Annotated in this window: 47 protein-coding genes and 1 pseudogene (2 of these 48 cut by a window edge); 20 read left to right on the top strand and 28 right to left on the bottom strand. The window is 71.6% G+C overall.

The window, feature by feature from the left end; translation table 11 throughout:
- The 10 genes and pseudogenes from pntB to AB0383_RS41155 form a co-directional block, all read right to left on the bottom strand.
- A protein-coding gene (gene pntB / locus AB0383_RS41200; protein WP_366190162.1) for a Re/Si-specific NAD(P)(+) transhydrogenase subunit beta crosses the window boundary here: on the bottom strand, nucleotides 1-702 show its start. The gene continues 717 nt to the left of window position 1, outside the view; only the first 702 of its 1,419 coding nucleotides appear in the window; the start codon lies at nucleotides 700-702; its stop codon lies beyond the left edge, outside the window.
- Nucleotides 703-709: 7 nt separating this feature from the next.
- On the bottom strand, nucleotides 710-2,266 hold the full coding sequence (locus AB0383_RS41195) for a Re/Si-specific NAD(P)(+) transhydrogenase subunit alpha (RefSeq protein WP_366190161.1): 1,557 nt from the start codon (nucleotides 2,264-2,266) through the stop codon (nucleotides 710-712).
- A gap of 153 nt (nucleotides 2,267-2,419) precedes the next feature.
- Nucleotides 2,420-4,567 (bottom strand): glycogen debranching protein GlgX, encoded by a 2,148-nt coding sequence (gene glgX / locus AB0383_RS41190; RefSeq protein ID WP_364177454.1) that lies wholly within the window; start codon nucleotides 4,565-4,567, stop codon nucleotides 2,420-2,422.
- A gap of 194 nt (nucleotides 4,568-4,761) precedes the next feature.
- Nucleotides 4,762-6,483: a malto-oligosyltrehalose trehalohydrolase gene (gene treZ, locus AB0383_RS41185; protein ID WP_366190160.1), complete on the bottom strand. Its 1,722-nt coding sequence runs from the start codon at nucleotides 6,481-6,483 to the stop codon at nucleotides 4,762-4,764.
- The gene (gene treY / locus AB0383_RS41180) at nucleotides 6,484-8,778 is read right to left on the bottom strand and encodes a malto-oligosyltrehalose synthase (protein WP_366190159.1); all 2,295 of its coding nucleotides are present in this window, start codon (nucleotides 8,776-8,778) and stop codon (nucleotides 6,484-6,486) included.
- Nucleotides 8,775-10,904 (bottom strand): glycogen debranching protein GlgX, encoded by a 2,130-nt coding sequence (gene glgX / locus AB0383_RS41175; RefSeq protein ID WP_364177463.1) that lies wholly within the window; start codon nucleotides 10,902-10,904, stop codon nucleotides 8,775-8,777. Before glgX (AB0383_RS41175) ends, treY begins: the two co-directional genes overlap by 4 nt.
- Before the next feature lie 98 nt (nucleotides 10,905-11,002).
- The gene (gene malQ, locus AB0383_RS41170) at nucleotides 11,003-12,982 is read right to left on the bottom strand and encodes a 4-alpha-glucanotransferase (protein ID WP_366190158.1); all 1,980 of its coding nucleotides are present in this window, start codon (nucleotides 12,980-12,982) and stop codon (nucleotides 11,003-11,005) included.
- A 197-nt stretch (nucleotides 12,983-13,179) separates the two neighbouring features.
- On the bottom strand, nucleotides 13,180-14,040 hold the full coding sequence (locus tag AB0383_RS41165) for a M1 family aminopeptidase (RefSeq protein WP_366190157.1): 861 nt from the start codon (nucleotides 14,038-14,040) through the stop codon (nucleotides 13,180-13,182).
- A 169-nt stretch (nucleotides 14,041-14,209) separates the two neighbouring features.
- Nucleotides 14,210-15,511 carry a M1 family metallopeptidase gene (locus tag AB0383_RS41160; RefSeq protein WP_364177474.1) on the bottom strand — a complete coding sequence of 434 codons (1,302 nt, stop codon included), beginning with the start codon at nucleotides 15,509-15,511 and terminating at the stop codon, nucleotides 14,210-14,212.
- 45 nt (nucleotides 15,512-15,556) lie between these two features.
- A pseudogene (locus AB0383_RS41155) lies at nucleotides 15,557-16,416 on the bottom strand (LLM class F420-dependent oxidoreductase).
- Nucleotides 16,417-16,636: 220 nt separating this feature from the next.
- On the opposite strand from AB0383_RS41155, the gene AB0383_RS41150 reads away from it, so the two are divergent.
- A complete protein-coding gene (locus AB0383_RS41150) occupies nucleotides 16,637-16,933 on the top strand; it encodes a DUF3040 domain-containing protein (protein WP_364177479.1) in 297 nt (98 codons plus the stop codon).
- 7 nt (nucleotides 16,934-16,940) lie between these two features.
- On the opposite strand, the gene AB0383_RS41145 is transcribed toward AB0383_RS41150, so the two are convergent.
- Complete coding sequence (locus AB0383_RS41145; protein WP_366190156.1) at nucleotides 16,941-18,056, bottom strand: acyl-CoA dehydrogenase family protein; 1,116 nt, start codon at nucleotides 18,054-18,056, stop codon at nucleotides 16,941-16,943.
- A gap of 22 nt (nucleotides 18,057-18,078) precedes the next feature.
- Nucleotides 18,079-18,561, bottom strand: a complete 483-nt coding sequence (locus tag AB0383_RS41140) for an Lrp/AsnC family transcriptional regulator (protein WP_220241846.1) — start codon at nucleotides 18,559-18,561, stop codon at nucleotides 18,079-18,081.
- Nucleotides 18,562-18,742: 181 nt separating this feature from the next.
- On the opposite strand from AB0383_RS41140, the gene AB0383_RS41135 reads away from it, so the two are divergent.
- The gene (locus AB0383_RS41135; RefSeq protein ID WP_364177484.1) at nucleotides 18,743-21,022 is read left to right on the top strand and encodes a pyruvate dehydrogenase; all 2,280 of its coding nucleotides are present in this window, start codon (nucleotides 18,743-18,745) and stop codon (nucleotides 21,020-21,022) included.
- A 22-nt stretch (nucleotides 21,023-21,044) separates the two neighbouring features.
- Here the strand turns inward: AB0383_RS41135 and AB0383_RS41130 are convergent, their stop codons facing one another.
- The 4 genes from AB0383_RS41130 to AB0383_RS41115 form a co-directional block, all read right to left on the bottom strand.
- The gene (locus tag AB0383_RS41130; protein ID WP_366190155.1) at nucleotides 21,045-22,196 is read right to left on the bottom strand and encodes an acyl-CoA dehydrogenase family protein; all 1,152 of its coding nucleotides are present in this window, start codon (nucleotides 22,194-22,196) and stop codon (nucleotides 21,045-21,047) included.
- Complete coding sequence (locus AB0383_RS41125) at nucleotides 22,196-23,284, bottom strand: Zn-dependent alcohol dehydrogenase (RefSeq protein WP_366190154.1); 1,089 nt, start codon at nucleotides 23,282-23,284, stop codon at nucleotides 22,196-22,198. The genes AB0383_RS41130 and AB0383_RS41125 overlap by 1 nt, the downstream gene beginning before the upstream one ends.
- A 35-nt stretch (nucleotides 23,285-23,319) precedes the next feature.
- Nucleotides 23,320-24,738 (bottom strand): aldehyde dehydrogenase family protein, encoded by a 1,419-nt coding sequence (locus AB0383_RS41120; RefSeq protein WP_366190153.1) that lies wholly within the window; start codon nucleotides 24,736-24,738, stop codon nucleotides 23,320-23,322.
- A 77-nt stretch (nucleotides 24,739-24,815) separates the two neighbouring features.
- Nucleotides 24,816-25,496: a GntR family transcriptional regulator gene (locus AB0383_RS41115; RefSeq protein ID WP_366190152.1), complete on the bottom strand. Its 681-nt coding sequence runs from the start codon at nucleotides 25,494-25,496 to the stop codon at nucleotides 24,816-24,818.
- Between the two features lie 109 nt (nucleotides 25,497-25,605).
- Here AB0383_RS41115 and AB0383_RS41110 point away from each other — a divergent pair, with 109 nt between their 5' ends.
- The 5 genes from AB0383_RS41110 to AB0383_RS41090 all read left to right on the top strand — a co-directional run bounded on the left by AB0383_RS41110 (nucleotide 25,606) and on the right by AB0383_RS41090 (nucleotide 30,634).
- Nucleotides 25,606-26,415: an alpha/beta hydrolase gene (locus AB0383_RS41110; RefSeq protein ID WP_366190151.1), complete on the top strand. Its 810-nt coding sequence runs from the start codon at nucleotides 25,606-25,608 to the stop codon at nucleotides 26,413-26,415.
- Between the two features lie 114 nt (nucleotides 26,416-26,529).
- Nucleotides 26,530-26,916, top strand: coding sequence for a hypothetical protein (locus tag AB0383_RS41105; RefSeq protein ID WP_366190150.1), 387 nt, complete (start codon nucleotides 26,530-26,532; stop codon nucleotides 26,914-26,916).
- A gap of 127 nt (nucleotides 26,917-27,043) precedes the next feature.
- Nucleotides 27,044-27,832: a trypsin-like peptidase domain-containing protein gene (locus AB0383_RS41100; protein ID WP_366190149.1), complete on the top strand. Its 789-nt coding sequence runs from the start codon at nucleotides 27,044-27,046 to the stop codon at nucleotides 27,830-27,832.
- A gap of 93 nt (nucleotides 27,833-27,925) precedes the next feature.
- Nucleotides 27,926-29,335 carry an MFS transporter gene (locus AB0383_RS41095; RefSeq protein ID WP_366190148.1) on the top strand — a complete coding sequence of 470 codons (1,410 nt, stop codon included), beginning with the start codon at nucleotides 27,926-27,928 and terminating at the stop codon, nucleotides 29,333-29,335.
- A 483-nt stretch (nucleotides 29,336-29,818) separates the two neighbouring features.
- Nucleotides 29,819-30,634, top strand: coding sequence for an SAM-dependent methyltransferase (locus tag AB0383_RS41090; protein WP_364177513.1), 816 nt, complete (start codon nucleotides 29,819-29,821; stop codon nucleotides 30,632-30,634).
- Between the two features lie 368 nt (nucleotides 30,635-31,002).
- Here AB0383_RS41090 and AB0383_RS41085 read toward each other — a convergent pair whose 3' ends face one another.
- Entirely contained in the window at nucleotides 31,003-31,761 is a 759-nt protein-coding gene (locus AB0383_RS41085) for a hypothetical protein (RefSeq protein WP_366190147.1), read from the bottom strand.
- Between the two features lie 284 nt (nucleotides 31,762-32,045).
- On the opposite strand from AB0383_RS41085, the gene AB0383_RS41080 reads away from it, so the two are divergent.
- The gene (locus AB0383_RS41080; protein ID WP_364177519.1) at nucleotides 32,046-32,303 is read left to right on the top strand and encodes a hypothetical protein; all 258 of its coding nucleotides are present in this window, start codon (nucleotides 32,046-32,048) and stop codon (nucleotides 32,301-32,303) included.
- Nucleotides 32,304-32,324: 21 nt separating this feature from the next.
- Here AB0383_RS41080 and AB0383_RS41075 read toward each other — a convergent pair whose 3' ends face one another.
- The 4 genes from AB0383_RS41075 to AB0383_RS41060 form a co-directional block, all read right to left on the bottom strand.
- Entirely contained in the window at nucleotides 32,325-33,155 is an 831-nt protein-coding gene (locus AB0383_RS41075) for a hypothetical protein (protein ID WP_366190146.1), read from the bottom strand.
- Nucleotides 33,156-33,249: 94 nt separating this feature from the next.
- Nucleotides 33,250-34,773: a CehA/McbA family metallohydrolase gene (locus AB0383_RS41070; RefSeq protein WP_366190145.1), complete on the bottom strand. Its 1,524-nt coding sequence runs from the start codon at nucleotides 34,771-34,773 to the stop codon at nucleotides 33,250-33,252.
- 91 nt (nucleotides 34,774-34,864) lie between these two features.
- On the bottom strand, nucleotides 34,865-35,584 hold the full coding sequence (locus tag AB0383_RS41065) for an SRPBCC domain-containing protein (RefSeq protein ID WP_366190144.1): 720 nt from the start codon (nucleotides 35,582-35,584) through the stop codon (nucleotides 34,865-34,867).
- A 94-nt stretch (nucleotides 35,585-35,678) separates the two neighbouring features.
- Nucleotides 35,679-36,128, bottom strand: coding sequence for an Lrp/AsnC family transcriptional regulator (locus AB0383_RS41060; RefSeq protein WP_366190143.1), 450 nt, complete (start codon nucleotides 36,126-36,128; stop codon nucleotides 35,679-35,681).
- Between the two features lie 93 nt (nucleotides 36,129-36,221).
- On the opposite strand from AB0383_RS41060, the gene AB0383_RS41055 reads away from it, so the two are divergent.
- Entirely contained in the window at nucleotides 36,222-37,079 is an 858-nt protein-coding gene (locus tag AB0383_RS41055; RefSeq protein WP_366190142.1) for an LLM class flavin-dependent oxidoreductase, read from the top strand.
- Nucleotides 37,076-37,492 (top strand): nucleoside deaminase, encoded by a 417-nt coding sequence (locus AB0383_RS41050; RefSeq protein WP_364177536.1) that lies wholly within the window; start codon nucleotides 37,076-37,078, stop codon nucleotides 37,490-37,492. The genes AB0383_RS41055 and AB0383_RS41050 overlap by 4 nt, the downstream gene beginning before the upstream one ends.
- 29 nt (nucleotides 37,493-37,521) lie before the next feature.
- Here the strand turns inward: AB0383_RS41050 and AB0383_RS41045 are convergent, their stop codons facing one another.
- Nucleotides 37,522-37,683, bottom strand: a complete 162-nt coding sequence (locus AB0383_RS41045; protein ID WP_366190141.1) for a hypothetical protein — start codon at nucleotides 37,681-37,683, stop codon at nucleotides 37,522-37,524.
- A gap of 133 nt (nucleotides 37,684-37,816) precedes the next feature.
- Between AB0383_RS41045 and AB0383_RS41040 the strand changes: the two genes are divergently transcribed.
- Nucleotides 37,817-38,338: a 2'-5' RNA ligase family protein gene (locus AB0383_RS41040; RefSeq protein ID WP_366190140.1), complete on the top strand. Its 522-nt coding sequence runs from the start codon at nucleotides 37,817-37,819 to the stop codon at nucleotides 38,336-38,338.
- On the opposite strand, the gene AB0383_RS41035 is transcribed toward AB0383_RS41040, so the two are convergent.
- Genes AB0383_RS41035 through AB0383_RS41025 form a run of 3 tightly spaced genes read right to left on the bottom strand, consistent with a single transcriptional unit; the run spans nucleotide 38,280 to nucleotide 40,436 of the window.
- On the bottom strand, nucleotides 38,280-39,359 hold the full coding sequence (locus AB0383_RS41035; protein WP_366190139.1) for a hypothetical protein: 1,080 nt from the start codon (nucleotides 39,357-39,359) through the stop codon (nucleotides 38,280-38,282). The two genes, AB0383_RS41040 and AB0383_RS41035, sit on opposite strands and share 59 nt — an antisense overlap.
- Before the next feature lie 7 nt (nucleotides 39,360-39,366).
- The gene (locus AB0383_RS41030) at nucleotides 39,367-39,951 is read right to left on the bottom strand and encodes a hypothetical protein (RefSeq protein WP_364177545.1); all 585 of its coding nucleotides are present in this window, start codon (nucleotides 39,949-39,951) and stop codon (nucleotides 39,367-39,369) included.
- Between the two features lie 2 nt (nucleotides 39,952-39,953).
- Nucleotides 39,954-40,436: a helix-turn-helix transcriptional regulator gene (locus tag AB0383_RS41025; RefSeq protein ID WP_354867786.1), complete on the bottom strand. Its 483-nt coding sequence runs from the start codon at nucleotides 40,434-40,436 to the stop codon at nucleotides 39,954-39,956.
- A 257-nt stretch (nucleotides 40,437-40,693) separates the two neighbouring features.
- Between AB0383_RS41025 and AB0383_RS41020 the strand changes: the two genes are divergently transcribed.
- Nucleotides 40,694-41,638 carry an NAD-dependent epimerase/dehydratase family protein gene (locus tag AB0383_RS41020; RefSeq protein WP_366190138.1) on the top strand — a complete coding sequence of 315 codons (945 nt, stop codon included), beginning with the start codon at nucleotides 40,694-40,696 and terminating at the stop codon, nucleotides 41,636-41,638.
- The gene (locus AB0383_RS41015) at nucleotides 41,635-43,809 is read left to right on the top strand and encodes a glycosyltransferase family 2 protein (protein ID WP_366190137.1); all 2,175 of its coding nucleotides are present in this window, start codon (nucleotides 41,635-41,637) and stop codon (nucleotides 43,807-43,809) included. Before AB0383_RS41020 ends, AB0383_RS41015 begins: the two co-directional genes overlap by 4 nt.
- On the opposite strand, the gene AB0383_RS41010 is transcribed toward AB0383_RS41015, so the two are convergent.
- Nucleotides 43,739-44,245 (bottom strand): GtrA family protein, encoded by a 507-nt coding sequence (locus AB0383_RS41010; protein WP_366190136.1) that lies wholly within the window; start codon nucleotides 44,243-44,245, stop codon nucleotides 43,739-43,741. The genes AB0383_RS41015 and AB0383_RS41010 overlap by 71 nt on opposite strands.
- Nucleotides 44,246-44,426: 181 nt before the next feature.
- Here AB0383_RS41010 and AB0383_RS41005 point away from each other — a divergent pair, with 181 nt between their 5' ends.
- The 7 genes from AB0383_RS41005 to rpmJ all read left to right on the top strand — a co-directional run bounded on the left by AB0383_RS41005 (nucleotide 44,427) and on the right by rpmJ (nucleotide 54,103).
- Nucleotides 44,427-45,581: an NAD-dependent epimerase/dehydratase family protein gene (locus AB0383_RS41005; protein ID WP_364177557.1), complete on the top strand. Its 1,155-nt coding sequence runs from the start codon at nucleotides 44,427-44,429 to the stop codon at nucleotides 45,579-45,581.
- 160 nt (nucleotides 45,582-45,741) lie between these two features.
- Nucleotides 45,742-47,097: an SWIM zinc finger family protein gene (locus AB0383_RS41000; protein WP_364177559.1), complete on the top strand. Its 1,356-nt coding sequence runs from the start codon at nucleotides 45,742-45,744 to the stop codon at nucleotides 47,095-47,097.
- Between the two features lie 955 nt (nucleotides 47,098-48,052).
- Nucleotides 48,053-49,495: a DUF5691 domain-containing protein gene (locus AB0383_RS40995; protein ID WP_366190135.1), complete on the top strand. Its 1,443-nt coding sequence runs from the start codon at nucleotides 48,053-48,055 to the stop codon at nucleotides 49,493-49,495.
- Nucleotides 49,492-50,577: an AAA family ATPase gene (locus AB0383_RS40990; RefSeq protein ID WP_364177563.1), complete on the top strand. Its 1,086-nt coding sequence runs from the start codon at nucleotides 49,492-49,494 to the stop codon at nucleotides 50,575-50,577. The genes AB0383_RS40995 and AB0383_RS40990 overlap by 4 nt, the downstream gene beginning before the upstream one ends.
- Nucleotides 50,574-52,754: a DUF5682 family protein gene (locus AB0383_RS40985; RefSeq protein WP_366190134.1), complete on the top strand. Its 2,181-nt coding sequence runs from the start codon at nucleotides 50,574-50,576 to the stop codon at nucleotides 52,752-52,754. Before AB0383_RS40990 ends, AB0383_RS40985 begins: the two co-directional genes overlap by 4 nt.
- Entirely contained in the window at nucleotides 52,751-53,920 is a 1,170-nt protein-coding gene (locus tag AB0383_RS40980) for a VWA domain-containing protein (protein ID WP_366190133.1), read from the top strand. The genes AB0383_RS40985 and AB0383_RS40980 overlap by 4 nt, the downstream gene beginning before the upstream one ends.
- Nucleotides 53,921-53,980: 60 nt before the next feature.
- Nucleotides 53,981-54,103, top strand: coding sequence for a 50S ribosomal protein L36 (rpmJ, locus tag AB0383_RS40975; protein ID WP_220241881.1), 123 nt, complete (start codon nucleotides 53,981-53,983; stop codon nucleotides 54,101-54,103).
- A 66-nt stretch (nucleotides 54,104-54,169) separates the two neighbouring features.
- Here the strand turns inward: rpmJ and AB0383_RS40970 are convergent, their stop codons facing one another.
- A complete protein-coding gene (locus AB0383_RS40970) occupies nucleotides 54,170-55,645 on the bottom strand; it encodes an NAD(P)/FAD-dependent oxidoreductase (RefSeq protein WP_366190165.1) in 1,476 nt (491 codons plus the stop codon).
- 145 nt (nucleotides 55,646-55,790) lie between these two features.
- Nucleotides 55,791-57,671, bottom strand: the 3' portion of a protein-coding gene (locus tag AB0383_RS40965) for a polysaccharide lyase 8 family protein (protein ID WP_366190132.1). 501 nt of this gene lie beyond the right edge of the window; 1,881 of the gene's 2,382 nt are visible here — the last part of the coding sequence; the start codon falls outside the window, past its right edge; its stop codon occupies nucleotides 55,791-55,793.

The following is a 57,671-nucleotide window of genomic DNA, read 5'->3' as shown; positions in this document are numbered from 1 at the left end:
GGCCCAGCCCGAGTAGCTGTTGAGCATCGACACGACCACCGGCATGTCACCGCCGCCGATCGAGGCGACCAGGTGGACGCCGAGCGCCAGCGCGAGCACCGTGACCACCACGAGCAGCCAGGTCGCGGGGGTGAGCACGAAGAACACCGTGAGCACCGCGAACGCGACCAGCGCGCCGAGGTTGAGCACGTTCTTGCCCGGCAGCTGCAGCGGCTTGGACGGGATCCGCGCCGACAGCTTGAGGAACGCGATGATCGAGCCGGTGAAAGTCACGGCGCCGATGAACACGCCGATCACGACCTCGGCGTGGTGGATGCCCAGCAGCGACCCCACCAGCTCCGTCTGCGCGTCGTTCCCCTCGACCTCGAGGAACCCGTTCCAGCCCACCAGCACCGCGGCCAGGCCGACGAAGCTGTGCATCAGCGCGATCAGCTCGGGCATGCCGGTCATCTCGACCACGCGCGCCCGCCACACCCCGATCGCCGCGCCGATCACGAGCGCGATCAGCAGCAGCGTGATGCCGAGGCCCGAGGCCAGGCCCAGCGCGGTGACCGCGGTCGCGACCAGCGCGATCGCCATGCCGGCGATCCCGAACCAGACCCCGCGGCGCGAGGTCTCGTGCTTGGCCAGCCCCGCGAGGCTGGCGACGAACAACAGGGCGGCGATCAGGTACGCCGCCGACTTCCACGTTTCAGCGTGCACTGGTCACTCAGCTCCTCGAGAACATCGACAGCATCCGGCGGGTCACCATGAACCCACCGACGATGTTGATGGCGGCCAGCAGCACGGCGGCTCCGGCCAGGATGGTGGTGGCGATCCCGCCGCCGGCGATCTGCAGGATCGCGCCGACGACGATGATCCCCGAGATCGCATTGGTCACCGACATCAACGGCGTGTGCAACGCGTGATGCACGTTGCCGATCACGTAGAAACCGATCACGATGGCGAGCACGAACACCGTCAGATGCCCCGCCAGCTCCGGCGGCGCGAACGCCGACGCCAGGAACAGGACCACCGCGCCGATCACCGCGACCACCGCCCGGGCCCACGGCGACTTGGGCTTCTCCGGCTGTGCCGCAGCCTGCGGGGCGGGTGCGGGCGGCGGGGCCGCGCTCACCGACACCTTCGGCGGCGGCCACAACACCTCACCGTCACGAACCACCGTCAGCCCGCGCTGCACGACGTCCTCGAAGTCGAGGGCGAGCCTGCCGTCCTTCTCCGGCGTCAGCAGCTTCAGCAGGTTCACCACATTCGTGCCGTAGAGCTGCGAGGCCTGCGCGGGCAACCGGCCCGGCAGATCGGTGTAACCGATCAGCGTGACCCCGTTGTCGGTCGTCACGACCTCCCCGGCCTCGGTGCCGGCGACGTTGCCGCCCTGCGCCGCGGCCATGTCGACCACGACGCTGCCCGGCTTCATCGACGCCACCTGCTCGGCCGTGAGCAGCTTCGGCGCCGGCCGGCCCGGGATGAGCGCGGTCGTGATGACGATGTCCACGTCCGCGGCCTGCTCGGAGTAGATCTCCGCCGCCCGCTTGTCGTAGGCCTCCGACGTCGCCTTCGCATACCCGTCGGTACTGGCCTCCTGCTCGACCTCGACCGCCAGGTACTCGCCACCGAGCGACCGGACCTGGTCGGCCACCTCCGGCCGCGGGTCGGTCGCCCGCACCACCGCACCCAGGCTGTTGGCCGCGGCGATCGCCGCGAGCCCGGCCACCCCGGCCCCCGCCACGAGCACCTTCGCCGGCGGCACCTTCCCGGCCGCGGTGACCTGGCCCGTGAAAAACCGGCCGAACACATGCGCGGCCTCGATCACCGCGCGGTAGCCGGCGATGTTCGCCATCGAGCTCAGCACGTCCAGCGACTGCGCCCGCGAAATGCGCGGAACCGCATCCATCGCCAACGCCGTGACCCCGCGCTGGGCCAGCGCCGCCAGCCGATCCGGCTCGAGCGCCGGGGCCAGCATCGACACCAGCGTCGTGCCCGGGCGCAAGCTCTCGATTTCGCCCGGGTCGGGCGCGTTGACGGTGACGACCACGTCCGCGTCCCACACCGGATCGGCCGACACCTCGGCGCCCGCGGACAGGTAGGCCTCGTCGTCGAACCCCGATCGCACGCCGGCCCCGGACTCCACAACCACGCGGTAACCCAGGCCGATGGCCTTGCGCACGGTGTCCGGCGTCAGCGCGACACGGGTCTCGGTTTTCGTCGACTCCGCGACCAGTCCGATACGCAGACCGGGCTCGGATCCGGTGCCGTCGTCGCTCATGCACTTCTCCTCGGGGATAGCCACGCTGGATTTCAACATCCAACGATCCGGATGACGAGGGGGATTCCGGCGTTCCGAGGTGAGAGTGATCTCTTGACCGATTTCTGCGAAACCTCTTGATCGATGCACCTCGGGGACCGCCGGCTCCCCGCGCTAAAGCGGCTGAGGGCCCGACACGAAGTCCCGTGGCGCTCGGAGCAGCTGCAACGACCGGGCCGCCACGACGATGCGGGTCTTCGGTTCCAGCACCCCGACGTACGCGGGGCTGCCGTCGGCCGTGCCCGTGTCGAGCGTGGGTTTGTAGGTGGCACCGTACTCGGGTCCGGGCAGCACCACCTCCACGTCGTCCTCGCCGGCGTGCAGGATCAGCAGCCACGAGTGGTCGGTGACCAGCTCGCCCTCGCGGTTGCGGGCCTGGGAATTGGACCCGTCGATCCACATGCACAGCGTGCGGCGGCTCTCGTCGAACCAGTCGATCTCGTCGAACTCCTCGCCATCGGGCCGGAACCAGATGAGGTCCGGTTTGCCGGTGGGCGTGGTGCGGCCTTCGAAGAACTCCGGCTGGCGCAGCGCGGGGCTGCTCGCGCGCAGGCGCACCACGCGCCGGGCGAAGGCGAGCATCGGCTCCGACGCGGCCGAGGGCGTCCAGTCGACCCACGACGTCTCGTCGTCGAGGCAGTAGGCGTTGTTGTTGCCACCCTGGGTCCGCCACATCTCGTCGCCCGCGACGAACATCGGCGTGCCGGTGGACAGAAGCAGCGTGGCGAAGAGGTTGCGCGCCTGGCGGGTGCGCAGAGCGACGATCGCCTGGTCGGCGGTCTCGCCCTCCACACCGTGGTTCCACGAGCGGTTGTCGGTGGTGCCGTCGCGGTTGTCCTCGCCGTTGTCCTCGTTGTGCTTTTCGTTGTAGGACACCAGATCCCGCAACGTGAAGCCGTCGTGGGCGGTCACGAAGTTGACCGACTGCCACGGCCGGCGCAGGTTGTGGTCGTAGAGGTCCGACGAACCCGAGAGCCGGTACGCGAGGTCGCGCACACCCGTGACCCCCCGCCAGAAGTCGCGCAGGGTGTCGCGGTAGCGGCCGTTCCACTCGGCCCACTGCGCACCGAAGTCGCCGACGCGGTAGCCCTCCCCCGTCGCGTCCCAGGGTTCGGCGATGAGCTTGCACCGCGACAGGACCGGGTCGGTGGTGATGGCCGTGAGCATGGTGGAGTCGCGGTCGAACATGCCGCCGCGCGGGCGGCCCAGCGTGCTCGCGAGGTCGAACCGGAAGCCGTCGACGCCGAGCTCCTGCGTCCAGTACCGCAGCGAGTCGGTGACGAGCCGGACCACGGTCGGCGAGCCCGAGTCGAGGGTGTTGCCGCAGCCGGTGATGTCGGCCATCTGCCCGCGTTTGGTGTGCAGGTAGTACGTCGGCGCGTCGAGCCCGCGCAGGAACAGCGTGGGCCCGTCGGGGCCGCCCTCGCAGGTGTGGTTGAAGACGACGTCGACGATCACCTCGATGTTGGCCGCGTGCAGCGCGGCCACCATCGTCCGGAACTCCTCGATCTCGCGGCCGGGTTCGCTCGCGTATCCCGGGTGCGGCGCGAAGTAGCCCAGCGGCGAGTAGCCCCAGTAGTTGTGCCGGCCCGCGCGCACCAGCGACGGTTCGTCGGCGAACGCGTGCACGGGCAGCAGCTCCACTGTGGTCACGCCGAGCCGGGTGAGGTGCTCGATCGCCACCGGGTGCGCGAGGCCCAGGTAGGTGCCGCGCAGCGCTTCCGGGATGAACGGGTGCAGCTCGGTGAACCCCTTCACGTGCAACTCGTAGATCACCGACTCCTCGAACGGCACTTCGGGCTTCACGCCCGTGTCCGGCCCGCCGGGCGAAGTGACCACTGACAGCGGCACGCTGCCTAGTGAGTCCACAGTGGACGCCTGACCGCGGTCCGGGTCGCCCACGAACCCCTGCGCGGCCGCCAGGTCGGTCAGGCGGCCGCTGATCCGGTGCGCGTACGGGTCCACGAGCAGCTTCGCCGGGTTGCAGCGCAGCCCTCGTCCCGGGTCGTACGGGCCGTGCACGCGGTAGCCGTAGCGCTGCCCCGGCGTCACGCCCGGGACCAGCCCGTGCCAGACGCCGAACGTCCGCTCGGTGAGCTCGATCCGGCGCTCGGTGCCGTCGTCGCCGAGGAGGCAGACCTCCACGGCGTCGGCCACCGCCGAGGTGACGGCGAACCGCACCCCTCCGGCTTCCGGGTGAGCGCCGAGCGGAAAGGGGCGGCCGGCCAGGACCTGGGTGTCGGAAGCGGGTCGTGTTGCCATGGGGAGATCCTCCCAAACCGGCCGGTCCCGCGGGTCCGGCTACCCGGCTGAACTTTTCGGGAAAAGTGCCGGATTTCCCGCGAACTGTGCCGATCGTTACCAATCCGACCACAGTCACGGCCGAATGGCTTCGCAGGTACGGTTACGTGTCGAGTAGGGGTCGGCCTACTTTTGGCCGGATTGGTAAACGCCGGTCAGGAGGTGGCCACCAGCACGAAAGACGCGGGAGGAAGCCGCACGGATTCACCGGCATGGTCGAACTCCGGCGTGTCCCAGGACGCCAGGACCTCCCCCGGCGTCCCGCCCAGTGGGACGGTCGCCGTGGTTTCGCCGAAGTTGCAGGCGAGTCTCAGCGCGCCGCGGTGCAGCACGAGCCACGAATCGTCCGGAGCCGCCCGCACGACGAATCCGTCGAGGCTCGGGTTCGCCAACTCGGGCCGTTCGCGGCGCAGCCGGATCAGCGTGCGGTAGGTCCGCAGCATCTCCTGGTGCGCCGGCTGCTCCGGCTCGGACCAGTCGAGCCGCGAGCGCGCGACGGTCGCCGGGTCCATCGGGTCCGGCACGTCGGCCTCGCCCCAGCCGTGGCGGCCGAACTCACGCCGCCGGCCCGTGCGCACAGCCTCGGCAAGCTCCGGGTCGGGGAAGGAAGCGAAGAACTGCCACGGCGTGCTCGCCGCCCACTCCTCGCCCATGAACACCATCGGCGTGTACGGCGAGCAGAACACCACCGCGGCCGCGGCCGCGATCCGGCCCGGCGCGACGGTGGCCGAGAGCCGGTCGCCGGTGGCGCGGTTGCCGATCTGGTCGTGGTTCTGCAGGTACGCGAGGAACCGGTGACCCGGTACCTTCCGCGTGTCCACCGGGCGGCCGTGGGTGCGTTCACGGAACGACGACCAGGTGCCGGCGTGGAAGAACACCTCGCGCAACGTTTTCGCGAGCGCGCCGGGCGCGGCGAAGTCCGCGTAGTAACCGGAAGTCTCGCCGGTGATGCGGACGTGCAGCGTGTGGTGCAGGTCGTCGGACCACTGCGCGTGCACGCCGTAGCCGCCGCCCTCACGCGGGGTCACGAGCCGCGGGTCGTTCTGGTCCGACTCGGCGATCAGGGTGAGCGGGCGGCGCACGGCCGCGGACAGCTCGCCGACCTCGGTGGACAGCTCCTCCAGCAGGTGTGTGGCGCGCTTGTCCACCAGCGCGTGGACGGCGTCGAGCCGCAGCGCGTCCACGTGGAAGTCGCGTAGCCAGCCCAGCGCGTTGTCGAGCACGTACCGGCGCACCTCGTCGGAACCCGGGCCGTCGAGGTTGAGGCCCGCGCCCCAGTCGGTGTGGCCGGCGAAGTACGGGCCGAAGCGATCGAGGTAGGCGCCCGAGGGGCCGAGGTGGTTGTAGACGACGTCCAGCACCACGGCGAGGCCGCGGGAGTGGCACGCGTCGACGAACCGCTTGAGGCCGTCCGGTCCGCCGTAGGGCTCGTGCACCGCGCCCCACAGCACGCCGTCGTAGCCCCAGCCGGCCGTGCCGTCGAACGAGTTCACCGGCAGCAGTTCGACGTGCGTGATGCCGAGGTCCACGAGGTGGCCGAGCCGCTCGATCGCCGAATCGAACGTGCCGCCCTCGGTGAAGGTGCCCAAGTGCAGCTCGTAGACGACGCCGCCGGGCAGCGGACGGCCGGTCCACGCGCCGTCGGTCCACTCGAACTCGGCGTGGTCGTAGGCGCGCGAAGCCTCGTGGACGCCGGCCGGCTGGCGCAGCGAACGCGGGTCCGGCAGCGGCTTGTCGTCGTCGCCGAGAAGGAAGGCGTAGTCGGTACCGGTGACGTCGGCCTGCCACCAGCCGCCGGCGGTCGGGCGCATCTCGTGGTCAGTGCCGTCGACGCGCACCCGCACGCGGTCCGCGGCGGGCGCCCACACGGTGAACATTCAGGAATCCCCTCGCACCAGAAGAGCCACCGGGTACTTGTCGAACAGCGCCGCGGCCAGGGGCGCGTCGCCGACCGCACGGCCGGTGAGCACGTCGGTCCAGAAGCCATCCGTCAGCGGCAGCACGGTGTCGCGCCAGCCGCCGGTCTTCTCGAGCGCGACGGGCAGCCGCGTCACGGCCACCGCCAGGTCCTCCCCGCGCTGGAACGCCAGCAGGTGCTCGGCGGCCGCGCCCTCGGCCTTCAGCGGGCGGTAGCCGGTGAACAGCTCAGGCCGTTCGCGCCGCAGCGTCAGCGTCCGGTGGACCAGCAGCAGCTTCGCGGCACCGGTTTCGTCGACCTCCGGCTGCTCGCCGGCCAGCACGCGCTCGAGGATCTCGCGGCGCGCGCCGTAGTCGACCTCGCGCCGGTTGTCCGGGTCCACGAGCGAGAAGTCCCACAGCTCGGTGCCCTGGTAGACATCCGGCACGCCCGGCCCGGCCAGCTGCACCAGTTTCTGGCCCAGCGAGGTCACCCAGCCCGGACCGCGCAGCTTCCCGACGAACTCCTCGACCTCCGCCCTCAGCTCGGCATCGCCCAGCACCTGCTCGGGCCACGCCGCGACGGCCTGCTCGAACACCTCGTCGTGGTCGGTCCAGGTGGTGCGGAGCTTCGACTCCTTCGCCGCCTTGTCGAGGTAGTCGCGCAGGCGCTCGGGCGCGATGGGCCACGCGCCCACGAGCGTCTGCCACGCCAGCAGGTTCAGCGCCGGCTCGTCGATGCCGCGGCGCTTCGTCCAGCGGCGCACGGCGTCGCCGAACTCCTCGGCCAGCTCCGACAACGCCGCCTGCCGCGCCCGCGTGTCCTCGGAGCGCTTGGTGTCGTGCGTGGTCAGCGTGGTCATGCTCGCCGGGCGTCCGGCGGCACGGCCCGCGGCCAGCTCGTGGAACTCGGCCACGCCGCGCCCGAAGCGGTCGGGGTCGCCGCCGACCTCGTTGAGCGCGGCGAAACGGGTGAAGCGGTAGAAGGTCGTGTCCTCGGTGCCCTTGGCCACGACCATGCCGGACGTCTGCTGGACGCGCGTCGCCAGCTCGCCTCCGGGTTCCGCGCGGACCTGTGTGTCCAGCGCGGTCAGGGCCTCGCCCAGGTCGGGCCGGCGCGACCGCGCGCGCTCGACGGCGCCCGTCCACTCGGCGGCGCCCTCCGGCAGGTACGAGCGGTAGACACCGAAGGCGATCATCACCTCGGCCACGGCGGCGCGCGCGGCGTCCGGCTCGACACCCTCGACCAGGCCCGCGATGCGGTGCACCTCGGCCACGAGGATCCGGTCGGTGACCAGGCGCCGCGCTTGCTCTTCCACGGCGAGGTAGTCGGTGCGTCCGCCCAGCTCACCCACGAGCCGGGTGAACACGGGCTTCGCGGCCGGGTCCACGAACACGCCGGTGATCTCGTTGAGCGCGTCGTAGCCGGTGGTGCCGTCGACCGGCCAGCTCTGCGGCAGCGCCTCGCCCGGGTGCAAGATCTTCTCCACGACCAGCCACGCGTCGGGCGCGCCCGCGCGCAGCCGGCGCAGGTAGCCGCCCGGGTCGGCCAGGCCGTCCGGGTGGTCCACGCGCAGGCCGGCGACGTCGCCGTCGGCCACCCAGCGCAGCACCTCGCCGTGCGTTTCGGCGAACACCTCGGCCTTCTCGACCGTGACAGCCGCGAGGTTCGTGATGTCGAAGAAGCGGCGGTAGTTCAGTTCGGCGTTGCCGCGGCGCCAGCCGACGAGCTCGTAGTGCTGGCGCGCGTGCACCTCCTGCGGCGTGCCCTCGCCGGTGCCGGGCGCGATCGGGAAGCGGTGGTCGTAGTAGACCAGTTCGTCGTCGTCACCAGAGCGGTCCACGGTCAGCTCGGCGACGGCCGCGTCCTCGCCGAGCACGGGCAGCAGCACCTTGCCGCGGCTCCAGTCGATGTCGAAGAACCCCGCGTATTCCGACGCCTGCCCGTGGCGGAGCACGTCCCACCACCAGCGGTTGAGCTTCGGGACCTCGACGGACATGTGATTCGGCACGATGTCGACCACGAGCGTGAGCCCGGCGGACTTCAGCCGCGCCACGAGCACCTGACGGGCTTCCTCGCCGCCCAGCTCCGGCCGCGCACGGGTCGGGTCGACCACGTCGTAGCCGTGCGCGGAGCCGGTGGTCGCGTCGAGCACCGGCGAGGCGTAGAGCGCACCCGCACCGAGCGAGCGCAGGTAGTCGACGATCCCGGCGGCGTCGGTGAAGGTGAACTCCGGGCGCAGCTGAACCCGGTACGTCGAGGACGGCGGGTTCACTCCTGCTCCTCCCGGCCGGTGCGCTGCAGCACCACGAGCGACCGCGCGGCGAGCGTGTGCTTGCCACCGCCCGGCACCGGGTCCACATCGGACTGTCCGACCTGACCGGTGGCCGTGTCGACGACGACCGTCCACTCGGTGCCGTACCCGTTGGCGGGCAAAGTCATCGCGATGTCCTCGTAGTGCGCGTTGAACGCGAGCAGGAACGACTCGTCGACCACCGCCATGCCGCGCGGGTCGAGGTCGGAGATGCCCTCGCCGTTGAGGAAGATGACCACGGACTTGCCGAAGCCGTCGTCCCAGTTCTGCTCGGTCATCTCCTCTCCGGCCGGGGTGAACCACGCGATGTCGCCGAGCTCCTCGCCCTTGCGCACCGGCTTGCCCTGGAAGAACCGGCGACGCCGGAACACCGGGTGGCGCTTGCGGAACGCGGTGAGCGCCGCGGTGAAGTCGACGAGGTCGGCGTTCTCCTTGGCGAGCGCCCAGTCCATCCAGGACAGTTCGGAGTCCTGGCAGTAGGCGTTGTTGTTGCCCTGCTGCGTGCGGCCGAGCTCGTCGCCGTGCAGCAGCATCGGCACGCCCTGGGACAGCAGCACGGTGGCGAGCAGGTTGCGGCGCTGGCGGGCGCGCAGCGCGAGGACCTCCTCGTCCTCGGTCGGGCCCTCCACGCCGCAGTTCCACGACCGGTTGTCGTCGGCGCCGTCGCGGTTGTCCTCGCCGTTGGCTTCGTTGTGCTTCTCGTTGTAGGACACCAAGTCCTCGAGCGTGAAGCCGTCGTGGGCGGTGACGAAGTTGATCGACGCGAACGGCCGTCGGCCGTCGTCCTGATAGAGGTCCGACGAGCCTGTGATGCGGGAGGCGAACTCCCCCAGCGTCGAAGGTTCGCCGCGCCAGAAGTCGCGCACGGTGTCGCGGTACTGCCCGTTCCACTCCGTCCACAGCGGCGGGAAGTTACCCACCTGGTAGCCACCGGGGCCGACGTCCCATGGCTCGGCGATGAGCTTGACCTGGCTCACGATCGGGTCCTGCTGCACGAGCTCGAAGAACGTGGACAGGCGGTCGACGTCGTAGAACTCGCGCGCCAGCGCCGAGGCGAGGTCGAAGCGGAACCCGTCCACGTGCATCTCGGTGACCCAGTAGCGCAGCGAGTCCATGATCAGCTGCAACGTGTGGGGGTTGCGGACGTTGAGCGAGTTGCCCGTGCCCGTGTAGTCCATGTAGTACTTCGGCTCGTCCTCGACCAGCCGGTAGTAGGCCTCGTTGTCGATGCCGCGCATGGACAGCGTCGGGCCGAGGTGGTTGCCCTCGGCGGTGTGGTTGTAGACGACGTCGAGGATCACCTCGATGTTGGCTTCGTGCAGGGCGCGGACCATGCCCTTGAACTCCTGCACCTGCCCGCCCTGCCCCGGCATCGCCGCGTAGGCGTCGTGGGGCGCGAAGAAGCCGATGGTGTTGTAGCCCCAGTAGTTGCGCAGGCCCTTCTGGTCCAGGCCGTGGTCGGTCACGAACTGGTGCACCGGCATGAGCTCCACCGCCGTGACGCCGAGCTTCTTCAGGTGCTCGATCACGGCGGGGTGCGCGAGACCGGCATACGTGCCGCGCAGGCGGTCGGGCACGAACGGGTGCGTCATCGTCATGCCGCGCACGTGCGCCTCGTAGATCACGGTCTCGTGGTAGGGCGTGCGCGGCGCGCGGTCGTTGGCCCAGTCGAAGAACGGGCTCACCACCAGCGAGTACGGCACGTGCCCGGCCGAGTCCTGGTCGTTGCGCGTCTCCGGGTTTTCGAACTCGTACCCGAACAGCGCCTCCGACCAGTCGACGCCACGCGAAAGCGCCTTGGCGTACGGGTCGATCAGGACCTTGTTCGGGTTGCAGCGCAGGCCGCGGTCAGGGTCGTACGGGCCGTGCACGCGGAAGCCGTAGCGCTGACCGGGACCGATGCCGAGCAGGTAGCCGTGGTGGACGAACCCGTCGACCTCCTCCAGGCGCGAACACGTTTCCGTGCCGTCCTCGTCGAACAGGCAGAGCTCCACGTACTCGGCGACTTCGGAGAACAGGGCGAAGTTCGTGCCCACCCCATCGTAGGTGGCGCCGAGCGGGTAGGGCCTTCCGGGCCAGGGACGCACGGGACTCTCCTTGGGGGACATCGGTTTGTCGGGTTTCTCGGGGAAGACTGACTTACCCGCGCGGGCGGGTCTCGAACCACGAAGGCCGGCCCGGGCGGTTACGGGAGCGGGCGGGCGGCCTTGAGCGGGGCGACCGCCGCACGCACCCGCGCGTCGGCGAAGAACCCGTCGACACTGACGGGGAGCGGGATCCGCCAGTTAGGGTACTGGTCGACCGTTCCGGGCAGGTTGGGCTGGCGCCGTTCGCCGATCACGTCGGCGGGCGAGGTGAGCACCAGGCGTGACGCCGCCGAGGCCAGGAGCGTGTGCAGGGCCACCACCGGGTCGTCGGCGGGGATGCCTTCGCGCGCAACGAGGTCGAGCAGCGCGCCGCGTTCGGCCGCCGCCTCCGTGCACTCCTGCTCCACGGGCCGGTCGAGCAGGCCCAGCTCGGCCCGGACGCGCACGTGCTCCGCTTCGAGCCAGCCGGACACGGTGGGCAGGTCGTGGGTCGAGATGCTCGCCATCGCGTGCGGGTCCCAGTCCGCGGGGCGGACGAACGGTTTGCCCGGTGCGTCCCAGTCGCGCTGGAACCACAGCACGGCGGAGCTGAGCACGCCGCGTTCGTGCATGGTCTCGGTGACGGTCTCCTCGACCGTGCCGAGGTCCTCGCCGACCACCACGGCGCCGGCACGGTGGGCCTCCAGCGCGAGGACGCCGAGCATCGCCTCGGCGTCGTAGTGCACGTAGGTGCCGCGGCCGGCGGGCTCGCCCGGCGGGATCCACCACAGACGCCACAGGCCCGCGATGTGGTCCACGCGGATGCCGTCGGCGTGCTGCAACACGCCGCGGATGACGTCTCGGAACGGCGCGTACCCGGCCTCGGCGAGGCGGTCGGGCCGCCACGGCGGGAGATTCCAGTCCTGGCCCTGCTGGTTGAACGCGTCGGGCGGCGCGCCCACGCGCACGCGGGCCGCGAACACGTCGCGCAGCGCCCACGTGTCGGCGCCGCCGGGGTGCACGCCGACGGGCAGGTCGTGCACGACACCCACCGTCATCCCGGCCTCACGCGCCGCGAGACGGACCTCGTCGAGCTGCTCGTGGCACAGCTGCTGGAGCCAGCCGTGGAACTCGACGCGGTCGGCCAGCTTCTCGCGGGCCGCGGCCACCTCGGGGCTCGCCGGGTCGCGCAGCGCCTCGGGCCACTCGCGCCAGTCGGCGCCGTGGACCTCGGCCAGCGCGCCGAACGTCGCGAAGTCGCGCAGATCGCCGTGGAGCTCGACGGGCCGCGGGTGGTGCGGGCGCAGCAGCTCGAGCGCGGTGCGCTTGGCGTCCCACACGGCGTCGTAGTCGATCAGGTCCGGAACCGCGTCCGGGGCCAGGGCCAGCACCTTCGTGCGCGTGGCCTCGTCGGCCTTGGCGAACGCCTCGGTGTCGGTGACCCGCAGGTACACGGGGTTCGCGAAGCGCCTGCTCGACGGCGAGTAAGGCGAGCGCTCCACGGGGTGCGCGGGGCTGAACGCCTGCACCGGGTTGACCAGCAGCACACCCGCGCCGAGCTCGGCGGCCGAGCGCGTGGCCGTGGTCCGGAGGTCGCCGAAGTCGCCCATCCCCCACGACCCGGCCGAGTGCAGGGCGTAGAGCTGCAGCATCCAGCCCCACGCGGCGGGCACCTCGGGCAGCTTCGCCGGGACCACGGCCAGCGGCACCCGGCGCTCGCCGGCTACGACGTGGTGCCAGCCCAGCGGCAGGTCGGCCGGCAGCGTGGTGCCGACGTCGCGAGTCGTGCCGTCCTCCAGCTCGACGGTGACCTCGCGGCCCAGCTCGCGCGTGGCACCGGCGCGCACGACGATCGTGGGCGGCAGGTCGGCCGACGCCCGGGCCGCTCGGACGCGCTCCAGTGCGCGGCGGATCGACTCCGCGCTCGAGGCGTCCACGTCGAACTGTGCGAGGACGGCGACGACCACCTCGGCCTCGACCCGGACTTCCACGCGGTCGGAGTTCTCGTAGTGGGTCGCCACGCCGTAGGCGGCGGCCAGCTCGGCCAGCTCGGGCGAAACGGCGGGGGTCGGTGATCCGGAGGCGGTCGGGCTCTGCACCGGCCCAGTGTCGCGGCCCGCGCCGGGGTGCGCCAATCGCCTCGCCGGGCGGCACCCGAATGCCGGATGCGTACAGCGGTGACCGGCCAGTCGGGGGGCGTGCCGGCCGGTCACCGCCACACCCACCGAGAGGCCATCCGGTGAACAGAATGACGCGTGGCGGCGCACTTCACTATTTCGGGTGAAGTACGCCCCGCTCAGCGCGCGAGCGAGCCCGGGTGCAGGTATTGGACCGGCGGGATCACGGAGCTGTGCGCCCACGCGGTGAAGAAGCCCGACAGGTCCTGCCCCGCCTGCGCCGACGCGAAGTGCTCGAAGTCGGGCCAGGACGCGTTGCCGTCGCGGTGCGCGGCGATCCAGTGCTTCAGCAGGCCGAAGAACTTGTCGTCGCCCATCGTGCGGCACAGCGCGTGGAGCATGAGCGAGCCCCGGTCGTACAGGGCGTAGTCGAGCGGCCGGTCCTTGCCCGGGTCGTAGATCGGCACCTGCCAGTAGGCCGCGTCGCCCGCGTTCTGCTCGACGATCGTGCGGTAGCTCTCGTCGAGGTCGGCCCCGTTCTCGGCCTCGTCCCACAGCTGCCCGGCGTACTGGGCGAAGCACTCGGCCAGGCAGCCGTCGCGCCAGTCCGAAAAGGACACCGCGTCGCCGAACCACTGGTGCGCCAGCTCGTGCACGGCCGACGCGTCGAAGAACGCGCCGTCGTAGGTCGGGCGCGTCTGCGTCTCCAGCGCGAGGCTGCCCTCGGTGGCCTCCGGCTCGACGACGATCGCTCCGGTCGAGTCGAACGGGTACGGGCCGAACGCCTCGGTCAGGAAGCCCATGATCTTCGGCAGCAGCGCCTCGGAGTCGGGGAGGATGCTCGTGTTCTGCCCGTACGCGGTGATCACGGGCGTGCCGTCGGCGAGCTTCGAGGTGTACACGGTGAACTTGTCGATCGCCATCGTCGTGGCGTAGGAGACGATCGGGTGGTCCTCGTGCCAGCGGAACGTCGTGTGCCCGGCGTTCGCGGTGGTCGGGCCGGGCAGCCCGTTGCCCACCACCGTCCACCCGGTCGGCACGGTCGCCTCCAGGTGCAGCGCTTCACCTCGTAGCGCGAGACGTCGTAGCCGCCGTTGCCGTCCCGGGGAAAGTAGGGGTCGCCGACGCCGTCCGCGCCGATCGCCGGCGGCTGCGCCATGCCGAGCGCCGCCGCTCCGCTCGCGACGAGGGCGAGCGTTTTGTACCAGCTCACGCGTTGTCCTTCAGGGTTCCGGGGTGGAGGTAGGGCTCGAGCGGGATCACGGTGCTGTGGGCCCACGCGGTGAAGAAGCCGGTGAGGTCGTGGCCGTACTCGTGGGCCGCGAGGTGCTCGAAGTCGGCCCAGGAGGCGTTGGCGTCGCGGTGCTGGCCGAGGAAATCGCGCAGCGTCCGGAAGAACACGGGGTCGCCGACGGTGCGGCGCAGCGCGTGCAGCATGAGCGGGCCTACGGTGTAGGAGCCGCCGTAGAACCCGTCGCCCGGGTCCGCGAGGGGGATCTTCCAGAAGCCCGGGTCGGCGGCGGCGTCGGTGAGCGCCGCGCGGTAGTCGGCGTCGAGGTCGTGGCCTTCCTTCGCCTCCCGCCACAGCCATTCCGCGTAGGTGGCGAAGCACTCCTTGAGGCAGATGTCGGACCAGCGCGCCACCGAGACGCTGTCGCCGAACCACTGGTGCGCCTGCTCGTGCACGATGTCGGTGAACCGCTCCGGGGGGACCCCGCCCGAGTAGACCGGCCGGTCCTGCAGTTCGAACCCGCCACCGGTGTCGCCGGGGTAGAAGATCCCGCCCGCCGAGGACAACGGGTACTCGCCGAAGCGACTGGCGAGAAAGCCGAGCACCTCGGGCAGCCGGTCCTCGAACGGCTTCGCGGCCTCCGCGCCCGTGGTGTACGCGTCGACGACCGGGGTGCCGTCGGCAAGGTGTCCCGTGTGGACGGTTATCCGGTCGATCACCACGCCCGTCAAGTAGGAAGCCACGGGGTGGTCCTCGGTCCACGAGAACGTCTCGCGCCCGCCGCGCGCCACCGGCGGCGCGGGCACCCCGTTGCCCACCACGGCCCAGCCCGGCAGGTCCGGCATCGTCACGGCGAGGTGGGACCTCGCCTTGTCCGACGGGTGGTCGTTCACCGGGTACCAGCTCGACGCGGAATGCGGCTCGCCGAACGCGTGCACCGCGCCCGCGTCGTCGGCGGTCATCCAGAAGAAGCCCGGTGTGCCCCGGTAGCGCACACGCACTCGGAAGGACTGCCCGCGCCGCAGGGGCTCGGCGGGCGTGATCACGAGCTCGTGCTCGCCGGTGCGCGTGAAGGCCGCGGGCGCGCCCGCCACCGTCACGCCCTGCACGGTGAAGCCCTCGAGATCGAGATCGAAACGGCTCAGGTCCTGGGTGGCGACGGCGTCGGCCGTCGTGTCGCCGGTGAGGAAATCGGGCTTCGCGGGGTCGTAGTCCAGCGCGACGTCGAGCACGAGGATCGAGCCGGTGGCGACCGCGGTCGCCCACACTCTCTTCAGCACCGCGCCAGGCTGGCAGAACGGCGGGCCGAACCGGTCAGGAACTTGTCAGGGCCGGATGAGGGTTCCGTGATCGAGTTTGCCCGCGAGCCGCCCGAGCCAGGCCAGGACCTCGGCCGGCTCGCGGTCCGGCAGCCCGAAGATCACCTCCGTGACCCCGGCCGCTTCGAGCCGCGCGAGACCTTCGGGATCGGGCCGCGGCCCGAGCGCGGCCACCTCCGGCTCACCCGCGCGACCCTCGGCGCGCCAGATCTCCCGCAACAGCCCGACGTTCTCCTCGACGTCCACTTCGGACGGTGTGGTGAGCCAGCCGTCGGCCGAGCGCGCGATCCAGCGGAACGTGCGCTCGGTTCCGACCGCGCCCACGAGCACGGGAATCCGCTCCTGCACCGGTTTCGGCCACGCCCAGCTCGGGCCGAACGCCACGTGCTCGCCGTCGTGGCTCGCGACCTCGTCGGTCCACAAGGCATGCATCGCGTCGAGATACTCGCGCAGCACGGTGCGGCGCTTGCCCGCCGGCACGCCGTGGTCGGCCAACTCGTCGGTGTTCCACCCGAACCCGACGCCGAGCGTGACTCTCCCACCCGAGAGGTGGTCCAGCGTGGCGATCGCTTGGCGAGCGTGATCGCGTCGCTCTCCACCGGGAGCGCGACCGCCGCGGCCACGCGGATGCGCGTGGTGACCGAGGCCGCGGTGGCGAGCGAGACCCACGGATCGAGCGTGCGCAGATACCGGTCGTCGGGCAGGCTCGCGTCGCCGGTGCGCGGGTGCGCGGCCGTGCGCTTGACCGGGATGTGCGTGTGCTCGGGGACGTAGAAGGTGTCGAACCCGGCCGATTCGGCAGCCTGCGCCGCCGCCGCGGGGGTGATCCCGCGGTCGCTCGTGAAGAGCACGATGCCGTATCTCACGACTTCCGACAGTATTAGAACGTGTTTCAGTTTGCAACGAAATCCGCCTGGCCGCCGGAAGTGTTCTACAGTGAGCAGGTGGCCTTCGGGCCACGGAGCACCGCACCGCCCGTCCGGTTTGGCGATTATTCCTGGAAAAGCGGCGCTTGACGTGGGGTGGGCCGGGGTACTGAACTGGTAGGGGCGATCACCCGGCCCGATCCGTCCTGAGGAGGGGGTCATGCTTCCCCATCGTGACCGCAGTGCACTGCGGAAGATCGAAGAAGAGCTGGCCGCGAGCGACCCCGACTTCGTCGCGGCCCTGAGCGCCGGCGCCCCGCCCGTGCGGTCGCGCACGTGGCTCACCACCTTGATCCTCGCAGACATCACCGTGGTGCTGATGATCGTGGTCGGGCTGCTGGCCGGCAGCACCGGCATGTTCCTGTGGGGCCTCGTCACGATCCCGGTGCTCGTCTGGATCCACCGGTCGATCCTCATGCACAAGCGCGACCACACTGCCGACGACGCGAAGGCCTAGCGCAGGCTCAGAGCATTGCGGTGATGTTCGGCCGGACACCGAGCAGCGCCTTGCCGTAGATCTCGTGGTTCACCGCCGGCTGTGCCATCGCGTGGGTCAGTGCGAAGTTCGCATCGCGCCAGATGCGCTGCAACGGGTACCCGTCGGCGAACCCTCCCGTGCCGTGCGCCGCCACGAGGATTCCGATCGCGTCGACGACGCTCTGCACGGCCAGTCCGATGTCCCCGTGCACCCGCGCCCGCGCCAGTTCGGTCATCGGTTCGCCGCACGAGAGGGCCGCGTCGACGTCGTCCGCGGCCCGCGCGGAGTGCAGGTGCGCGGTGTCGATTTTCAACGCGGCTTCGGCGAAGCGCACCTGGAACACTGCCGAGTCGGCTTGGCGCGCATAGGCGGTTCCGGTCACACCTTTTGCCGACGCGGCCTCGCGCACCAGGCGCAGCGCGGCCCGGCCGAGCCCCAGCTGCGGCGCCGCCAGCACCACGGTCAGATACGGCGCGAAGACTGAAACACGTTCCAGAAGCGCGGCCGTCCGCACGACGCGGTGCTCGGGCACGAAGAGCTCGTCCGCGACCACGGTGTCACTGCCCGTGCCGCGCATGCCGGCGACGGCCCACGTGTGCTCGATGCCGTAGTCGCTCGCCGGCACGAGCGCCATCGCGGGTTCGCCACTGTCCCCCACGGGGATCCCGAGCAGCGCCCAGCCCGCGTGCGCGATCCCCGACGCGTACGGCCAGCGCCCTTCGACGCGGTACCCGCCGGGCACCCGCTCGGCCCGGGCGGTCGGCGCGAGCGCGCCCGCGATCTTCGCCTGCGCGTCCGCCCCGAAAACGTCCTCCTGCGCTTGCTCCGGGAAGAGACTCACCACCCACGCGCACGCGTTCACGAGCGTGAGCACCCACGACGTCGCGCCGTCCGCCTCGCCCGCTTCCGCGCCGATGTCCAGCAGCGTTCGCAGGCCGGCCTCGTGGCCGCCGAAGCGCCGCGGCGTGCCGAGCCGGAACAGGCCGGCGTCGTCGAGTGCGCGCACGGATTTGTCGGTGAGCCTGCGGTCGGTCTCCCCCTGCGCGGCCTCGGCGGTGAGCAGGGGCCGCAGCTTCCGCGCCCGCGCGACAAGATCGTTCACGGCTCCAGTGTGCCCTCGCGGCTCACTTCCCGGCCACGGCGCGCTCCAGCAGCGGCGTGATCCGGTAGGGCACCATCTCGCGCATCACGAGCGCGTTGTGCGTGCGCTCCACGCCGGGGATCTCGAGCATCTGCCCGGCGATGCGGTAGAGATCGTCGGCCTCGCGGGCCACGACGTGCACCAGCAGGTCGGACTGCCCGGTCAGCCCGCGCACCTGCAGCACCTCCGGCACGGCGGCCAGCGCGCGGCCGACCTCGTCGAGCAGCCGCTGCGTGACCTGCACGGTCACGAACGCCGTGAGCGGGTAGCCGAGCGCGGCGGGGTCGATCCGGTGCTCGACCGAGCGCAGCGAGTCGCCTTGTTCCAGCCGCGCGAGGCGGCTCTGCACCGTGTTGCGCGAGAGCCCGAGCTCATCGGCCAACGCGACCGCGGTGGCGCGCGGGTTGCGGTTGAGCGCGAGCAGGATCCGGGCGTCGGTGGCGTCGAGCCGCTGGCCACTGGGCATGGTGCGCAGTCCTCTCGGCGCCTGAGGCGCGATTCTGGGCGTTCTGCTCACTGAACAGACCATCGGTTGTGCATCATACCCAGCTCTGTTGGACTGAAGACCGCGTTACGCCCAAGAAAATCGCAGAGAGGTCGTTGTCGTCGTGAGCAGTCCAGCCGCCGAGCGCACACCAGGAACCGCAGTGGACACGGAAGTCCTGCGCGAGGTGCAGGACCGCGTGCTCTGGCTTTCGACCGCGATCATCGACCACGCGAACCGCGTGCGCCCCAACCCGACCGGCCTCAAGGTCGGCGGCCACCAGGCCTCCAGCGCGTCGATGGTCTCGATCATGACCGCGCTGTGGTTCGCGCGGCTGCGCGCCGAGGACCGGGTGTCGGTGAAGCCGCACGCCTCCCCCGTGCTCCACGCGATCAACTACCTGCTCGATGGCCTCGACGAGAAGTATCTGACGTCGCTGCGCGAGTTCGGCGGCCTGCAGAGCTACCCGTCGCGTTCGAAGGACCCCGACCAGGTCGACTACTCCACGGGCTCGGTCGGCATCGGCGCCACCGCGCCCATCTGGGGCGCGCTGGCGCGGCGCTACGTCGAGTCGACCACCGGCGGCGCGGGCACCGGCCGCCAGTACTCGCTCGTCGGCGACGCGGAGCTCGACGAGGGCGCGGTCTGGGAGTCGATCCTCGACCCGAACGTGCAGGAGCTCGGCGAGGTCGTGTGGATCGTCGACCTCAACCGCCAGTCGCTCGACCGCGTGGTGCCCAACATCGGCGCCACGCGCCTGCAGGGCATGTTCGACGCGGCGGGCTGGCAGGTGCTCACCGTCAAGTACGGCCGCCTCCTGCAGGAGCTGTTCGAACGCCCGGGCGGCGAAGCCCTGCGCCGGCGCATCGACGACATGCCCAATCCCGAGTACCAGCGCCTGCTGCGCTGCACGCCGGCCCAGCTGCGCGAGCGCCTCGCGTCGGCCGAGCTGGCGCCGCTGCTGGACTCGCTCGACGACGAGACCCTGCACGCGGCGATCCGCAACCTCGGCGGCCACGACCTGTCGGCGCTGCTCGACTCGTTCGACGCCATCGACGACCGCCGTCCCACGGTGATCTTCGCCTACACCGTCAAGGGCTTCGGCCTCGCTAGCGAGGGCCACCCGCAGAACCACTCGTCGCTGCTCACGGCCGAGCAGCTCGGGCAGCTGGCCGAGCGCGTCGGCACGTCGGTCGACGACCCGTGGCACAAGTTCCCCGAAAGCTCGGCCGCCGCTCGGCTGTGCGCCGAAACAGCCACGCGGCTGCACCGCGAACCCGTTGTCGTCCACGAGGTTCCGGCCATTCCCACCGACATCGGCCGCACTCCGTCGGGCCGCACGACCACGCAGGCCGCGCTCGGCCGCGCGCTGCTGGACCTCACGCGGGAAGCGCCCGACGCCGCGAAGCTCGTGGTGACGCTGTGCCCCGACGTCTCGTCGAGCACCAACCTCGGCGGCTGGGTCAACAAGGTCGGCGTGTGGTCGCCGCAGGAGCGCGTGGACTGGTTCGCCGACGACCCCGAGACGATCCTGCACTGGCGCGAGCGGCCCACCGGCCAGCACCTGGAGCTGGGCATCGCCGAGGTGAACCTGGTGAGCGCGCTGGGCGAGCTGGGCACCACGTGGTCGCGCTGGGGCCGGCCGCTGCTGCCCATCGGCGTGCTCTACGACCCCTTCGTAGAGCGCGCCCTGGAACCGTGGTCGTTCGGCATCTACGGCGGCGGGCAGTCGATCCTCGTCGGCACGCCGTCGGGCGTCACGCTGGCGCCGGAAGGCGGTGCGCACCAGTCGGTGACCACTCCGTCGGTCGGGCTCGAGCAGCCCGGCTGCATCACCTACGAGCCCGCGTTCGCGATCGACGTCGAGTGGACGCTGCTGGCATCACTGGCGCGCCTCGGCCGGCCCGACGGCACGTCGGCGTACCTGCGGCTCTCGACCCGGCCCGTGGAGCAGAACCTGGCCGCGGTGCCCACCGACCCGGCCGCGCGTGAACGCCGCCGCCGCCAGGTCGTGGCCGGCGCCTACCCGATCCGCACGGCCGCGGTCGCGCGCCCGGACGTGACGATCGTGGCGATGGGCGCGATGGTCACCGAGGCGCTCGCCGCCGCCGACCGCCTCGACGCGCTGGGCAAGCACGCCGACGTCGTGTGCGTGACGAGCGCGGGCCTGCTCTTCCGCGCGCTGCAGGCGCGCTCGGGCCAGGACAGCGCCGACACGTGGATCCTCGACTCGGCGCTGCCGTCCGAGCGCTCCGCACCGATGGTGACAGTGCTCGACGGGCACCCGCACACGCTCGCTTTCCTAGCCAACGTGCACCGCGTGCGGGCCGCGCACCTGGGCGTGACGCGGTTCGGGCAGTCGGGCGACCTGGAGAGCGTGTACCGCCACCACGGCATCGACACCGACAACATCATCCGCGCCGCGCTGGACGTCGCGGACTGACGCGCTGATCGCCCGCGGTCGGTCAGAGACCACCGCGGGCGATGAGCTGGCGCACGATCACGTCCTGCTGGATCTCGTTGGTGCCCTCGCCGACGATCATCAGCGGGGCGTCGCGAAAGTAGCGCTCCACGTCGAACTCGGTGGAGTAGCCGTAGGCGCCGTGCACGCGGATGGCGTCGAGCGCCACCTCCATCGCGGCCTCGGAGCAGAACAGCTTCGCCATGCCGGCCTCGAGATCGGAGCGCGCGCCGGAGTCGTACTGGCGCGCGGCGTGCAGGATGAGCTGCCGCGCGGCCGTCAGCTTCGTCGCCATGCCGGCGAGGTGGTTGCCCACCGCCTGGTGCTTCCAGATCGGCTTGCCGAACGACTCGCGTTCCTGCGCGTAGCGGAACGCGTCGTCGAACGCGGCTCGGCCGACGCCGAGCGCGCGCGAGGCGACCTGGATCCGGCCGATCTCCAGGCCGCGCATCATCTGCGCAAAGCCGCGGCCCTCTTCCCCGCCCAGCAACGCCGACGCGGGAACGTGGCAGTCCGAAAAGGACAGTTCGCAGGTCTCCACACCCTTGTACCCGAGCTTGCCCAGGTCGCGCGAGACCTCGAAGCCGGGCACCTTCTCCATCAGCAGCACGCTGATGCCCCGGTGCTTGGGCTCGGCCTCGGGATCCGTCTTGCACAGCAACGCGACCAGGCCCGCGCGGCGCGCGTTGGTGATCCACGTCTTGGTGCCGTCGACCACGTACCCGTCGTCGACCCGGCGGGCGCGCGTGCGCATCGCCTGCAGGTCGGAGCCGCCACCCGGTTCGGTGAGCGCCATCGCGGCCCGTAGCTCACCGGTCGCCATGCGCGGCAGGTACTTCTGCTTCTGATCTTCCGTGCCGTACATGAGCAGCAGCTTCGCGACGACAGTGTGGCCGCCCATCGCGCCCGCGAGGCTCATCCAGCCGCGCGCGAGCTCCGCGGTGACGAGCGCGTAGCACGGCGTGGACACCATGACCTCGCCGTAGGGCTCCGGGATGGCCAGCCCGAAGACACCGAGCTCCTTCATGCGCTCGATCAGCGCCTCGGGGTAGGTGTCCGAGTGCTCCAGGTCGCGCGCCACCGGGCGAACGTCGCGGTCGACGAACTCGGCCACTGTGTCCACAATGGCCTGTTCCTCGGTGTCGAGCTCCCCCATCAGGCCTCCGCCTCGATCCGGATCAGCGAGCGGGCGCCCTGGCCCGCGCGCATCCGGTCGAACGCCTCGGGCACCTCGTCGAGAGAGATGCGGTGCGTCACCAGGCTTTCCAGGTTCAGCTCACCGGCGCGCACCTCTTCGGCGAGCACCGGAATGTCGCGGTCCGGGTCAGAGGCCCCGTAGACGGTGCTGGTGAGCGTACGCGCGAAGTGGAAGATCTCCAGCGGGTTGAAGACCACCTCCTGGTCGCGCCGCCCGACGCCGACCACCGTGCAGTGCCCGCCGCGGCGCACCGAGCTCCACGCCGTGCGGATCGTCGCGGCCGCGCCCACGCACTCGAAGGCGTGGTCGGCACCGCGGCCCTCGGTGAGGCCCCGCACCTGCTTGGCGAGCTTCTCCTCGCTCAGCAGGAAGTGCGTCGCCCCCGCCGCGCGGGCCAGCTCTTCCTTCTCCGGCGAGACGTCCACGGCGATGATCGGCGACGCGCCCGCGAGCTTCGCACCCAGCACCGCGCACAGCCCGATGCCGCCGAGGCCGATGACGAGCACCGACTGTCCGCTGCGGACCTTCGCGGTGTTGCGCACGGCGCCGACGCCCGTGAGCACCGCGCAGCCCATCAGCGCCGCCAGGTCGAGCGGCACCCCGTCGGGCAGCGGAACCACGGACTTGCCGGGCAGCACCGTCTCCTCGGCGAAGCCGCCGACGCCGAGCACGACGTTGAGCGGCTCGCCGTCCACCTCGCCGCGCGGCAAGGTCGTGATGCCTTCGATCGTGGAGCACAGCCACGGCTCCCCGGCCTGGCAGAACCAGCATTCGCGGCACGCCGCGGCCCAGTTGAGCACGACGCGGTCGCCGGGCTTCACATGCGTGACCTGCGCACCGGTCTCGGCGACGATGCCCGAAGCTTCGTGCCCGGGCACGAACGGGTACTGCGGTTTCAGCGTGCCGTCGACCATCGAGAGGTCGGAGTGGCAGACGCCGGCGGCGGCGATCCGCACCCGTACGTCGGCGGGACCGACGGGCGGCAGCACGATGTCGCGAACCTCGGGCACGGCACCCGGCTCGCGCACGACCACGGCTTTGACCACGGTGTCTTCTCCTTCGTCGCGCTTGAGAATCCGGTTCAGAGCTGGATGGACTTGATCTCGGTGAACTCGTCGAGCGCGGGCCGGCCCATCTCGCGGCCGACGCCGGAGGCCTTGTAGCCGCCGAAGGGCGCGAGCGGGTTGTAGGCGCCGCCGTTCACGTCGATCTGGCCCGTGCGCACGCGGCGCGCGAACGCCAGTGCGCGATCCTGGTCGCCCGACCACACGGCGCCGTGCAGACCGTACTTCGAGTTGTTGGCGATCCGCAGCGCGTCTTCCTCGTCGTCGAACGGAATGATCGACAGCACGGGGCCGAAGATCTCCTCCTGAGCGATCGTCGAGTCCGGGTCCACACCCGCGAACACGGTCGGCCGCACGAAGTAGCCGGTGTCGAGCCCTTCGGGGGTTTCGGCGCCGCCGGTCACCAGCGTCGCGCCTTCGGAGACGCCCTTCGCGATGAACTCCCGCACGCGCTCCCGTTGCGCGGCCGACACCAGCGGGCCGAGCTTCGTCTTCGCGTCCAGCGGGTCGCCGGGGGTGAAGCCCTCGGCGAACTTCTTCGCCAGCGCAACGGCTTCCTCGTGCTTCTCGCGCGGCACGAGCATGCGCGTCCACGCCGTGCAGGTCTGGCCGGCGTTGAGGAAAGCGTTGGAGACGCCCACCTTCACGGCGGTGGCCAGGTCGGCGTCGTCGAGGATCACGTTGGCGGACTTGCCACCCAGCTCCAGCGTCACGCGCTTGACCGAGCGCGCGGCGACCTCGGCCACGCGCGTGCCAGCGGGCACGGAACCGGTGAACGACACGACGTCGACCTCCGGGTGCGTCGCGAGCGCCTCGCCGACCACCGGGCCGAAGCCGGTGACCAGGTTGACCACGCCGGCCGGGAAACCGGCCTCGTGGATCGCGTCGAACAGCTGGTAGGCGCTCAGCGGCGCGACCTCGCTGGGCTTCACGACCACGGTGCAGCCGGCGGCCAGCGCGGGCGCGATCTTGCAGGTGATCTGGTGCAGCGGGTAGTTCCACGGCGTGATCGCCGCGACGACCCCGGCGGCCTCGCGCACGATCAGCGAGTTGCCGACCTTCTCCTCCGGCGCGTCTTCGCCGAGCAGGTCCACGTACGTCTGCACGTCGGTCTGCGGCAGCGCGGCCTGGATGCGCGTGGCGATGCGCAGCGGCGTGCCGACGTCGCGCGCGATCGTCTCGCCGATCTCCTCGGCCCGCTTGGCGAGTCCTTCGTGGAGCTTGCGCAGCAGCCCCGCGCGCTCGGCGCGCGTGGTGGCCGACCACGCCGGGAAGGCCTCACGTGCCGCCCGCACCGCTCGGTCGACGTCGTCGGCCGAGCCCTCCGGGATCTGCGCCTGCACCTGTTCGGTGGCCGGGTTCTCGACGGCGATCGTGGCGGCTCCCGCCGCCGGGACCCACTCGCCGCCGATGTACAGCACGTTGCGCTCTTGCACCGAGTCTCCTTCGACCGGGAACCGCCTTCGCGGCGGATTCTATAGAAAACCCCGGTCGTGTGCCCAGTGCGGATTCGTCACTCGCCCGCCAGCACGCCCTGCGCCGCGAGAAAGTCGACGAGCAGATCGCCGGCGAGCCGGATGTGCGCGCTCATCGCGGCGCGCGCCGGCGCGGTGGCCCCTTCGCGCAGCGCGGCGAGGATCGGCTCGTGGCCGTCACGCGCGGCGAGCGGCCAGCCGGGGATGTCGGCGTAGGCGGTGAACGGCACGTACCGCAGCGTCAGCGACAGCATCCAGGTGAGCTTCGGTGCGGCCGCGGCGTGGTTCACGCGGCGGTGCAGCTCGAAGTCGGCGCGTTCGGTGGCGTCGAGATCTCCGGCGGCCACGGCGCGTTCCAGCTCCGCCTGCAGCTCTGCCAGGCCGGCGAGGTCCGCGGCGGTGAGCCGCCCCGCCGCGCGGGCCGCGAGCTCGCCGGAGAGGTACGCCTGAGTGTCGTAGAGGTCGGTCACGTCCTGGCGCGTCACCGGCACCACGCTGAAGCCCCGGCCCGGCCGGAAATCGACCATGCCCTCACCGGTGAGCGACATCAGCGCTTCGCGCACCGGAGTCGCGCTCACGCCGAGCTGTTCGGCGAGGTGCTCGGTGCGCAGCCGTTCGCCGCCGCGCACGGCGCCGCTCATGATGAGGTCGCGAACCTGCTTGGCCACTCGCGGGCTCAGGCGCTCCCCGGGCTGCCGCGTCTGTCCGGCTTCTGCCACGAAACGACCACCCTGCGGGGCTCCGGCGACGATTCACGCCATCGTAGCGCCGGACGATCCGCCGTGCGGCCGCTACCGCGCGGGCGCCTCCCGGCCTAGCGTGCGCCGCATGGAAACCCTCGACGCGGGCGGGCAGCGGATCGCCTACCGCACCAGCCCCGGTTCCGGCCCCGCCGTGGTGTTCGTGCACGGCAACTCCTCGTCCTCGGCGGCGTGGGCGCGGGTGCTCGACGGCGCCTTCGGACAGCGGTTCCGCGTGCTCGCGCTAGACCTGCCGGGCCACGGCGAGTCGGCGCGCGCGAAAGACCCGGCCACCTACTCGATCCCCGGTTACGCCCGCGTGGTCGCGGACTTCGCCGAAGCGGCGGGCGCCGGTGACGCCGTGCTCGTCGGCTGGAGCCTCGGCGGGCACATCGCGCTCTCGGCCTCGACACGGCTGCCCGGCGTGCGCGGGATCGTCGTGCACGGCACACCGCCGGTCGCGTCGCCGGCCGACCTCGCCACGGCCTTCCTGCCGAACCCGGCCGTGGCCACCGGGTTCACCGGCGAGGTGTCCCGAGAGAACGCGACGGCGTACGCCCGCGCCCAGCTCGCGCTCGGCTCGCCCCTGCCGGTCGACGCGGCGGTCGCCCACATCCTCGCCACCGACCCCGAGGCGCGCGCGGCGCTCGGCCGCAGCCTGCAGAGCGTCGAGAACGCCGACGAGCGCGCGATCGTCGCCGGCTCCCGCGTGCCGGTGGCGATCCTGCACGGCGCCGAGGAGCAGTTGGTGAACCTCGAGTACCTGCGCACCGTCACCTCACCTCGGCTGTGGCGCGGCGAAGTGCAGGTGCTGCCCGGCGCCGGCCACACCCCGCAGGACGAGACCCCGGAGGCATACGAGGCCGTGCTCACCGCGTTCCTCGACGATCTTCAGTGATCCGGATCACATGGAGAACCTCCGCCGTCTCCCTGGGCGTCTAGCCCGGCGGGCCCCACGCCGTGGGGCCCGCCGGCTGGTGTCCGAAGTGGACACCCGAGGAGGGAGAACGCTGTGAGGAACAGGAAAACAGTGCTGGTGGCGGCCGTGGCCGTGACGCTGGCGGCGGCGGGCACGATCGGGATCACCACCGCGTCGGCCAGCGGCGACCAGCCGCCGGAGGGCGCGCGGGCCACCGTGCACGTGAGCCCCAACCCGGCCACCGCGCGGGGCCAGGAAGTCTCGATCACCGGGAACTGCGGCGGCGGCACCGGGCTGAAGTCCGTGCTGGGCGGGCTGCCGGACCACCCGGCGCTCGTCGACATCCACGTCGCCGACCCGAACCCGGCGCACTACCGGGCCACCGCCCGCGTGTCGGACCAGATCGGCTCGGGGGTCGGGCCGGTCCTGGTCGACTGCGGCGGCGAAGCGGGCGTGACCCTGCTGGTGACGCGCTTCTGAGCCGGATCCGGGGGATCCCGGCGGCGGGATCCCCCGGGCCGCCACCACCGTTCGGCGCCACTGTGAGGTTGCTGTGCATCCGGGCGCTCGGCGTGCTTTGCGCCTGAAAGCGTGCTGACCTGAACGGGTGGTGATCAACGTTTCCCGGGCGGCGCTGGCGGTGTCTGCCGCCGCGGTGCTGGTGCTGACGGGCGGCGCGGCGGTGTCCGCCTCGGTCGCGGACTCCGGCGGGCTGCTCGGCAGCGACACCGTCGCGAGTGCGGCCGTGCCCGAGACCCCGTCACCCACGCCCACGACCGCGGCCACCGATGCGGTCGGCGCGTTGTTCTCCGGAGGCAAACACTTCTGCTCCGCCAGCGTGGTCCACAGCCCGGCCGGCGACCTCGTCCTCACCGCCGCGCACTGCCTCGGCGGCGGCACCGAGGGCCTGACGTTCGAGCCCGGTTACCACGACGGCGTCGCCCCCTACGGCAGCTGGACGGTGACCGCCGCGGCCGTGCCGGCGGGCTGGACGGCCTCGGCCGACCAGGACCTCGACTTCGCGTTCCTCACCGTCGCCCAGCCCGGCACCGCCGCGTCGCTGGAAAGCCTGACCGGAGCGAACCAGCTCGGCGTCGACCGGGGCTTCACGAACCCCATCACGCTCACCGGCTACCCGGACACGGCCGACGCCCCGGTCGTCTGCGCGAACACCACGACCCAGTCGGACACCTACCAGCAGCGCGTGGAATGCCCCGGTTTCCCCGACGGCACCAGCGGCGGCCCGTGGGTCACGGCGGCCGACCCGGCGACCGGGCTCGGCACGGTGGTCGGCGTGATCGGCGGCTACGAGCAGGGCGGCGACACCCCGGACGTGTCCTACAGCGCGTACTTCGACGACGACATCCAGCGGCTCTACGATTCCGTCACCGGCTGAGCCCACCGAGTAACAACCAGCACAGTCTCTTGTGAGGACCGACTCCCGCCAGCTAGGTTGCCTTTGCCAACTGAGCTCGACGGGAGCCCGTCCATGTCCCCAGCCCCGGTCCGTCCCGGCGCGGTCCTGCTCGTGGTCTCGGCCGCGACGTTCCTGGCGAGCCTCGACCTGTTCATCGTCACGGTCGCGTTCCCGGCCATCCGCACGGCCTTCACCGGCGCCGACCTCGCGACGACGTCGTGGGTGCTCAACGGCTACACCGTGCTCTTCGCCGCCTTCCTCGCCCCGGCGGGCCGGCTGGCCGACCGTTACGGCCGCCGGCGGCTGTTCCTGCTGGGCGTCGCGGTGTTCACGCTGGCCTCGGCCGCGTGCGCGGCGGCGACGTCGATCGAGCTGCTCGTGGCGTTCCGCGCGCTGCAGGCGGTGGGCGCGGCGCTGGTGATGCCGACCGCGCTGGCCCTGCTGCTCACCGCGTTCCCACCGCACCGGCGCTCGATGGCGGTCGGGGTGTGGGCGTCGATCGGCGCGGTGGCCGCGGCGCTCGGTCCGCCGGTCGGCGGCCTGCTGGTGGAAGCGTCGTGGCGCTGGGTGTTCCTGGTGAACCTGCCGATCGGGGTGCTCACGCTCGTGTTCGGCCCGCGGGTGCTGCGCGAAACTCGCGACGGCACCACCGGAGTGCCCGACTTCCTCGGCGCGCTCGGCCTGCTCTTCGGCGTCGGGGCGCTCGCGTACGCACTGGTCGAGGCGCCCGACCGCGGCTGGGGCTCGCCGGCCGTGCTGATCGCGTTCGCTGTCGCCGCGGTGGCGCTGGCGTGGGTCCCGTGGCGCTCCGCGCGCCACGCCGTGCCGGTGCTCGACCTCCCGGCGCTGCGCGTGCCGACGCTGTGGCTCGCGTGCCTCGCGGTTGCCGTGTACTCGGCGGGCTTCGGCGCGATGCTGTTCGGCAACGTGCTGTTCCTGACATCGCAGTGGCACGACTCGATCCTCGTGGCGGGCTTGTCGCTGGCGCCCGGCCCGCTCGTGGTCGTGCCGATGTCGCAGCTCGCGGGCCGCCTCGCGCACCGCACGGGCCCCGGGCCGGTGATCGCGGCCGGCGGCCTGGCCATGGCGCTCGGCGTGACGGTGTGGCTGCTGCGGATGGGGTCCGAACCGGCCTACCTGACGGCGATGCTGCCCGGACAGTTCCTGACCGGCGCCGGCGTGGGCCTCACCATGCCGAGCGTCTCCGGCATCGTCGCCACGGTCCTGCCCGCCGGCCGCTGGGGCGCGGGTTCGTCGATGATCAACACCAGCCGCCAGATCGGCACGGTGCTCGGCACCGCCGTGCTCGTCGCGATCTACGCCGGCACCCAGGACCTCGCGGCCTTCCGGCGAGGCTGGCTGCTGATCCTCGGCACCGGCGTCGCCACTTCCGTGGCCGGCCTCGCGATCGCCACCCGGCGACGCACGGACCACGTGCCGGAGGTCGCGCCTTCGGTACCGTCGCTCGCCCCGCGAACTTGACCTGGAACGCGCTCGAGCTCCTGCCTCGAAGCCATGGCCGTGACACTGCGGTAGAACACCAGAGCGCAGTCGCCGCCGTCCTTGTAGGCGTGCAGCTGCCGGCAGAGTCTGGTCGCAGCAGCTTCGCCTTCTCCAGCGCGGATTCGCGCTCCCCGCGTGCGGGCGGCCGCACCGTCCGGATCGGCAACGGCTTGTTCCCTGCGGCTGCTGTTGAGGTCCCTGCCTGGGTTCGGCCCGGTATCCGCGCAGCGGATGATGGACGAGGTCTGGATCTCCGATGCCCGACGGGTCCGTGGCGGCTCGTGATCTCCTGCAGCAGCCACGAGAAGCCGGGCTCCCTTCGCGGGAGACCTGGCCTTTCTGCTGCTCAGGCACACGGAACACATGTTTCCCGTATTGAGAGCAGAGCCGGTTCGGGTTCGTCATCACGGTGGGCACTCGGTCGAAGTCGCGGCGCAACCGCTTTGCGGTACGTTGCTGCTCATGAGCGAGCCCGACGACCTTGCGATGGTCATCGATCCGACCGTGCCGAGTACCGCCCGGGTCTACGACGCGGGCTTGGGCGGCAAAGACAACTACGAGGTCGATCGGGAAATGCTGCGCAAGGTACAAGCCGTGGCGCCCGAGGTGACAGAACTGGCCATCGTCGCTCGAGAATTTCTGATCCGCGCCGTGCGCTTCCTGGCCCGCGACGTCGGCATCGAACAGTTCCTCGACTGTGGTTCCGGGCTACCCACCGCCGAGAACGTCCACGAGGTCGCCCAACGGTCCAACAGCGACGCGCGCGTGGTCTACGTCGACAACGATCCGGTGGTGCTCGCCCACGGCCGGGCGCTGCTGGCCGACAACATGCAAACCCACTTCGTCAGCGGCGATATCTTCCAGCCCGCGAAGCTGCTTGCCGATCAGACCGTCCGCGGTGAGCTCGACTGGGACAAACCCATCGCACTGATCCACTCGATGAGCCTGCACTTCTGCGCCGACGACCCGGCCGCAGTGCTGCATGACTACCTCGACGCTCTGCCGTCAGGATCGTATCTGGTGTTCAGCCACGCCCTCGATCCCGAAGACGACGAATACAGCGTCGTCGCCCGCAACATCGAACGCGTATATCAAGGCGCCTCCTCCGGGCGGATCCACTTCCGTACCCGCGCCGAGATCAACGCCATGCTCGCCGGACTCGAACTGCTCAAGCCCGGCCTGGTGCAGCCGGCCGACTGGTGGCCCGGGGGCCCCCGCGTGCAGCCGCTCAAACTCTCCGATCACTGCCTGGTCGCAGCCGTGGGCCGCAAACCCTGACCGTGCCGCTGACGCGGCGGCAGAAGGGTGACCGCGCTGCGGCTCAATCAGTCGGCTGGCGAAAGCCGCAGGTGCCGCCACCGCCCGTCGTGCGCGCGGATCATCCCGCCCAGGCAAGGTCCCGGGCGGGGTGAGAACCAGGCTGGCGTGGGAGCCGGGCTTGGCTCGTGGAGTGCGCGAAAACGATCGTTTCTGTCCCACATCCCCGACCTTGCGGGTACAGATCGTTCTCCCAGGTTGTAAGCGGGACCACCGGTCTTCAGTGCGTCGCTGCGGCTTGTCGCGGGGCCGGGCAGCAGCCAGCCGCCGACCCCGACGAGCAGCAGCACGGACGCGACGAACGTCCACGGCAGTGGGGACCGCGCGCGTCAGTAGGCCAGCACGTAAAAGAAGTCGACGCACCAGTCACCGTAGATATCGGTGGTGAGCACCGAACCGTGGGCGTCCTTACCGGACAACGAACCGCCGAGGTCCGCGGTCCTGGTCGAGGTGCTGTAGTCGTCCACTGTCAGCTGCGGATCGCCGCCGATGGCTTCGTCGACGTCGTCCTTGAAGGTGGCGCTACCGCCCTTGCACGCGAGGGCCCTGGCGCCGGAGGCGTCCTTGGCGTTGAGCTTGGCCACGAAGTCGTCGACGATCTGTTTGCCCTCGGCCGATGCTGAGCCGCCGGTGCCGGGGGCGGCGGTCTCATCGGTGGGCAGGCGCGACCCCGTCGGCTGCGGCCGCGACGCCTGCGCGGGCGGGACGGGGTTCTGCATCTGCGCCGTGGTGTTCGAGGAGTCCTTGCTCAGGAAGAAACCCGGCGCGACGAACCCGGTGATGCCGAGTGCCACCACGACCACCACCACGGCCACCGCGACGCCGATCCACAGCCCGGTCTTGCTGTTCCTCGGTGGCTTCGGGCCGCCGCCGTAACCCCCGCCGTACGGCTGGTTCGGGTCCCAGCCCTGTTGCTGGTACGGCTGGGTTCCCGGATAGGGCTGCGCGTACCGCTGCGTGTTCGGGGCCTGCCCGGGCTGCTGAGCGTTGGGGACCCACCCCGGCTGCCCGCCCGGGCCGGGTTGCTGCCAGCCCTGGCCGTAGGGGCCGGGCCGGCCGCCCTGCCCTGGCTGAGGTGAGTAGGTCATCTCCGGTTCCACCTTCCCGCTGCACCGTCTCGCGCCGTGGTCTGATGACCGGCGCGCGCCGGCGGTTCCTCCCGCCCCACGTGATCAACATTCTGCAAGGTCGGACGACGCGGCACAAAAGGAGACTCCCGGCCGCACGCGGCGCCCGGGAGCCTCGTTTCACGGTACGAGTGGATCAGCCGTTCGCCGGCGCCTGCAGCCGTTGAAGGTGACCTTGCGGACGTGCCGCCCTTCCGCCCCGAGACTCGGGGCATCGCCGGAGACACGGCAAGCACGCCAACGTCTTGTTCGCCGTGCAGCTCGACGCTTTGGCGAAGCAGCAAGGAATCCGCGCGTTCGCATTGCACCCCGGGCCGATCGCGAGGCCGCTGCAGCGGCACCTCTCGCGTGAGGAGGTGGTGGAGCGCGGGTGGGTCGAGGCGGAGGTCAACGAGGCGACGGCCGTCAACCGTGTCGCTTCCCACGCCGTCAACGCGGAGTCGGCGGCGCGGCTGTGGCGGCTTTCCGCGGAGCTGACCGGGGTCGACGCGTTCGCGGGTTGAGCCGAAGTCCGAAGTGGACGGTCAGCGCGAGCTGGGCGGCGTAGCCGGCACTTGGTGCAACGTCAGGTTCTGCCCGACGGACGGGTCGGCCGTCCACGCACCCGACTCGGCCGTCCAGGCTTGGCCGGCGAAGGTGACCTTGTCGACGCCCACCGTGGCGGCGCGGGCGACCAGCCAGGTGCTGATCGCCCAGCCCTGGGCGGCCGGGTGGGCGCCGCTGAGGCGGGCCGTGCCCAACTCGTCGTTGGCGGTCGTCACGAGGTCGGCCGTGGCGGGGCCGACGGTGATGTTGCGGCAGGTCAGCGCGGCCGGGATCTGGCCGGTCAGCGCGCTCGCCGCGGCGCGCGCGACGGGTTCCCACTGGGCGTAGGCGTCGGGTGCGGCGGAGCGCTGCACCGCCTGCGCCGCTTCGGTGATGGGCATCGACTCCCAGCCCGAGAGCTTGGCGAGCTTCTCGTAGAACGCCGTGGCCGCGTAGACCGGGTCCTGCAGCTGCGCCGGTGTGCCCCAGCCTTGGCTCGGCCGTTGCTGGAACAGGCCGACCGAGTCGCGATCACCACCGCTGAGGTTGCGCAGCTTCGACTCCTGCAACGCGGTGGCCAGCGCGACCGTGACGGCGTGCGACGGCAGCCCCTCCTTCGAGGCCACCGCGGCGATCGTCGCCGCGTTGCTCATCTGGTCGGGCTGCAGCGTGTACTGCGTCGGATCCTGCTGACCCGGCTCCTGCGGCAACGTGACCGTGCACCCGGGTGTCGCGACATCGCTGCGCGACAGCACCACCACCACGACGACCACGGCCACGAGGACCACGACGACCGCAGCGATCGCCGCCTTGACCCCGCACCCGCGCACCCGTCCTCCCCCACCCTTCTCCGAGACCTGTTCGGACAATTCTGCCCGGAGGACCGGTAGGGCCCGTGTGTGGGTGAAGGAGGACGGGCCGGGATCACTTGCCGTCGGCGGCGCCCAGGAAGATCGGGTTGGACATGGCGACCATCGCGTTCGGCGTGGTCGTGTTCGGGCCGCCCGAGGGACGCCGCACCTCGACGCGCACCCACCGGCTGTAACGCGGGTAGGTGGTCCACGTCACGGTGGCGGTGCCGCTCGCGGGTACCGTCTCGACGTGCTCGGGGCCGAGCTGGTCGAGGAACGTGACGGTGGTGCCCGGCGCGCCGGTCACCGTCGCGGTCACCGTGACCGCGGTGCCGGTGCCGGCCGTGAGCCGCTCGCCGATGCCCGCGCTGCGCCCGCCGCCGGACACGCCGAACTCGAGGTTCACGTCCTTCGACTCGGCCAGCCACGTCCGGCCCGCCTTGAGACCGGCGAGCAGGTCGGCGCGGCGGAGGCTGTTCGCCTTCACCACGGTGTGCGGCAGGGCCACGATCTGGTCCGGGTTGTGCGCGTCGGAGTCGCCGATCGCGGGGATCCAGCGGCCGCCGCGCAGCAGGCCGTCCCAGTGCGTGACGCTGGCCTCGTCGTCCTGGGTCCACGGGCCGTTCCAGACCTCGACGAGGTCGGCGATCTCGTAGGCGAACTCGTACGTGCAGCCGAAGCAGTTCGCGAACGGGTGCGCCGCGGTGACCAGGCCGCCCGCGCGGTGCACCTGGTCGGTGAAGTGCCGGAAGTCCGCCGCGTCGGACGCGCGGTAGCGCCAGTCGATCCAGGTGCCGGCGGGCAGGCCGATCGCGGGCCAGTGGCCCGAACGCGTGGTGACCTCTTCGCCGTTGAGGATCAGCAGGTCGTCGGTGGCGTAGTCGCCCCAGATCAGCTGCGAGCTCTTGGTGTTGTGGTCGGTGGAGACGATGAAGTCGAGCCCGGCCGCGCGGGCGTCGGCGACGAGCTGGTCCGGCGTGCGCTTGCCGTCGGAGTGGACGGTGTGCAGGTGGCAGTCGCCGCGGTACCAGGACTTGCCGCGCTGGCGCGCCGGAGCCGTCTCCGGCGCGGGGTTCGGCTTGAACGGCTTGTCGTCCGCGCCGAACGTCAGCGTGATGTCCACGCGGTAGTTCATGCCCTGGGGTGCCACGGTGTACGGGCCGAGGATCACGTGCCAGCGGCCCTGCTTGATCGGGCCGGCGACATAGCCGGGCGTGGCGTCGGAAGCGCTGATCGAGAAGCGGTCGCGGAACCCGCCGGACCAGCCGCGGAAGCCGCGCGTGTTGCCGAGGTCGTGGCCCTCGGGGCCGAACATGCCGATGTCACAGGCGTTTCCGCGCACGCCGGCGGGCACGGTCGGCCGGTCGTAGGAGTAGACGACATCGATCTGTTTGACCCCGCCGGGCACGTCGACGGGCAGGTAGTACCAGTCCGGCACGTCGGGCTTGAACGTGCCCGTGACCGTCTTGGTCTGCTGCGCCGTGCCCGGCGCGGGAGCCGCGAACGCGACGCCGGGCAGCATGCCCATCGCCGCTCCGGCCGCCACGACACCACTCACACGCAACAAGTTACGCCGGCTGAGATCCCCAGTGGACATGCGTTCCTCCGCATAGGTCGAAGACGGCCCGACGCTAGGCGAGGCCGAGCGCCGCCATCAACGACGCGCGGGTGAACACTCGGCGACCGGGCTATCCGTCCGTTCCCGTGGGGAAAACACCGGCCAGCCAGGTGGTCCAGGCCACTTCCGGGTCCGCCGGGCCGCCGAAGACGTGCGCCGCAACGGCGACCGGCCAGCCCCACGCGTCGCGGCCGTAGACGCGGTAGAGCGCGCCGGCCGTGCGGATGCCGAGGAAGCGGTCCGTGCGGTAGTCGACGACGCCTTCGATCCGCGTCGGTCCCGCGGCCACGACCCGGTCGCCGACCGCCGCGTCACCCACGCCGAGCGCGTCGCACACCGCCGCGAACCCGCCGTCGGCCGAGGACGGCGGCGCACCGGCCGACACGTACGTCGCGTCGCGGCCCGCGAAGTCGCGGACGTACTCGGTGAGCGAGTGGTAGTAGAACTTCGTGTGGTGCAGGCACGAGTCGAGCTGCACGTCGTGGTCCTCGCCGAGCACCGAGCGGTGCCGGTAGCGCAGCAGCGTGCCGGCTCCGCGGGGCTCGAGGTCGTAGTCGAGCTGGTTGAACCAGCCGTCGGCGGAGTCCGCGCGCGTCACGAACCGCCGCGCCGGGTCCCACTCGACGACGGTGCCGCCGGTCGGCGTCAGGCCGCGCTCGGCCCCGCCGGGGCGCGGCTCGTAGGCGATCTCCCACAGCCAGCCGCCGGTGTGCGCGGTGAACGCGTCCCACACCTGCTCCGGCGTCCCCGCCAGCACGCCTTCCCACCGGACGTCGATCTCCGTGCCCATGTCGTCTCCTTCGGTCGGAGGGGACGCTCGATGCGCCCCTTCACGGACGCGTCGGAGGGGGCGGGCGCGCTTCGACAAATCGGCGGGAATTTCCTCAGGCGGGTTTGCGCGGCCCCCGGTACGGCAGCGTCTGGCTGTAGACGACGTTCGTGGTCGTGCTGCCGAACCGAGCCAGCTCCCCCATGAGCTGCTCGAGGTGCGCCATGGACGTGGCGGCGACCTTGAGCGTGTAGCAGTCGTCGCCGGTGGTGCGCAGGCACTCGAGCAGCTCGGCGCGTTCGGCCAGCAGCCGGTGCAGCGGCTCGTGGTGGTTGCCGGGGAACTTCAGCCGCACCACGGCCAGCACACCGAACCCGACCTTGCCGAGGTCGACCTCGGCGCGGTAGCCGGTGATCACGCCGAGCGCCTCGAGCCGCCGCACGCGTTCGGTGGCCGCCGAGGCGCTGAGGCTCACACGTTTGCCCAGCTCGGTGAGCGCGAGCCGGCCGTCCTGCTGCAGCTCGGCGAGGATCGCCCAGTCGGTGTCGTCGAGAGTCTCGGCCATTCCCGCAATCTACCGGCAGATCCACGGCCATCGGGCCGATATGCCGGACGGATTCCCTTCACCGGTCGGGTCCGCACCGATAGCGTTGGTGGCGTGCGACTCGGTGTGAACATCCCGAACTTCGGCCCCGGCACCGACCCCGGTGTGCTGCGCGCGTGGGCGCAGACCGGCGAGGGGCTCGGCTACGACCTGCTGATGGTGTCCGACCACGTCGCCATCACGCCCGACGTCGCGGCGCAGTACCCCGCGCCGTTCTACGAGCCGTTCACCACGTTGTCGTGGCTGGCGGGCGCGACGGCGAACGTGCGGCTGGGCACCACCGTGCTGATCCTCCCCTACCGGCACCCGCTGCTCACCGCGCGCATGGCCGCGAACCTGGCGGATCTCAGCGGCGGCCGGTTCCTGCTCGGCGTGGGCGTCGGCTGGGCGCGCGAGGAGTACGCGGCGCTCGGCGTGCCGTTCGAACGCCGCGGCGCGCTGACCGACGCGCACCTGGCGACCATCCGCGCCGCGTGGGCCGACGAGGACGACTACCGCGCGGGCCGGGTGCCCCTGTGGATCGGCGGCGGCAGTGACGCCGCCCTGCGCCGTTCGGTGCGCTTCGGCGACGCGTGGCACCCGCTGCGCTTCCGGCTGCCGTGGGTGCGCGACGCGCTCTGCCGGCTGCGGACCCTCGCCGACGCCGAGGGCAGGCCGGTGCCCGGGTTCGCGCCGCGGATCGTCCTGCGGCTCACCGACTCGCCGCCCGCCGACCGGCTCGCGGGCGAGGGCACGCTGGAGCAGGTCCTGAGCGATCTGGAGGAACTTCGGCGGCTCGGCGCCGAAGACGTGGTGTTCGACCCGTTCTCGGGCGACCCTGAAGAGACCCGGCGGCCCTCGGCGGCCTGGCGGGCGCTCGCGGCCGTCGCGGACGCCTGGAAGCAGCACTCCCTCGAAAGGGGACCACGATGACCGAGGCCCTGCTCCGCCATGCGATCGAGCTCGCCGCCACGGCGCGGGCGAGCGGGAACCCGCCGTTCGGCTCGCTGCTCGCCACCGCCGACGGCAAGGTGCTCATCGAGGAGTGGAACACGTCGCTCACGGACCGGGACATCACCGCGCACCCCGAGCTGAAGCTAGCGCGCTGGGCCGCGCGCGAGCTCAGCCCCGAGGCGGCCGCGCTGACGACGATGTACACCAGTTGCCAGCCGTGCGGGATGTGCACGGGCGCCATCGAACGGTCAGGACTCGGCCGGGTGGTCTTCGCGCTGTCCACGCAGCAGCTGGCCACCCTCAAACCGCCCACGCCCGGCGCGAGTTTCGAACTGCAGGGCCCCGCGTTGTTCGACGAAGCCCGCCGGCCCGTGGACGGTTATTACCGCTGAATTGCAATTGCGCGGCGACCCGGAGAATATCAGCCGCGGGTGGTGATCAATTCTCTTTCTTCGGCTCCCCGCCCGACTTCCCGGCGCACGGGAACACAGGCCAGGAGCAGGGAAACAGCCACGACGCCCAGGAGCACGTGGCCGGCGAGGGCACACAATCCGCACATTGCGGTCCATAGGACGATCTTCATTCACCGAGTGTAGAGCCCGGCCCACAATGCAGCGGAAAACTTGGGGAAGACTTAGGGTTCCCATTCGGGTACACCCGAGAACGTAGGTTAGCCTCAATTTCTCGATACGGCACGGGTGCGGAAAGATCACTTCGTGCCCGCTCCCGGAACCAGTGCCCTCGTCGTCGAGCTCCCCGCTGCGGCCGGCCTGCTCGAGGCCGCCGTCGCGGTCAGTCCCCCGCTCGTGCGGCCCGGCCTGCCGCCGCACGTCACGGCGCTCTACCCGTTCCTGCCCGCCGCCGAGCTCACGGACGAGGTCGACGCCGCCGTGACCGCGCTGGCGGCCGCCCACGAAGCGATCGACGTCGCACTGGGCGAGGTGGTGGTCGCCCCCGGGTTCGTCGCCGCGGCGGCCCCGGCGCTGCAGCCGCTCGCCGACGCCGCGTGCGACCGCTGGCCCGGCGTCCAGCCGTACGGCGGCCGCTTCGGCCCGCATCCGCCGGCCCACCTCACGGTCGCGATGGGCGGCAGCGACGAGCAGAACACCGAGGTGACGCGGCGCGTGGAGCGGCTCCTGCCGCTGACCGCTCGCGCCGAGGCGCTGCACCTGGTCGTGCTCACCGGACAGAGTTGGCAGCTCCGGCTGACCGCTCCCCTCGCAGCGCCCGCGCGATAGCCCGCAGCCGCGCCACGTCGGCGGCGAACGCGGTGTCGCCCTCGACGTCGCCCGCTGCACCCGCCGCGGCGTCACCGCCACCCTCCCGCAGCAGGTCGGCCGCCGTCTCGGGCGGAGCCGCCGGCGGGATACCGGCGAGCAGCAGGCCGTCGTTGATCTCGCTCAGCACCGTCAGCAGCCGCTCGCGCCCGGTCGCGCCCGCGCGGCCGAGGCGCACGACATCGGGGAACCGCTCGGCGAGGTGCTCGCGCAGCGGGCGCAGCTCGGCCCGCGTCCGCGCGTCACGCACCGCGCGCCCGGCGGCGGGGATCGCCGGCACGGTCAGGCCGACCACGATGAGCAGCACCGAGATCGCCGGGAAGCCCACGGCCAGCGCGCAGTCGACCGTCGAGAACGCGCCGCGACAGACCACCGCGACCGGGTGCTCGGCGGTCACGTCGGCGACGAGATCGACGATCTTGCCCGCGAGGTAGGCCAGCGCGAACACGCACGCCACGAGCATCAGCCCAAGTCCGGCTCGCAGCGCGCCGGCGCCCGCGCGGACCGCGCCCGCCGACACGATCGCGATGTCCACCACCGCGAACCCGAGGTAGAGCGTGTAGACCACGATGTAGGCGACCAGCGTCGGATTGGTCCGGTACAGCTCGTCGAACAGGCCGATGCCCACCGGCAGGCCGCGGGTCGAGAAGAACGCCACCACGAGCACGACCAGCGCGACCACGAGCGCGGCGAGCCGGCTGCGGCGCCGTTTCCCTGCCACCCCACCGATCTCGGCGAGGGTGACCTCGATGCCGTACGCGGCCACCATCGTCGCGAGGTTCGACAGCAGCCGCCCCAGGCTCGGATAGATCCGGCTTTCGATCGCCTGCGCGCTGTCGGCCAGCAAGAACAACGCGAGACCGAGCGCGATCAGGCTCGTGGCCAGCCCGGCGCCCGCGCCGGTGCGCCGCGCCCGCACGGCGCGCCAGATCCCGGCAGCCACGCCGACGAGCCCGACCCCGAAGAACAGCGCGTCGATCATCCGGCCGCTACCCGAGCAGCGACGCGAGCCGCCGCGCGCGATCGGCCGAGCGCCCGGACGCACCGGGCCTGAGTGGTTCGTCCTCGGCCGTCGCCGCGCTCATCAGCAGCACGGCGATGAGCTCGGCCTCGTACTCGTCGACGTCGGTCGTCACGCGCGTGAGCAGGTGCGACAGCGTGTGGGCACTGAGGTCGGGCGCCAGCGCCACGGCCTCGGCGTCGGACATCACGCAGGACCCGCGGTGCTCGCACAGCAGGTGCGCGAGCTCGTGGGCGATGATGTGGTCCTGGTGCAACGGCGAAGTGCCGGCGGTGTAGGCGATGAGGTCGTAGTCCGGGCGCCGCTGCCAGGCGCCCGAGGGCCGGCCCGGCTCGTACTCCACCGCCACCAGGTCGATGTCGCGGCCACGGCGGCGTTCCAGCTCGTCGACCCACGCGTTCATCGACCACGGGCGAGGTGGCGGCACGTCGCGCAGCAGCTCACGCACTCGGGTGCGGGCGCGCGCCCTCAGGCTCGGGTCGATGACCCCTCCCGGTGCGCTCGGCGGCTGGACCAGCCGGGTGCACCGCGGCGCCCCGGCGATGATCAGCATAGCTACTCGGGTTTGCGCCCGCGGCGGGAGCGCTCGCGCCCGGCGTCGTAGCTGTTGAGCTGGTCCACCAGCGCCGACACGGTGTCGCGGTCGCGTTCGGAGAGGCGCATCGCGCGCTGCGCGAGGTCGCGGGCTCCGGTGTCGCGCCACGCGACGACGTCGGCGATCTGCCCGTCGACGCGCTCGGCCACGTCGTCGTCGAAGAAGTAGGTGACGGGCACGCCGAAGAACCGCGCCAGCGCCTGGATGTGCGAGCGCTTCGGGTCGCGCCGCGCCCCGACGGCAAGCTGCTGCACGTGGGTGGCCGACATGCTCACCCCGGTGAGCTCGGCGACCCCCTGCGCGATCTCGCGGTAGGAGTAGGGCTTGCGGTCCGGCGGGTGCACCGTCGAGATCAAGTGCGCGAGCCGTTCGGCGAAGCTGGTCTCCTCGTCGGGACCGCTCGCCGTATCCCCTGCGTCCCCGGTGTCCGGCGTCCCGGTCATCAGTCCCCCAACCGTCCTCCGCTCGTGACGACATGAAGCATAGCTGTCACGAAAACTTGACATCAACCGTCCAGTCAACGCTACACTCCGGCGCACGGGATGTCGCGAAAACGAGACGGGCGTCCGTATGTGGTCACTGGGGGTGGCCACACACGGGCGCCGGGAGCGGGCGGACCTACCGGACATCCGGGACCGATCGGCCCGGGCGCGCTCGTCCGCTGTCCTGGCTCACAGGCTGCGGAGGTAGGTTGTGCGCCATGGTGCTGGAGAACGGTCCTGAAAGGACACCCGTCGTCGTCACCGGCGGCAGCGGCTTCATCGGCCGCGCGGCCGTGCGCGAGCTGCGTGATCGCGGCTACCCCGTCACCGTCGTGGACCGGGTCCCGTACGTCACCGAAGACGAGGGCGTGCGCGTGGTCACCGGCGATCTGCGCGACGCGGGGACCCGCGAAGCCGCCGTCACCGCCGGTACGAGCGCCATCGTCCACCTCGCGGCGCTCACGTCGGTGCTGAAGTCGGTGGAGCTGCCCGACGACACGTTCACCGAGAACGTCGCCGTGACCCACGGGCTGCTGGAGCTCGCGCGCGAACGCGGGGTACAGACCTTCGTGCTCGCCTCCACCAACGCCGTGATCGGCGACGTCGGCACCTCGACCATCACCGTGGACCTGCCCACGCGGCCGCTCACGCCCTACGGCGCCACGAAAGCCGCGTGCGAGATGCTGCTGTCGGGCTACTCCGGGGCGTACGGCATGACGACGTGTGCCTTGCGGTTCACCAACGTCTACGGCCCCGGCATGTCGCACAAGGACAGCTTCGTGCCGCGCATGATGCGCGCCGCGATGGCGGGCGAGGGCGTGCGCGTGTACGGCACGGGCGAGCAGCGCCGCGACCTCGTGCACGTGGACGACGTGGTGCGCGCCATCGCGCTCGCGCTCGAAAGCGGTTACTCCGGCCGGGCGATCGTCGGCGCCGGGCATTCGGTGTCGGTGCTGGAGATGGTGCAGACCGTGCGCGACGTGACGGGTGCCGAGCTGCCCGTGGAGCACGTGGCCGCGCCGAAGGGCGAGATGCCCGCGGTCGTCGTCGACGTGTCCGCCAGTGCCGAGACCATCGGCTTCACCCCGGCGATCTCGCTCGCCGACGGCCTCGCCACCGCTTGGAAGTACTTCTCGGAACTGGACCTGAAAGCGACCCCGTGAGCCTGTTCCTCCGCCGCCACGCCTTCCTGCTCCTCCTGCTCGTCGCGGGCACGGTCCTGCGCGTGCTCACGTGGGTGGCCTACCGGCCGGCGCTGCTGTACATCGACTCCTACCGGTACCTGGACAACCTGCACGCGCTGCGCGCCGACCAGCTCAACCCGATCGGCTACGACCTGATCCTGCGGCCGCTGCTGGCGGTCGGCGGGCTGTCGTGGGTCGCGGCCGTGCAGCACGTGGGCGGACTGGCGATCGCGGTGGGGATCTACGCGCTGGCCCGCCGGCTCGGCGCGCGCCGCTGGGTCTCGGCGCTCGCGACGGCGCCGCTGCTGCTGGACGCTTACCAGCTGCAGATCGAGCAGAACATCATGTCCGAGGTGTTGTTCGAAGCGTTGCTGCTGGGGCTGTTGTGGCTCCTGCTGGCGAAGAGCGCGCCGAACTGGCGGCGGATCGCGCTCGCGGGTCTCGTGGTCGGGTTCGCCGTGCTGGTGCGGCTGATCGGCGTCGCGCTCGCGGTGCCGTTCCTGCTGTACGTGCTCAGCGCCGGCAGCGCGTGGCGGACGTGGCGCGGCTGGCGCAACGCCGGCATCGGCGTGCTGGCGATGCTCGTCGTGATCGTGCCCTACGCCGCGGAAGTCAAGGCACAGACCGGAAAGTGGGGGCTGACCGGGCCTTCGGGCAGCATGCTCTACGGGCGCACCGCCGCCGTCGCCGACTGCGCGAACCTGCACCTGGCGCCCGAGATCCAGATGTTCTGCCCCACCGAAGACGTGTCGACCCGCCTGGTGGACAACTACACACACGCCGACCTCGACCCGGCGTGGCCGGGCCCGCTGCCGCCCGGCGCCGACCGCACCGTGCTGGCGCACGAGTTCTCGATCGACGTGCTCAAGGTCCAGTGGTGGGACGTCACGAAGGCGATCCTGAGCGACTTCTCGAAGAGCTTCCGGTTCACGCGCAGCACGGCGATCAACGACGTGCCGATCGACCGCTGGCAGTTCCAGCAGACCTACCCGGAGTGGAACGAACCGGCCGACATCGCGATGATCACGCAGCAGTACGACGGCGTGAACCCGAGCGTGAACGAGCCGATCGCGACTTTCCTGCGCGACTACCAGATCAACGGCGGCTTCGTGCCCGGGGCCGTGCTCGGGTTCTTCGCCCTGCTCGGCCTGCTCACCATGCTGCGCCGCAAGAAACCGCGCGACAAGGCCCGCAGCGGCGCGCTGCTCGCCGCAGGTTCCGGGCTGTTCCTCCTGTTCGCGTCGGCGGTGTTCGAGTTCTCCTGGCGCTACCAGCTCCCGGCGCTCGTGCTGCTGCCCGTCGCGGGCGCACTGGGCTTCACCACGCTCACGGCCGCGAGCCGCCGACGCCTCGCCGCGTACCCGGACGCCGTGGATGTCGGCGCGGTCAAGGATTTCGACGACCGGCACCCGGGCGCGAAGCTTTCGGAGCTGACCGTGGTGATCGCCGCCTACAACGAGGCAGGCGGAATCGGCCAGGTGCTCGAGAAGATGCCCGACGAGTGCCTCGGCCTGCCGGTGGACGTGCTCGTGGTCGTCGACGGCGGCAGCGACGACACCGCCGCCATCGCCGAGAAGCACGGCGCCTACGTGTGCGTCGCGCCGACGAACCGGGGCCAGGGCGCGGCTTTGCGCCTCGGTTACCACCTCGCGGCCGAACGCGGCGCGCGCTACGTGGTGACGACCGACGGCGACGGCCAGTACGACAACAGCGAAATGGCGGAACTGGTCGCACCACTGCTCGACGGCACCGCCGACTTCGTCACGGGATCGCGGCGGCTGGGCCACGAAGAGGCCGACAGCCGCATGCGCTGGCTCGGCGTGCGCGTGTTCGCGTGGCTGGCTTCGGCGCTGACGTGGCGGAAGATCACCGACACGTCCTTCGGTTTCCGGTCCATGCGCGCTGAGCTCGCGTGCGCGATTCCGCTCAACGAGCCGCAGTACCAGTCTTCGGAACTGTTGCTGGGAGTCACCGCGCGCGGCGCCCGGGTGCTCGAACGGCCGATGAGCATGCGGCTGCGCAAGGCCGGCAAGAGCAAGAAGGGCGGCAGCGTCGTCTACGGCGCGAACTACGCGCGGGTCATGACGGGGACGTGGTGGCGGGGGTACGTGCTGCGCCGCGGGCGAACACGAAGCGGTCGAGCATCGTGAACTTCACCACGAAAACCAGTGCGTAACTGAGCACGTACGCACCGTCGATGAAAACGACCCACCAGGCGTGCGGCAGGTTCAGCGGCGCGAGCAGGTGACCGGTGAGCGTGGTGAGCCCCACGGAGGCAAGCCCGCCGAGCGAGATGACGACGACGTAGGGCAGCAGCTCGTGCCCGAGGGCCGGCTTCCCGCGCCGGCCCCAGACCCAGCGGCGGGTGAGGAAGAAGTTCAGCACCGCGCCCGCGGCAAACGCGAACGCGCTGGCCAGCCACGGAGCGCCGCCGATCGCGAGCACCGTGAGCAACGCCGCCTGGCTGAGCAAAGTCGCCGCGACCGAACTGGTGGCCGCGCGGAAGAACCTTCCGGCGAGGCGACGCCGGCGCCGGGGTGAATCCTCCGTCGTGCGAGGCTCCACCGGGTTGGTTACCGTCGTCATGTCCCCCAGTCTCCCCTCGGGCCGATCCGCCTGCCGTGCGGCCCCCCGACGCACAGTAGATTCACAGCTGTCTGCCAGGTGATCATCAGCACCCGGTCGATAGGTTCGGACGTGTTCAAGGCGTCATGTACAAAGAGGAATCAGCGTGCTTGTCGCGTAAACGATACGGAAAGGCTTTTCAATGCGAGTGCTGGTTCTCGGCGGTGACGGCTACCTCGGCTGGCCCACGGCATTGCACTTGTCGGACAAAGGCCACGAAGTGGCTGTTCTGGACAACTACGCCCGGCGCAAGTACGACGTGGAACTCGAAGCCGACAGTCTCGTCTCGATCGAAGACCTGCCCACGCGCATCGCGGCGTGGGAGGAGGTTTCGGGCAAGAAGATCGCCCTGTTCGAAGGCGACCTGTGCGACGCCGAGTTCACCTATTCGGCCGTGCGCGACTTCGCTCCCGATTCGATCGTCCACTTCGCCGAGCAGCGGTCCGCGCCGTACTCGATGATCGACCGCGAGCACGCCGTCTACACGCAGCAGAACAACGTCGTCGGCAATCTGAACCTGCTCTACGCGATCGCCGAGATCAACCCGGACATCCACCTGGTGAAGCTCGGCACGATGGGCGAGTACGGCACGCCCAACATCGACATCGAAGAAGGCTGGCTCGAGGTCGAGCACAACGGCCGCAAGGACCGCATGCTCTACCCGAAGAAGCCGGGCTCCTTCTACCACCTGTCGAAGGTGCACGACTCCCACAACATCGAGTTCGCTTGCCGCATCTGGGACCTGCGCGCCACCGACCTCAACCAGGGTGTCGTGTACGGCCAGCAGACGGCGCAGACCACCCTCGACCCGCGCCTGGCGACCCGGTTCGACTACGACGCGGTGTTCGGCACCGTGCTGAACCGCTTCGTGATCCAGGCGGTGCTGGGCCAGCCGCTGACCGTCTACGGCAAGGGCGGCCAGACCCGCGGCCTGATCGACGTGCGCGACACCGTGGAGTGCATCCGCCTGGCCGTGGAGAACCCGGCCGACCGCGGCGAGTTCCGCGTGTTCAACCAGATGACCGAGAGCTACTCGGTGGCGCAGATCGCCGACATCGTCGCGAACTGCTTCCCCGGCCCGGTGCAGATCGAGAATCTCGAGAACCCGCGGGTCGAGCAGCCCGAGCACTACTACAACGTGAAGCACACCGGGCTCGTCGAGCTCGGCCTGCAGCCGCACCTGCTGTCGGACACGCTGATCGAGTCGATGTTCGACATCGTCGGTTCGAACAAGCACCGCGTGAACTCCGAGCGGCTGCGCCCGACCGTGCGCTGGCGGGGTGCGGTCAAGTCCTGACCCTGTTTGCTCCCTTGGCACGCTGAAACGCCGGATCGCCGTTGTGCGGTCCGGCGTTTTTCATCGCGGCCGGGCAGGTCTCGGAAACTGTCGGTGGCGGATGAGATGCTTCTCCGGTCAGCCCCTCACGGGGTCGGAAACACGGAGCGGCAAGGGAAACGTGGCCGAACAGGTGGCAGCGCGCTGGAGTCCCGAGCAAGTCGCCGGGCTCGCGCCGGACCCGGCGTCGGCCAAGGCCGGGCGAGGGCTCGCGGCGCCGGCGAAGTGGTCGGGTGCGGGCGCTTCGGCGCGGGCGGTGTGGGGTTCGTGCAAGGGCAGTGGCGCGAAGCCGTACCGCACGGTGGTCGAGCTGGCGGGGCCGGCGTTCAAGTGCACGTGCCCGTCGCGGAAGTTCCCGTGCAAGCACGCGCTGGGGTTGCTGCTGCTGTGGTCGGCGGAGCAGGTGCCGTCCGCTGCCGAGGAGCCCGATGTCGCCACGTGGCTTGCCGAACGAGAGGCGCGGGCGTCGCGCGCGGAACGCAAACCGGACGCGCCGAAGGACCTGGAAGCCGCCGCCAAACGGGCGCAGGAGCGGCTCGCGCGCGTCACCGCGGGCGCGGCGGAGCTGCGCGGCTGGCTGACCGACCGTGTTGGTGCCGGCTTCGCGAGTTTCGAACGCAGTGCGTTCGAGGGCGGTGGTTTCGACGGCGGCGGCGGTTTCGGAGGCGGTGCTGAGCAGCTGCGCACAGTAGCCGCGCGGATGATCGACGCCCAGGCGCCGGGCCTGGCCGGCGGCCTCCGGCGCGCGGCCGGGCTGGTCGGGCGCGGCCGCGACTGGCCGGGTGACCTGCTGGCCGAGCTGTCGCTGCTGTACGTACTGGCGGGCGCGGCGCTGCGCCTGGACGAGCTGCCTTCGGCGCTGGCCGAAACCGTGCGCACGCGCCTGGGGTTCTCGGCTGGCACCGCGCAGGTGCTGGAGTCCGGTGAACGCGTCGCCGACCAGTGGCTCGTGACCGGCGCGGTCGACGACGAACAGGACAGCCTCCGCACCCGTCGCACCTGGCTGCGCGGCCGCCATTCGGGGCGCGTGGCGCTGGTCCTGTCCTTCGCCCCGCCCGGGCGGCCGTTGGACAGCTCGCTGCCCCCGGGCTACGTCGTCCCCGGCGAGCTCGCCTTCCACCCGGGCGCGCTGCCTTTGCGCGCGCTCGTCGCGGATCGCACCGCGGCCGTCCCGACCCCGGTCCCCCGCGGCGACACCGTCGCCGACGCCTTGGCGGCGTTCGCCGAGGCCCTCGCCGTGGACCCGTGGCTCGACCGCTGGCCCGTGCTCCTGTCCGACCTCACCCCCGCCCGCCACGACGGCGGCTGGGCCCTGTCTGATGTGGACGGTGCCGCCCTGCCCCTGCTGCCGGGCGTCGACCCGTGGCCCCTGCTCGCCCTCGCCGCGGAACACCCGGTGACCCTCGCGGCCGAACTGACCCCGGCCGGCCTGCGCCCCCTGACGTGCTGGCACCCGAACGGCGTGGTGCGCCTGTGACTTCGACACTGTGGGAGAGACCGGAAACCTTGGCACCGCAAGCACATCAGCCCGCGCCACGGCCGCACCCACGCCGGTCCGCTGTGCCGACGGCGCCGCCTTCGCGCCACGCGGACCCCGCCCCGCCAAGCCTTCGACCGAACGTCTCGACCGGCGGTCTGTCGCCAGTGCGCCCGACCAACCAGCCCAGGCCGGCAGCACACCCCGCAACCACGTGCCCGCCCGAGACCGGGAGCCGTCCGGCAGGCGCCGCCGGGCAACAACGGCCGGCGCGCCTGAACAATCAGCCCAGGCCGGCAGTGCACCCCGCAACCACCTGCCCGACCGAGTCCGAGCGCCGTCCCGCCAACGCAGCCGAGCAACGGTCCGCGGCGCGCGCGACCAACCAGCCCAGGCCGGCAGCACACCTCACAACCACCTGCCCGGCCAAGGCCGAACGCCGTCCAGCAGGCGCAGCCGAGCAACAGTTCCCCGCGCACCCAACCAAACAACCCAGGCCCGCACCGCACCCCGCAACCACCTTCCCGATCGAGACCGGGAGCCGTCCAGCAGACGCCGCCGGGCAACAACTGCCAGCGCACCCAACCAAACAACCCAGGCCCGCACCGCACCTCACAACCACGTACCCGATCGAGATCGGGAGCAGTCCAGCAGACGCCGCCGGGCAACAACTGCCAGCGCACCCAACCAAACAACCCAGGCCCGCACCGCACCTCACAACCACCTACCCGACCAAGGCCGGGAACCGTCCGGCACGCGCGGCCGCTCAACGATTCCCGACCCGCCCAGTCCGGCCAACCCGGCCGGCCACCGGCTCGGGAACGCATCTCCCGCAGCCGCACCCGCGCTCTACAGCGGCGACCGGCCGTTCCTCCGCGCCCACCATCGCCGCGGGGCGGGGCCCGGGTCGTCTGCAGGCGCGTGCCGGCGGAAAAGCCGAGAAGGTGGTGGGCCGATGAAGGCGTGGGAAGACCTCGTCGGCACGGCGTTGCTGGGCACGCGCCGCCGGAGTCTCGACGTGAGCGGGCTGCCGGACGAGGTGCGGGAGGTCGCGGGCAAGGCCGAAGACCAGGCAGACGCCGTGCTCGCCACCGCGGCGTTGCTCACCAACTACCGCCGTGCGGGCCGCCTCCCCGTGGCGAACGCGCGCCGCGAGGAGCCGGCCAAGCCCGACGGGCGGCGGTTCGTCTCGCCGCTCGCGCGGGAGCGGCTGGCGCGGTTGCTGCACGCGAACCGGCCCGAACTGCTCGAAGAGTGGCTGCACACGGCGGCCGGGCGGGGGTTGCGGGTGGGGCCGGAGCTGCTGCCGGCGCTGGCGGACGCGGCGCGGGCGCGGGTGTCGTTGCGGGCGCCGCTCGGGGAGGTGGCGGGGCCGGTCGGGGCGTGGCTGGGCGAGCGCAACACCGACTGGGCGTTCCTGGTCGCCGAGGTCGAGGACGACAGCGACGACGCCTGGCAGTTCGGCACTCCCGCACGGCGCCAGGCGTGGTTCGAACGGGCGCTCGCGCAGGATCCCGCGGCGGCGCGCGCGGCGCTCACGGCGACGTGGCGCACCGAGCCGGCCGACCTGCGCGCGGTGTTCCTCACGTTGCTGGGCCGCCACCTCACCCAGGACGACGAGCCGTTCCTCGACGCGGCCCTCTCCGACCGGGCGGCGGCGGTGCGCGACACCGCCGTGCGGCTGCTCGGCGGGCTGCCCGACACCGGGCTCGGCAAACGGATGGCGGCGCGGCTGCAGGAGTGCGTCACCGTGCGCAGCCGGTCGCTGCGGGCCGACGTCCTGCAGGTCACGCTGCCGGGGCCGGACGAGTCGCTGGTACGCGACGGCGTCCGCGTGCCCCACGGGCCCGGGCAGGACACCGCGCGGCTGCGGGCGATCATCGCCGCCACTCCGCTTGCCTTCTGGGCGGAGTTCGGCACGCCGGGCGACCTCGTGGGCATGCTCGTGGAGGGCTGCCCGCTCACCGTGGTGCGCGAAAGCTGGGCCACGGCGGCGATCCGGCAGCGCGACGAGGCGTGGGCGCAGGCGCTCGTGGAAGCCGAACCCGGCGGCCGGGCCACGGCGGCGCTCGTCGGTGTACTCGCGCCGGAGAAGCAGGCCGCCACCATCGCGAAGCTGGCGCGCGGCCTGAAGGTCGAAGCGCTCACGCGGCTGATCCTCGACCTGCCGCAACCGTGGCCCGAGGAGGTGGGCCGGGTGCTGCTCGACTGGGTCGCCGCGCAGCAGGACCACCGGCTGGTGGCCCACGCCGCCGCGCTCATCGCCAAAGCGGTGCCGCCGGGTTGCCTGCGCCACCGCCTGTCCCTGGTCCCCCAGCCCGGCGAAGCCGCCCCGTGGCGGCGCGCCGTGGCCGAAACCCTGACTTTCCGCCGCGAAATGCACGAGGAGCTCTCATGACGTCCGCAGTCCTCCGGCCCCACGCCGAGCAGGAGTACGCCGGTGAACTGGCCGCGCTGGCCGCGGCCGATGACCGCGCGAAGCCGCCGTCGTGGCTGCTCTCGCCGTGGGCCGTGGTCACGTACCTGCTGGGCGGCACGCTGCCCGACGGCACCGAGATCAGCCCGAAGTACGTCGGCCCGCGCCGCCTGATCGAGGTCGCCGTCGCCACGCTCGCCACCGACCGCGCGCTGCTGCTGCTCGGCGTGCCGGGCACCGCCAAGACGTGGGTGTCGGAGCACCTCGCCGCCGCGATCAGCGGCGACTCCACGCTGCTCGTGCAGGGCACGGCGGGCACCGCCGAAGAACAGATCCGCTACGGCTGGAACTACGCGCGCCTGATCGCCGAGGGCCCGAGCGAACAGGCGCTCGTGGAAAGCCCCATCCTGCGCGCGATGCGCGACGGCAAGGTGGCCCGCCTCGAGGAGCTCACCCGCATCCCGGCCGACGTGCAGGACTCGCTGATCACCGTCCTGTCGGAGAAAACCCTGCCCGTGCCCGAACTCGGCACCGAGGTTCAAGCACGCCCCGGTTTCACGCTCGTGGCCACCGCCAACAACCGCGACAAGGGCGTGAACGAGCTGTCGAGCGCGTTGCGCCGCCGGTTCAACACGGTGGTGCTGCCGCTGCCCGACACCGCCGAGGCCGAGGTGGAGATCGTCAGCCGCCGGGTCGCGCAGCTGGGCGCCTCGCTCGCGCTGCCCGCCGAAGCGGCCGAGCTGACCGAGATCCGCCGCGTCGTCACGGTGTTCCGCGAGCTGCGCGCCGGCCGCACCGAGGACGGGCGCACGGCGGTCAAGACCCCGTCGGGCACGCTGTCCACAGCCGAGGCGATCAGCGTGCTCACCGGCGGGCTCGCGCTCGCCGCGCACTTCGGCGACGGCGTGCTGCGGGCGCAGGACGTCGCGGCCGGCATCCACGGCGCCGTGGTGAAGGACCCGGTCGCCGACCGCGCGATCTGGATCGAGTACCTCGAAACCGTGGTCCGCGAACGCGACGGCTGGGCCGACTTCTACCGCGCCGGGCAGGAGATCAGCGGATGACCACGCACCTGCTCGGGATCCGGCACCACGGGCCGGGTTCGGCTCGGGCGGTGGCCGCGAGGCTCGCCGAGCTGGAGCCCGACGTGGTGCTCATCGAGGGCCCGCCCGAAGCCGACCAGCTCGTGGGCCTGGCGGCCGACGAGGACATGCGGCCGCCCGTCGCGTTGCTCGCGTACGCCGCCGACGACGTGTCGCGCGCGGCGTTCTGGCCGTTCGCGGTGTTCAGCCCCGAGTGGCAGGCCCTGCGCTACGCCGCGGAAGCCGGGGTGCCGGTGCGGTTCTGCGACCTGCCGGCCACGCACCAGTTCGCGCTCGGCGACGAGGACCGCGTGCCGCGCACCGACCCCCTCGCCGAGCTGGCAGCCGCGGGCGGGTACGACGACCCCGAGCGGTGGTGGGACGACGTCGTGGAGTCGCGGCGCGGCGGGGAGTCGCCATTTGAGGTGATCGCGGAGGCGATGACCGCGCTGCGCGAGGACGAACGCACCGAGGACCTCCACGAGCAGCGCCGCGAGGCGTACATGCGCGGTGTGCTCCGCAAGACGCGTAAGGAAGGCTTCGAGCGCATCGCCGTGGTGTGCGGCGCGTGGCACGTACCGGCGCTGGCCGATCCCCTGCCGCCGGCGACCCGGGACCAGACCGTCCTCAAAGGACTGCCGAAGCGCAAGGTCGTGTGCACGTGGGTGCCGTGGACCCACGGCCGGCTCGCCACGGCGAGCGGCTACGGCGCGGGCGTGCGCTCGCCCGGCTGGTACCACCACCTGTTCACCACGGCCGACGACGTCACCGCGCGCTGGCTCACCGCCGTGGCCGGGGTGCTGCGCGAGGAGGACCTGCCGGTCTCGACGGCGCACGTAATCGAGGCGGTGCGGCTGGCGGAAACGCTGGCGGCGCTGCGCGGCAGGTCCTCGGCGGGCCTGGCGGAGGTCGACGCCGCCACGCGCTCGGTGCTGTGCTCGGGCGACGACGTGCAGGCGGACCTCGTCACGCGCAAGCTCGTGGTCGGCGAACGACTCGGCGAAGTCCCCGAAAGCGTGCCGCAGGCTCCGCTCGCGGCTGACCTGATCGCGACCGCGCGCCGGCTGCGGCTCAAACGCGAGCCGACCGCGCGCGAGCTCGATCTCGACCTGCGCACGCCCGGCGGCCTCGACCGCTCGCGGCTGCTGCACCGGCTCAGGCTGCTCGACATCCCTTGGGGCAGCCCGGAAATCTCGGCGACACGCAGCAAGGGCACCTTCCGCGAGACGTGGACGCTGTGCTGGGAGCCGGGCTTCGAGGTCGACCTGGTCGCGGCCGCCGTGCACGGCACCACCGTCGCCTCGGCGGCGTCCGACCGCGTGCGCGAGGCGATGGCCGGCAAGCCGCCGCTCGCCGACATCACCACGGCCGTGGAGGGCTGCCTGCTCGCCGGTCTCGGCGACGCGCTGCCGGAGGTGCTGACCGCACTCGACGTCCGCGCGGCTGCCGACACCGACGTCGCCGACCTCATGACCTCACTGCCCCCGCTGGCCCGGTCCACCCGCTACGGCGATGTGCGCGGAACCGACATCGCGCAGCTGCGGGAGGTCGCGGACCGCCTGCTCACCCGCGTGTGCGCCGGGCTGCCGCCGGCCGTCCACGGCATCGACGACGACGCGGCCCGGAAGTTCTGCGACCTGATCGACAACATCCACGAAGCCACGACCCTCCTGGGCGACGCGGCGCGCGAACGCTGGCTCACCGCGCTGCGCAAGCTCGCCGGCCGCGACTCCCTGCCGTCGTTGCTCGCCGGCCGCATCGTGCGGCTGCTGCACGACGCCGACCTGTTCGACAGCGCGGAGGTCGAGCTGCGCCTCGGCCGCGCGCTCACCCCGGGTGTCGAGCCGGCCGCGGGTGCGGCCTACGTCGAGGGCTTCTTCGCCGGCGGCGCGCTCCTGCTGGTCCACGACGAGCGCATGCTGCGGGTCGTCGACACCTGGCTGGGCACCATCCCGTCCGACGTGTTCACCGAGGTGCTTCCCTTGCTGCGCCGCACTTTCGGCGCCTTCGCGGGACCGGAGAAACGCGCCATCGGCGAACGCGCCGCCACCCTCTCCGGCGGCGCCCCCGCGACTCGCCTCGCCGCCGACGAGCTGGACGAGATCCGCGCCCGCAGTGCCCTGCCCGTGCTCGCGACCCTTCTCGGAGCAGCGTCATGACCACCCCGGACCCCGATCGTCTGCGCCGCTGGCGCCTCGTGCTCGGCGGTGGCGAGGACGGCACCGGCCGCTCGCTGTCCGAAGAGGACAGTGGCCTCGACGCCGTGCTCGCGGCCCTCTACGACCGGCCCGACGAGCCCGTCCGCTCGGGCGACCGCCGCGGCGCGACCCTCAACTCCTCGGCGCCGCGCGTCGCCCGCTGGCTCGGCGACATCCGGCGGTACTTTCCGGGTTCGGTCGTGCAGGTGATGCAGCGCGACGCCGTCGACCGGCTCGGCCTCACCCGCATGCTGATGGAGCCGGAGCTGCTGAGCGCGGTCGAACCCGACGTGCACCTGGTCGGCACGCTGCTGTCGCTCAACGGCGTGCTGCCCGAGGAGACGAAGGAGACGGCGCGCTCGGTCGTGCGCACCGTGGTGGCCGAGCTCGAGGAGCGCCTGGCCGAACCCACGCGCGCGGCGATCCGGGGCGCGCTCGACCGCGCAGCCCGCACGCAGCGCCCGCGGGCCGCGGACATCGACTGGGCCCGCACCGTACGCACGAACCTGAAGCACTACTCCCCCGAGCTGAAGACCATCGTGCCCGAGCGGCTGGTCGGCTTCGGCCGGCGCGAGCTCAGCGTGCAGCGCGAAGTGATCCTCGCCGTGGACCAGTCGGGGTCGATGGCGGAGTCGGTGGTGTACTCGGGCCTGTTCGGTGCCGTGCTGGCGTCCATGCGGGCGCTGAGCACGAAGTTCGTCGCCTTCGACACGGCCGTGGTGGACCTCACCGAGCACCTCGACGACCCCGTCGAGCTCCTCTTCGGCACCCAGCTCGGCGGCGGCACCGACATCAACCGCGCCATCACCTACTGCCAGGGCCTCGTCGAACGCCCTGAGCAGACGCTGCTGGTGCTCATCAGCGACCTCTACGAAGGCGGCGTGCGCGACGAGCTGCTGCGCCGCGTCGGCGAGCTGGTCGGCTCGGGCGTGCAGGTCGTGACCCTGCTGGCGTTGTCGGATTCCGGCGCGCCGTTCTACGACCACGAGAACGCCGCCGCGCTGGCCGAGCTCGGCGTGCCGGCCTTCGCGTGCACCCCGGACTTGTTCCCCGAGCTGATGGCCGCGGCGCTGCGCCGCGAGGACCTCGGCCGCTGGGTGAGCGCCGCCACCGCGACCGGGGATTAAACCGACCGGTCATCTGGTTGAAAAAGACAGAACGAGACTTCGAAGAGAGGACGGGTAACCATGAAGGTTCGCGCGTCGGTCAGGTCGCTGGCTCGCCAGCAGGGGGCCCAGGTCATCCGCAGGCACGGCAAGATCCTCGTGATCAACCGCGACAACCCGCGGAACAAGGCTCGCCAGGGCTGAGCTGCACAGCGTCGGGCGCCATCCACCTCAGGTGGGTGGCGCCCCTTTTTTACGCTCAGAGTGCGCTCAGGCCGGCGTCGGGATGCGTTCGTCCGCCCGGCGGAAGGCCATGACACCGTCGTCGAGACGGTTGAGACGCATGTCGGCCAGGTCCAGCAGGTAGTTCTGGCGCATCACCCACGGGCGGCGGTCGCCTTGTTTCGGCAGGGCCGAGGTGGCGCGTTTGATGTAGCCCGACATCAGGTCGACGACCGGACGCAGGCCCGTGGTCGGGGCGCGGCCCGGGTCGGGGGCGCAGGCGACGTAGCCGTGGCGGTCCATGTGCGAGATCAGCCGGCAAACGTACTGCGAGGCGAGGTCGGCGCGCAGGGTCCACGAGTTGTTGGTGTAGCCCACGCACCACGCCAGGTTGGGGATGCCGCCGAACATCATGCCTTTGTAGACGAGCTGCTCGCCCGGCTTGATGGCCCGGCCGTCGACGGTCAACGCGACCTGGCCGAACGCGACCACGCGCAGGCCGGTCGCGGTGACGATGACGTCGGCGGGCAGCTCACGGCCGGACTCCAGCTGGATGCCGCCCGGGGTGAAGCGGGTGATGTGGTCGGTGACCACGTCGGCCTTGCCGCTGCGCAGGGCGCGGAACAGATCGGCGTCGGGCACCAGGCACAGACGCTGGTCCCACGGGTTGTAGGCGGGCACGAAGTGCGGGTCGACGGGGATCGACGGTGGCAGCTGCTTCGCCACGCCGTCGCGCAGCACCGCGGCCGCGCGCTCGGGCAGGCGGCGCATGAGCTGGAAGAACAACGTGCCCATCACCACGTTCTTGCCACGCACCAGCCGGTGCGCCAGGTTCTCCGGCAGCACGGCCCGCAGGCGGTCGGCGAGCGCGTCGGCGCCGGGCCGCGCGACGACGTAGCTCGGCGAGCGCTGCAGCATGGTCACCGAAGCCGCTTCGGGCGCCATCGCCGGCACCAGCGTCACGGCGGTGGCGCCGCTGCCGATCACCACCACGTTCTTGCCCGCGTAGTCCAGATCCGCGGGCCAGTGCTGCGGGTGCACGATCTCGCCGGCGAAGTCCTCGCGGCCCGGGAAGTCGACGACGTGGCCGCTGTCGTAACTGTAGTAGCCGCTGCACAGGTACAGGAATGAGCAGGTGAACGTGACCGGCTCGCCGTCGTGCTCGGCCTCGACCGTCCAGCTCGCTTCGGCCGAGGACCACGAAGCGGACACCACACGGTGCCCGAAGCGGATGTGGCGCTCGACGCCGTAGGCCTCGGCCGTGGCGCGGATGTAGCTGAGGATCGACGGACCGTCGGCGATGGCCTTCGGGTCCTTCCACGGCCGGAACGGGTAACCGAGCGTGAACATGTCCGAGTCGGACCGGATGCCCGGGTAGCGGAAGAGGTCCCAGGTCCCGCCGATCGAGTCGCGGGCCTCCAGGATCGCGTACGTCTTGCCGGGAGTCCGCAGCTGGAGGCGGCACGCCGCCCCGATCCCGGACAACCCCGCGCCCACCACGAGGACATCGACGTGCGTGGCGATCGTGATCACTCTCCCCGGCTCGAGCGTGTTCCCGGGATCGTACCGTCGGAAGGCCCTGTCGGCCGGGCCCGGGCAGAACGAGATTCGGAAGTGGGGCCCTGCCGGGCCGGGCGGGGAATCACCGGCCCGGCAGGGAAACCTTGGGTCAGCGCGGCAGGTGGACCACCTGCGTCGCGCCGAAGGTGCCCTTCAGCGGGACCTCCACGGTCTGGCGCCGCACCGTCACCCGCACGCTGTCCTGCGTCTGCGTCGGATCCGAGACGGCGAGCTGCCAGCCCGAGCCGCTGCGCCCCAGGGCCACGGAAGCCGGACCTGAGACAGTCACCTCATCTACAGTATCCGCCTTGTAGAAGTTTGCGAGCAGTGTGTTGTCCCACAGCCGAATCGCCTGAACGGCGGCTGTGTTCGCCCGCACTCGCCACGCGAGCACCGACGCGACGGTGCTCACGACCGAAGCCGCGGGCAACACCGCGTACGCGTATTTCGCGTCCGACGGATTCACTCCGTGCTCGATCACGAGCTTCTGGTAACGCCGTGTGTACGGATCGGTCGTGCCCTTGGTGTTCGCGCCCGTGTCGATGTCACGCCACGCGCCGGTGCGGTCCTCGCGCAGCGCGGTGACGTCGGCCTTGTCGAGCAGCACGTAGCCGGCGACGTCGTCGAGGTGCAGCCAGCGCGGGTTGCGCAGCGACGCCGTGCGGCCCAGCGCGGACGAGACGAGCCGCGCGTCGGCCAGCAGCGTGCCCCGGCCGTTCTCCCCCAGCTTGCGGTTCTCGATCGTGGTCCGCACCTGCTGCCCCGACGTGTCGGTGATCCCCGCGCCGAGGCACACGACGCCCGCCGGCGTGAAGAACCACGACTTCTTCGCGGTCAGCGTGCCGTCCAGCGACACGAAGTCGAAAGCGTACGCACCGTGGCGCGCGTCCCAGCGCACGCCGCCGACGTGGGCCTTGGTCGACATCGGCGTGGACTGCAGCGCACCCGTCGGCCCGGCTTTCGTGGTGGCACCGGGCAGCAGCAGCGGGTCGACGGTCGGCCAGTACGCGTCGGAGTAGTGCCCCTTGGCCTTCGGCAGGAACAGGTACAGCACACCGTCGCCGACGTACCAGCCGTGCTGGTTCATGCCGTTGATCGACTCGTAGCGCGAGATCCGCGTGGATCCCACGGCGAGCGAGCTCGACCAGCCCTCGGTCACGTGCAGCATCCGGTCCTGCTGGCCGAAGATCCGGTGTGTGGCCGTGATCGGCGTCGGCCGCACGTGGGTCGCGAGCATCTCCTGCGCGAACTCGATGCCTGGCGTCGCCACGAGGTCCGGGCCCGGCGCGAACCGCTCCGGGTCGGGGATCTCCAGGAACGGCGCGTACGTGCCTTCGGAGATCCACTTCGCCGCGAGGCCCGACAGCTCGGTCTTGGCTGCGCCGGTGGCCGAGCGCGCCAGCAGGAGCGTGGCGACGGTGAGCTGGTGGCCGATGTCGTGGCCGGTCTCGCCCTGGCGCGAGAGCATCCGCCCGCGCACCGGCTCCATCAGCGCGCCCGCGTAGACGAACGGCGCGAACGTGTCGGGCACCAGCGCGTAGATCTTCTGCTTGAGGTCCTCGGGCAGCGCGTACTCGGTGCCTTCGGTCACGTGGATCGCGCCGGAGAGCGCGGTCAGCAGCACGATGCCGTAGTGCCCGGGGTACGGGATGGTGTCGTGCTGGATGAACGAGCCGTCCACGTGGAAGCCGTCGCTGCCCGCCTTGTCCAGCTTGGCCACGAGGCTCGCCGCACCGCCGCCGGCGACGTCGGTGAGCGCGTCGATGCCCGTCTTGATCCACGCGGTGTCGCCGATGAGCGCGCCGGAGACGATCGAGATCAGGGCCTTGTCGGCCCGGTTGGCGCCGGTCTCGACGGTGCTCGGGCTGTTTGCCCGCACGTTGGGGTTGCCCACGAACCGCTTGATCGGGCTGACGTAGCGCGCGAGCTCGTCGGCCGTCAGCTCGTCGGCGACCGTGACGAGGGTGTGCAGCACGTAGTACGGCACGCC

The organism is Amycolatopsis sp. NPDC051373 (assembly GCF_040689465.1).
In the GTDB taxonomy this organism is placed as follows: domain Bacteria; phylum Actinomycetota; class Actinomycetes; order Mycobacteriales; family Pseudonocardiaceae; genus Amycolatopsis.
Note: the sequence above shows the minus strand (reverse complement) of the source record. Positions and strands in the feature narration are given on the sequence as shown.

Coding starts and splice junctions, on each gene's coding strand:
- AB0383_RS41195 (WP_366190161.1), bottom strand. CDS start 2,266: ATGAGCGACGACGGCACCGGATCCGAGCCCGGTCTGCGTATCGGACTG.
- glgX (WP_364177454.1), bottom strand. CDS start 4,567: ATGGCAACACGACCCGCTTCCGACACCCAGGTCCTGGCCGGCCGCCCC.
- treZ (WP_366190160.1), bottom strand. CDS start 6,483: ATGTTCACCGTGTGGGCGCCCGCCGCGGACCGCGTGCGGGTGCGCGTC.
- AB0383_RS41150 (WP_364177479.1), top strand. CDS start 16,637: ATGCTTCCCCATCGTGACCGCAGTGCACTGCGGAAGATCGAAGAAGAG.
- AB0383_RS41140 (WP_220241846.1), bottom strand. CDS start 18,561: ATGCCCAGTGGCCAGCGGCTCGACGCCACCGACGCCCGGATCCTGCTC.
- AB0383_RS41130 (WP_366190155.1), bottom strand. CDS start 22,196: ATGGGGGAGCTCGACACCGAGGAACAGGCCATTGTGGACACAGTGGCC.
- AB0383_RS41110 (WP_366190151.1), top strand. CDS start 25,606: ATGGAAACCCTCGACGCGGGCGGGCAGCGGATCGCCTACCGCACCAGC.
- AB0383_RS41095 (WP_366190148.1), top strand. CDS start 27,926: ATGTCCCCAGCCCCGGTCCGTCCCGGCGCGGTCCTGCTCGTGGTCTCG.
- AB0383_RS41090 (WP_364177513.1), top strand. CDS start 29,819: ATGAGCGAGCCCGACGACCTTGCGATGGTCATCGATCCGACCGTGCCG.
- AB0383_RS41085 (WP_366190147.1), bottom strand. CDS start 31,761: ATGACCTACTCACCTCAGCCAGGGCAGGGCGGCCGGCCCGGCCCCTAC.
- AB0383_RS41070 (WP_366190145.1), bottom strand. CDS start 34,773: ATGTCCACTGGGGATCTCAGCCGGCGTAACTTGTTGCGTGTGAGTGGT.
- AB0383_RS41065 (WP_366190144.1), bottom strand. CDS start 35,584: ATGGGCACGGAGATCGACGTCCGGTGGGAAGGCGTGCTGGCGGGGACG.
- AB0383_RS41060 (WP_366190143.1), bottom strand. CDS start 36,128: ATGGCCGAGACTCTCGACGACACCGACTGGGCGATCCTCGCCGAGCTG.
- AB0383_RS41050 (WP_364177536.1), top strand. CDS start 37,076: ATGACCGAGGCCCTGCTCCGCCATGCGATCGAGCTCGCCGCCACGGCG.
- AB0383_RS41045 (WP_366190141.1), bottom strand. CDS start 37,683: ATGAAGATCGTCCTATGGACCGCAATGTGCGGATTGTGTGCCCTCGCC.
- AB0383_RS41035 (WP_366190139.1), bottom strand. CDS start 39,359: ATGATCGACGCGCTGTTCTTCGGGGTCGGGCTCGTCGGCGTGGCTGCC.
- AB0383_RS41030 (WP_364177545.1), bottom strand. CDS start 39,951: ATGCTGATCATCGCCGGGGCGCCGCGGTGCACCCGGCTGGTCCAGCCG.
- AB0383_RS41025 (WP_354867786.1), bottom strand. CDS start 40,436: ATGACCGGGACGCCGGACACCGGGGACGCAGGGGATACGGCGAGCGGT.
- AB0383_RS41020 (WP_366190138.1), top strand. CDS start 40,694: ATGGTGCTGGAGAACGGTCCTGAAAGGACACCCGTCGTCGTCACCGGC.
- AB0383_RS41010 (WP_366190136.1), bottom strand. CDS start 44,245: ATGACGACGGTAACCAACCCGGTGGAGCCTCGCACGACGGAGGATTCA.
- AB0383_RS41005 (WP_364177557.1), top strand. CDS start 44,427: ATGCGAGTGCTGGTTCTCGGCGGTGACGGCTACCTCGGCTGGCCCACG.
- AB0383_RS40995 (WP_366190135.1), top strand. CDS start 48,053: ATGAAGGCGTGGGAAGACCTCGTCGGCACGGCGTTGCTGGGCACGCGC.
- AB0383_RS40990 (WP_364177563.1), top strand. CDS start 49,492: ATGACGTCCGCAGTCCTCCGGCCCCACGCCGAGCAGGAGTACGCCGGT.
- AB0383_RS40985 (WP_366190134.1), top strand. CDS start 50,574: ATGACCACGCACCTGCTCGGGATCCGGCACCACGGGCCGGGTTCGGCT.
- AB0383_RS40980 (WP_366190133.1), top strand. CDS start 52,751: ATGACCACCCCGGACCCCGATCGTCTGCGCCGCTGGCGCCTCGTGCTC.
- rpmJ (WP_220241881.1), top strand. CDS start 53,981: ATGAAGGTTCGCGCGTCGGTCAGGTCGCTGGCTCGCCAGCAGGGGGCC.